The sequence below is a fragment of the Bacteroides sp. GD17 genome (assembly GCF_038448625.1).
Taxonomy (GTDB): domain Bacteria; phylum Bacteroidota; class Bacteroidia; order Bacteroidales; family Bacteroidaceae; genus Bacteroides.
In genome coordinates, this window is record NZ_JBCEZS010000005.1 from 115344 (window position 1) to 173014 (window position 57671).

Annotated in this window: 43 protein-coding genes and 1 pseudogene (2 of these 44 cut by a window edge); 4 read left to right on the forward strand and 40 right to left on the reverse strand. The window is 45.9% G+C overall.

Annotated elements, in window-relative coordinates; genetic code table 11:
• The 8 genes from xyl3A to AAE250_RS09595 form a co-directional block, all read right to left on the reverse strand.
• Positions 1 to 1956 carry the 5' portion of a xylan 1,4-beta-xylosidase gene (xyl3A, locus tag AAE250_RS09560; protein ID WP_294597830.1) on the reverse strand. The gene continues 633 nt to the left of window position 1, outside the view, so 1956 of the gene's 2589 nt are visible here — the first part of the coding sequence; its start codon is at positions 1954 to 1956; its stop codon lies beyond the left edge, outside the window.
• Positions 1957 to 2056: 100 nt separating this feature from the next.
• Complete coding sequence (locus AAE250_RS09565; protein ID WP_294597833.1) at positions 2057 to 4090, reverse strand: RagB/SusD family nutrient uptake outer membrane protein; 2034 nt, start codon at positions 4088 to 4090, stop codon at positions 2057 to 2059.
• 21 nt (positions 4091 to 4111) lie between these two features.
• The gene (locus tag AAE250_RS09570; RefSeq protein ID WP_294598129.1) at positions 4112 to 7399 is read right to left on the reverse strand and encodes a SusC/RagA family TonB-linked outer membrane protein; all 3288 of its coding nucleotides are present in this window, start codon (positions 7397 to 7399) and stop codon (positions 4112 to 4114) included.
• 82 nt (positions 7400 to 7481) lie between these two features.
• Complete coding sequence (locus tag AAE250_RS09575) at positions 7482 to 8546, reverse strand: pectinesterase family protein (RefSeq protein WP_342288881.1); 1065 nt, start codon at positions 8544 to 8546, stop codon at positions 7482 to 7484.
• Between the two features lie 161 nt (positions 8547 to 8707).
• Entirely contained in the window at positions 8708 to 10162 is a 1455-nt protein-coding gene (locus AAE250_RS09580) for a pectate lyase (protein WP_294598131.1), read from the reverse strand.
• 174 nt (positions 10163 to 10336) lie between these two features.
• On the reverse strand, positions 10337 to 12742 hold the full coding sequence (locus AAE250_RS09585; protein WP_294597839.1) for an outer membrane beta-barrel family protein: 2406 nt from the start codon (positions 12740 to 12742) through the stop codon (positions 10337 to 10339).
• 186 nt (positions 12743 to 12928) lie between these two features.
• Positions 12929 to 14602, reverse strand: a complete 1674-nt coding sequence (locus AAE250_RS09590) for a hypothetical protein (RefSeq protein ID WP_294597842.1) — start codon at positions 14600 to 14602, stop codon at positions 12929 to 12931.
• 28 nt (positions 14603 to 14630) lie between these two features.
• Positions 14631 to 15803 (reverse strand): MalY/PatB family protein, encoded by a 1173-nt coding sequence (locus AAE250_RS09595; protein ID WP_294597844.1) that lies wholly within the window; start codon positions 15801 to 15803, stop codon positions 14631 to 14633.
• Between the two features lie 98 nt (positions 15804 to 15901).
• Between AAE250_RS09595 and AAE250_RS09600 the strand changes: the two genes are divergently transcribed.
• The 4 genes from AAE250_RS09600 to AAE250_RS09615 all read left to right on the forward strand — a co-directional run bounded on the left by AAE250_RS09600 (position 15902) and on the right by AAE250_RS09615 (position 20206).
• The gene (locus AAE250_RS09600) at positions 15902 to 16696 is read left to right on the forward strand and encodes a Cof-type HAD-IIB family hydrolase (protein WP_294597847.1); all 795 of its coding nucleotides are present in this window, start codon (positions 15902 to 15904) and stop codon (positions 16694 to 16696) included.
• A complete protein-coding gene (locus AAE250_RS09605; RefSeq protein ID WP_294597849.1) occupies positions 16693 to 18435 on the forward strand; it encodes an ATP-dependent DNA helicase in 1743 nt (580 codons plus the stop codon). The genes AAE250_RS09600 and AAE250_RS09605 overlap by 4 nt, the downstream gene beginning before the upstream one ends.
• Before the next feature lie 58 nt (positions 18436 to 18493).
• On the forward strand, positions 18494 to 19108 hold the full coding sequence (locus AAE250_RS09610) for an L-threonylcarbamoyladenylate synthase (RefSeq protein ID WP_294597852.1): 615 nt from the start codon (positions 18494 to 18496) through the stop codon (positions 19106 to 19108).
• Positions 19109 to 19186: 78 nt separating this feature from the next.
• Positions 19187 to 20206, forward strand: coding sequence for an AI-2E family transporter (locus AAE250_RS09615; RefSeq protein WP_294597855.1), 1020 nt, complete (start codon positions 19187 to 19189; stop codon positions 20204 to 20206).
• A gap of 795 nt (positions 20207 to 21001) precedes the next feature.
• On the opposite strand, the gene AAE250_RS09620 is transcribed toward AAE250_RS09615, so the two are convergent.
• From AAE250_RS09620 to AAE250_RS09775, 32 genes and pseudogenes are all read right to left on the reverse strand, one after another.
• Complete coding sequence (locus AAE250_RS09620) at positions 21002 to 22315, reverse strand: HlyD family secretion protein (RefSeq protein ID WP_294597858.1); 1314 nt, start codon at positions 22313 to 22315, stop codon at positions 21002 to 21004.
• Complete coding sequence (locus tag AAE250_RS09625) at positions 22315 to 24519, reverse strand: peptidase domain-containing ABC transporter (RefSeq protein ID WP_294597862.1); 2205 nt, start codon at positions 24517 to 24519, stop codon at positions 22315 to 22317. Before AAE250_RS09625 ends, AAE250_RS09620 begins: the two co-directional genes overlap by 1 nt.
• A gap of 3 nt (positions 24520 to 24522) precedes the next feature.
• Positions 24523 to 26832 (reverse strand): outer membrane beta-barrel family protein, encoded by a 2310-nt coding sequence (locus tag AAE250_RS09630; RefSeq protein ID WP_294597865.1) that lies wholly within the window; start codon positions 26830 to 26832, stop codon positions 24523 to 24525.
• A 31-nt stretch (positions 26833 to 26863) separates the two neighbouring features.
• Entirely contained in the window at positions 26864 to 28705 is a 1842-nt protein-coding gene (locus AAE250_RS09635) for a YcaO-like family protein (protein ID WP_294597868.1), read from the reverse strand.
• Positions 28706 to 28802: 97 nt separating this feature from the next.
• Positions 28803 to 28952, reverse strand: a complete 150-nt coding sequence (locus AAE250_RS09640) for a hypothetical protein (RefSeq protein ID WP_294597870.1) — start codon at positions 28950 to 28952, stop codon at positions 28803 to 28805.
• A 250-nt stretch (positions 28953 to 29202) separates the two neighbouring features.
• Positions 29203 to 30024, reverse strand: coding sequence for a hypothetical protein (locus AAE250_RS09645; protein ID WP_294597872.1), 822 nt, complete (start codon positions 30022 to 30024; stop codon positions 29203 to 29205).
• Between the two features lie 194 nt (positions 30025 to 30218).
• A complete protein-coding gene (locus AAE250_RS09650) occupies positions 30219 to 30869 on the reverse strand; it encodes a hypothetical protein (RefSeq protein WP_294597874.1) in 651 nt (216 codons plus the stop codon).
• Between the two features lie 55 nt (positions 30870 to 30924).
• Positions 30925 to 34104, reverse strand: coding sequence for an efflux RND transporter permease subunit (locus tag AAE250_RS09655; RefSeq protein WP_294597876.1), 3180 nt, complete (start codon positions 34102 to 34104; stop codon positions 30925 to 30927).
• Positions 34105 to 34142: 38 nt separating this feature from the next.
• Positions 34143 to 35615 carry a TolC family protein gene (locus AAE250_RS09660; protein WP_294597878.1) on the reverse strand — a complete coding sequence of 491 codons (1473 nt, stop codon included), beginning with the start codon at positions 35613 to 35615 and terminating at the stop codon, positions 34143 to 34145.
• A gap of 2 nt (positions 35616 to 35617) precedes the next feature.
• Positions 35618 to 38722, reverse strand: a complete 3105-nt coding sequence (locus AAE250_RS09665) for an efflux RND transporter permease subunit (protein WP_294597880.1) — start codon at positions 38720 to 38722, stop codon at positions 35618 to 35620.
• Between the two features lie 45 nt (positions 38723 to 38767).
• Complete coding sequence (locus tag AAE250_RS09670) at positions 38768 to 39838, reverse strand: efflux RND transporter periplasmic adaptor subunit (RefSeq protein ID WP_294597883.1); 1071 nt, start codon at positions 39836 to 39838, stop codon at positions 38768 to 38770.
• Positions 39839 to 40005: 167 nt separating this feature from the next.
• Positions 40006 to 41235 (reverse strand): DUF4934 domain-containing protein, encoded by a 1230-nt coding sequence (locus tag AAE250_RS09675; RefSeq protein WP_294597885.1) that lies wholly within the window; start codon positions 41233 to 41235, stop codon positions 40006 to 40008.
• Between the two features lie 90 nt (positions 41236 to 41325).
• Entirely contained in the window at positions 41326 to 42951 is a 1626-nt protein-coding gene (locus AAE250_RS09680; RefSeq protein ID WP_446715750.1) for an O-antigen ligase family protein, read from the reverse strand.
• 7 nt (positions 42952 to 42958) lie between these two features.
• Entirely contained in the window at positions 42959 to 44836 is a 1878-nt protein-coding gene (locus AAE250_RS09685) for a hypothetical protein (RefSeq protein WP_294597889.1), read from the reverse strand.
• Positions 44833 to 45723 carry a signal peptidase I gene (lepB, locus tag AAE250_RS09690; RefSeq protein ID WP_294597891.1) on the reverse strand — a complete coding sequence of 297 codons (891 nt, stop codon included), beginning with the start codon at positions 45721 to 45723 and terminating at the stop codon, positions 44833 to 44835. The genes AAE250_RS09685 and lepB overlap by 4 nt, the downstream gene beginning before the upstream one ends.
• 13 nt (positions 45724 to 45736) lie before the next feature.
• Positions 45737 to 46612, reverse strand: coding sequence for a DUF1573 domain-containing protein (locus AAE250_RS09695; RefSeq protein WP_294597893.1), 876 nt, complete (start codon positions 46610 to 46612; stop codon positions 45737 to 45739).
• Complete coding sequence (locus AAE250_RS09700) at positions 46609 to 47838, reverse strand: 6-bladed beta-propeller (RefSeq protein ID WP_294597895.1); 1230 nt, start codon at positions 47836 to 47838, stop codon at positions 46609 to 46611. Before AAE250_RS09700 ends, AAE250_RS09695 begins: the two co-directional genes overlap by 4 nt.
• Positions 47839 to 48047: 209 nt before the next feature.
• Positions 48048 to 48335 carry an NVEALA domain-containing protein gene (locus AAE250_RS09705; protein WP_294597898.1) on the reverse strand — a complete coding sequence of 96 codons (288 nt, stop codon included), beginning with the start codon at positions 48333 to 48335 and terminating at the stop codon, positions 48048 to 48050.
• 205 nt (positions 48336 to 48540) lie between these two features.
• The gene (locus AAE250_RS09710; protein WP_294597901.1) at positions 48541 to 48687 is read right to left on the reverse strand and encodes a hypothetical protein; all 147 of its coding nucleotides are present in this window, start codon (positions 48685 to 48687) and stop codon (positions 48541 to 48543) included.
• 49 nt (positions 48688 to 48736) lie between these two features.
• On the reverse strand, positions 48737 to 48997 hold the full coding sequence (locus AAE250_RS09715; protein ID WP_294597903.1) for an NVEALA domain-containing protein: 261 nt from the start codon (positions 48995 to 48997) through the stop codon (positions 48737 to 48739).
• A gap of 34 nt (positions 48998 to 49031) precedes the next feature.
• The gene (locus tag AAE250_RS09720) at positions 49032 to 50075 is read right to left on the reverse strand and encodes a 6-bladed beta-propeller (RefSeq protein WP_294597906.1); all 1044 of its coding nucleotides are present in this window, start codon (positions 50073 to 50075) and stop codon (positions 49032 to 49034) included.
• 49 nt (positions 50076 to 50124) lie between these two features.
• The gene (locus tag AAE250_RS09725) at positions 50125 to 50415 is read right to left on the reverse strand and encodes an NVEALA domain-containing protein (RefSeq protein ID WP_294597908.1); all 291 of its coding nucleotides are present in this window, start codon (positions 50413 to 50415) and stop codon (positions 50125 to 50127) included.
• Between the two features lie 184 nt (positions 50416 to 50599).
• Positions 50600 to 51431 (reverse strand): annotated as a pseudogene (locus AAE250_RS09730) (BF3164 family lipoprotein).
• Positions 51415 to 51651 (reverse strand): NVEALA domain-containing protein, encoded by a 237-nt coding sequence (locus AAE250_RS09735; RefSeq protein WP_342288882.1) that lies wholly within the window; start codon positions 51649 to 51651, stop codon positions 51415 to 51417. Before AAE250_RS09735 ends, AAE250_RS09730 begins: the two are co-directional and overlap by 17 nt.
• A gap of 306 nt (positions 51652 to 51957) precedes the next feature.
• Positions 51958 to 52182 carry a DUF1573 domain-containing protein gene (locus tag AAE250_RS09740; RefSeq protein ID WP_294597914.1) on the reverse strand — a complete coding sequence of 75 codons (225 nt, stop codon included), beginning with the start codon at positions 52180 to 52182 and terminating at the stop codon, positions 51958 to 51960.
• Positions 52179 to 52835 carry a hypothetical protein gene (locus AAE250_RS09745; protein WP_294597917.1) on the reverse strand — a complete coding sequence of 219 codons (657 nt, stop codon included), beginning with the start codon at positions 52833 to 52835 and terminating at the stop codon, positions 52179 to 52181. The genes AAE250_RS09740 and AAE250_RS09745 overlap by 4 nt, the downstream gene beginning before the upstream one ends.
• A gap of 47 nt (positions 52836 to 52882) precedes the next feature.
• The gene (locus AAE250_RS09750) at positions 52883 to 54031 is read right to left on the reverse strand and encodes a 6-bladed beta-propeller (protein WP_294597920.1); all 1149 of its coding nucleotides are present in this window, start codon (positions 54029 to 54031) and stop codon (positions 52883 to 52885) included.
• Positions 54032 to 54184: 153 nt separating this feature from the next.
• Entirely contained in the window at positions 54185 to 54439 is a 255-nt protein-coding gene (locus AAE250_RS09755) for an NVEALA domain-containing protein (protein WP_294597922.1), read from the reverse strand.
• Complete coding sequence (locus tag AAE250_RS09760; RefSeq protein ID WP_294597925.1) at positions 54436 to 55539, reverse strand: 6-bladed beta-propeller; 1104 nt, start codon at positions 55537 to 55539, stop codon at positions 54436 to 54438. Before AAE250_RS09760 ends, AAE250_RS09755 begins: the two co-directional genes overlap by 4 nt.
• Positions 55540 to 55708: 169 nt before the next feature.
• The gene (locus AAE250_RS09765; protein WP_294597928.1) at positions 55709 to 56008 is read right to left on the reverse strand and encodes a hypothetical protein; all 300 of its coding nucleotides are present in this window, start codon (positions 56006 to 56008) and stop codon (positions 55709 to 55711) included.
• A gap of 11 nt (positions 56009 to 56019) precedes the next feature.
• The gene (locus AAE250_RS09770) at positions 56020 to 56517 is read right to left on the reverse strand and encodes a hypothetical protein (protein ID WP_294597931.1); all 498 of its coding nucleotides are present in this window, start codon (positions 56515 to 56517) and stop codon (positions 56020 to 56022) included.
• 269 nt (positions 56518 to 56786) lie between these two features.
• On the reverse strand, positions 56787 to 57671 hold the 3' portion of the coding sequence (locus tag AAE250_RS09775; RefSeq protein WP_342288883.1) for a BF3164 family lipoprotein. 99 nt of this gene lie beyond the right edge of the window; the window shows 885 of its 984 coding nt (coding positions 100-984); its start codon lies beyond the right edge, outside the window; the stop codon is at positions 56787 to 56789.

Here is a 57671-nt window from a genome sequence, read left to right on the forward strand (position 1 = left end):
CACCTTCTTTCCGGCGCGATGCAGAGCAGCTATCAACTCTCTCTGAACGGCAGGCAACTCTATATCCGTGCGGTCGCCCCGCTTGAATCCGGGCAGGTCGACACCCATCTCCTCACCTTCAAGGCTCGGAGAAATACCACCTGCAAAGATAACGATATCAGCCTCTTTCACCGCCTCAACCGAACGTCGTATATCCACATCCCTCTTAACGCCTAAATCGAAATTGAGTTGAGCATCATTGTGCAGATATTCAAAATCCAATTCTATCTCATACGACTTTCCAGCTTCCGCCTTTAAGACATAGTTCTTATTGCGGGCACCATGATTTTGTCTGTAAGTCATAACCTCTTCTCCATTGATGCGCAAGCGCCCCATACCGTTCACATAGAGATTGAGAGACACCTCACCCTTCTTTTGAGGCGTAAAGACACTGCTGTAAGTAGCCGAGAAATCAGTAAGATTTACCCCGGGTGCAAATACCGTAGCACCCGAAGTGCAAAGTTGGAAAGGAGTGGTAAGCTGTACAGTAGCCACAGGCTCGCCACTACGGTCCAGGTTATTCCAGTAGCGTACATGGAAACCGGGACCTTCGGCCGACTTGCATTGGTTGAACACACTTTCAATAAGCGTACGTTCCACCCTGCCACAACCCTGTTCATAGAGCACTTTACCTCGATCGCCCACGGAGCTACGAATGCCATCCAGCACAGTGACGGTGTGCGAAGGCGTGCCGTGGTAATTGCCCCATTGCATCACCGAGTCATTTGCATTAGGTCCCATCACTGCCACCGTTAGCCCTTCGCGCCGGAGCGGCAGAATATTGTTTTTATTCATCAACAGCGTCATGGACTGGCGTGCCATATCGAGTGCCAAAGCCTGATGCTCCGGCGAATTGACTACCGAGAAAGGAATCTTGTTCCACGACACCTCAGCCAGCTCGTCCATCTCGCCCAATGCAAAGCGGGCAGACAGCAGGCGCTTCACAGCTACGTCCACCGCAGCTTCATCAATCTTTCCCTGTTGCACCGCCTTTATCAATGCTTTATAGCTGGAACCGCATTCCAGGTCGGTGCCATTCAGCACTGCCGCCGCCGAAGCCGACTCGGCATCGGGGTGTGTCTTGTGACCGCGATCGTTATAGAAGTCTGCTATAGCGCCACAGTCAGAAAGCACGATGCCATCATATCCCCACTCGTCACGGAGGATCTGCATGAGCAGCCGGTTACTGCCGCAACAGGGTTCACCTTCAAAGCGATTGTAGGCACACATCACTTCCTTCACCTTTCCCTCTTGCACCAAAGCTTTGAAAGGAGAAAGATAGGTTTCGTGCAAATCGCGCGGTTTGATGTTCTCAGCATTGAACTCGTGGCGGTTCCATTCGGGACCGGAGTGTACGGCAAAGTGCTTGGCACAGGCATGCAGCTTGTCATACCTGCCATCACTTTCACCTTGCAAGCCTTTCACTACCATTACGCCCATACGGGCAGTGAGATAAGGGTCTTCACCATAGGTTTCGATACCACGTCCCCAGCGCGGATCACGATAGATATTGACCGTAGGAGTCCAAAAAGTAAGTCCTTGATAACGTTCGTGGCTACCTTGGGAGGAGAAATAGACATAATTGGCACGAGCTTCATCAGACACGGCATCGAACACGCTGTATACAGTCTCCGGCGAGAAAGAGGCAGCCATACCGATGGGTTGCGGGAAGACCGTAGCCAGTCCGGCACGCGCCACACCGTGCAGCGCTTCATTCCACCAGTTATACGGCTTGATGCCCAAACGCTCCACAGGTTTGGAGCCGTCCATCATCAACGATACTTTCTCTTCAAGGGTGAGTTCTTTCAGCAAGAGCTCAGCACGCTCATCGGGCGAGAGAGAGGTGGTTTTATAGGTGGGCTGACTGCAACTCGAGAGTAGCAAAAGGGGCAATAGATAGATAAGTTTACATTTCATAATACTATTACAAATATATGAGATTAAAAAAACTGCAAGATCTCGTTTCTTTAAAGAACCTTTTCTTGCAGTTTTACAAATTGAATAATCAATAAATTACTTATTGCTGCGGCAGTCCGTAACCATTCGTCACTTTACCTTTTGACTGATTCAGCGTTTCGAACGGAATCGGATGATAGTAACGCGGAGCAGCACCGGCATCACCAAGACCGGACAATACATTGCGGTCGTAAAGAGTAGTCTTCTGCGAAACAATATCAATACCCCAGTTAGTCTTAGTATACCCTTCAGCTTCCAAAGCCTTTGCCACAGGACCTTCCGGATCAATGTACTCAAACAATCCCTTGATTGCCAGATTATGGGCAGTGCCTTTTACCTTTGAAGCAACTGCATCCAATTTTGAATAATCATACTGGCCTCTCCATCCCGGGAAAAGAGCCGGATCACTCGGGTCTGCATCATAAGTTAACGGGTCTTCTCTCTCAACCAACTTCGTCCATATATAGTTAGAAATAATACGACCATTCGGGAATTCATAATAACCATTAGTTTCCAATCCGGCAATCATCGCTTTCATTTCAGCACGGACAGCCTGTGTTCTTTCAGTAAACTTACCGGAACGGATCATATCCCAACGAACATCGCCTTCACCCAGCAATTCACGCTTACGTTCCATCCATACAGCATCCTTCAGAGCTTCTCCGGAAAGACCGCTCAGATTATGAGAAGTATCACCGAAAGCTCTTTCACGAAGTTGGTTCACCAGACTCAGTGCACCGTTATCATCACCCAGTTCGGCTTTAGCCTCAGCCAGCAACAACATTACGTCTGCTAGGTGAGACGGACAATAGTTAAGACCTGAATTACGTTGAGCCGCCACATACGGAGGATTCATACGGTTATCATCCCACTTATTGATTGAGATACCACCATTCAGTTTACTACCTGCAACAAAACTCAAAATAGCCTCATTACCATCTCCTGTACTGCCTGTCACCGTCATACTGGCATCCATACGTTTATCACCCTCTTCATAACCAGTATAATAGAAGGAAGGAAGAATACGGATAGCTCCAAATACCTTACAGGGAGCTGCATTACTACCGCCGCCATTTGACGGACGACCCTGACTGTAAGGATGTTCACTACCGTTTGGAGCCACATTACCTACCTCAAATAAAGACTCCGGACTGATCTTCTTATTATGTATATACTGCCAGTGCATCTGGAAAGGATTATTTGCATATCCACGGTCATCAGAAGTGATTAATTGCAGAGTACCTTTCTGCTCGTTAATAGCAGCAGACAAATACTGTTCTGCCATCTGATAATAGGTTTTGTAATCCGTACGGCGTGCATAAACACAGTCATTGGCTTTAGTACCTTTCTCTTCGAACTGAACATCACCATAAAGTCCGGATACATCAGTACGTACAGTTTGCCAACCTGCGGCATAAATAGCCATCTCACCAATCAAGGCATTGGCAAAGGTACGTGACATACGTTCTGCTGTAATGCCACCTTCCCCCAGACGATACATCAAAGATTCTACTGTTTTTACCGACTCAATCATGTTGTCCAGAATCTCAAAACGGGAAGTCAAGCCATAGTCACTGACAACTGCATTCTCGATGCCATAAGGCACATCTCCGAAGTGTCTTACCAACTCAAAATAGAAGAAAGCACGCATCGTCATGGCTTCACCATAAAGTTGAGTCCAGTCCGAAGTCTTCCCTGCTGCCACATCGGCCTGATATTCAGACTTTCCGGCAATAATATCTGCTACACGGGCTGCACGTGCCACAGTATTATACAAGCTATTGAACTGTGTTTGCTTGCCACCGATCGCAACTTCATTCGGTCGTAACATACCAATCACATTGTTGGCAGAGTTATATTCCGGATAATACTCTGCATCCGAAGTACAGTCTTCAAAATTATAGTTACCGCCACTGGCTGCATTCAGACGATATTCAGCATAAATCCAGGACAACGTCTTGAAAGTTTCTGCAGGTGAAGAGGTAACAAAATCATCGTCCGAGTTTGATGGAGACGAAACATTCAAATAATCTTCGCATTGTGCAAAAGAGACACAAAGTGCCAAAGCGAGTATTGATTTCAATATTCTTTTCATGATAATTTTCTTTTTAGAGGTTTAGAAACTGAGATTTACACCAACAACAAACGAACGTGCACGCGGATAAGTACCCCAGTCAAGTCCCGGCGTAGGATATACGGCATGGTTCAAATTGGCATTTGCACTTACTTCCGGGTCAAGTCCCGAATAACCGGTAATGGTAAAGAGATTATAGACAGTACCGTATACACGAAGATTACTGATTCCGGCTTTATTCAACCACGCTTTCGGCAATGTATACCCCAATGTCATCGTATTCAGACGGAGGTAAGAGCCATCTTCAATACCCAATGTTGAAACCACACCTTGCTCGTTGTAGCAAAGCGGCAGATTAGCATTCACATTAGCCGCTTCCAGCTTGGCTGGTGAATCGAGACGCTCAAGATTTCCGTTAACGATGTCATAAATCTTATAAGCCCCTTTCAGTATAGCAAGTTTATTTTCATAAACTCCGGTTTCTTTATAACCATAGAGAGAAGCCAGCTTATTTACATTATAAATCTCGTTGCCATAGCTCCAGTTGAAGTACAAGCCCAGATCGAAATTCTTATAAGTGGCATTGATGTTGAAACCACCCGTATGCACCGGATTCATATCGCCGATAATGGTATAGTCATCCGTATCAATTATGCCTTCGCTATTACCACTATTATTCAGGTTCTTATATTTTGCCATACCCGGATAAGCATTCTGTCCACTCGGTCTTCCACCATCAACACCATGGAAAGTCGGTACAATAGCACTGCTTACATCCGCAATACCGGGCTTCAAAGTATAAACACCGTCAGCAAAAGTAAAGTCATCCGTTGTATAGAAACCATCGTAAACCAAACCTCTTACCAAACCTACCGGACTTCCCTTCTTCAAGAGGTAATCATTGCTCGGATTATTCTGTGATACCCATGATGTGCCATAAATACCGGTAATGCCTTCAGCCAGTTCATCTACATTATTCTTATTGAAGTTAATGTTGAATCCTGCCGTAATATTCCAATCCTTGTTCTCGAAGATAACGCCGGACAATGAAAGTTCCAAACCCTTGTTACTGGTCTGACCTACATTATCATACGTAGTAGTAAAACCTGTGATACCAGGCAGCGGAGTGCTCATCAACAAATCTTTGGTAGTATTCCAATAGAGATCTACACTACCCCAAACACGGTTCTTGAAGAAGCCGAAATCAATACCCAGGTTGCGGGTAATGGTTGTCTCCCATTTCAGATTGGGATTTGCCATAGGAGTGGATGTTCCGGTGGACAAATCATAAGAGGGTTGTTGTTTCCCATCCAATGCATAGAACCAACGGTTATCCGATTCTGCATACCAGGTTTGAGACCATAAGTCGGCACTGATACCATCATTACCTACCGTACCGTAAGACAGACGTAGCTTCAGATTATCCAACCAGTTTTTAGTACTTTCCATGAAGGGCTCTTCCGATACCCGCCAAGCCAAAGCTGCAGCCGGGAAATATCCCCAGCGATTATCGGCAACAAACTTGGAAGAACCATCGGCGCGGAATGTCACAGTCAGCAAGTAGCGCTCCAGCAAGTTATAGTTTGCGCGACCGAAGAAAGAGAGAATACGTGTCGGCGTACTGATAGAAGAGGAAACCGGAACAGCATTGGCACTGACAGTCTTGTCATACTGGTTAATCATGGCAAACGCATTATCCTTCGTAAAGTTTACAGGAAATTTCTGTGCTTGAACTCTTAAATCCGTACCACCGGAATTGCTGACTTCATGACCTACCAGAATATTCAAGCGTTGGTCTTTGTTGATATTGAGGTCATAACTCAATGTATTGGTCCAACGCATACCCCAACTGTCCTGTTTCCGCAGTTCAGCATCACCGGCAGCTGTTTTTTCACCGGTTGCTTCGTCAATATAAGGGTCTTTGACCGCTACAGCCCCTTTCCAAATCTTATCCTGCCTCCAGGTACGGTTCAAGCTCAAGTCCGTATGATAAGTCAAACCTTTAATGATGCCCCAGTTCAAAGAAGCTGTACTACGCAGTACTTGACGCTGTTTCAAAGGTTCATTATCCATGGTACGACTGTACGGGCTATAAATATCCCATTGAGAGAGCTTACCATACTGCTCCATGTTACCTTCACGTAAAGCATCCAGATTACCTTTAATATGATCAGTTGCAATAGGACGGAAACGATAAGCAGAAGACAAGATGGAACCGGAACCACTGGTAGTACCTTCTTCGCTCATACTCTCTGCATCGGTGTAACGTAAATCCAGTCCAAGGTCCAGATTCTTACGGATTTTCTGATTCACCTTTAAAGAAACATTGGCTCGTTTTGAGTATGAGTTAATCTTCATACCTTGCTCGTCCATGTAGTTGACAGAGAACAAAACTTTAGTCATATCCGTACCACCTGTTACCGTCAGGTCATGGCTATGCGAGAAAGAACTATTGTAAACATCACGCTGAATATCATCACTTTTCATACCACGATATTTTTCTATACCGCCATCAGCCAAGCCATAAAGATTGACAAAGGGTTTAACATAAGCATCGCCATTAGCAGCAGCATTAGCCCAAGTATAAGCCAAATAGTCATAAGGATCCAGTGCCTCCACATACTTGGTAGGAGTATTGAACTTAGCGTAACCATTATAAGAAACAGTAACCTTTCCTTCTTTAGCCCCCTTCGTCGTAACCAAAATTACACCATTAGCACCACGTGCACCATAGATTGCTGTAGAAGAAGCATCCTTCAACACATCAATGCTTTCCACCTGGTCGGCAGGGATATCACTCAATGTACCGGAAACACCGTCGATCAAAACCAACGGGTCATTACTCTGAGAGATAGAACCGCCGCCACGTACACGGATAGAGATTTCGGCATCCGGACGACCGTCCTGAGAAGTGACATTCACACCCGGCAACTTACCTTGCAGTGCTTGCGCAACGTTCGATACCGGTGAAGCTGCAATGTTCTTTCCATTCACAGAAGCCACAGAACCAGTCAAATCTTTGCGTTTCACGGTCTGATAACCGATTACCACCACTTCATCCAGCACCTCGGCATCCTCTTCCAATGTTACATTTACAGGCTGTCCGGCAACAATATTCACCTTCTGCGCCTGCATACCGATGAAACTGATTTCCAACTGCTTTGCCGATGCCGGCACGGAAAGAGAGAATTTACCGTCTATATCCGTAATCGTACCGGTCGTTGCATCACCTACAACCTTAATATTAGCACCGATAACAGGGTCGCCACGGTTATCCAGCACAACACCGGTCACTGTACGGTTCTGTGCAAAAGAGACAAGACAAAGCATGCTCAGCAAAAGAGCTGCAAACGTCTTTTGAACAAGTCTTTTTGAATCCATAAATCACTGTGTTTTTAAATAGTTAATAATATTATTTCCAATCTTTAATTTTTTCTCCAAATACTTTCTCGCATGTATATTCACGAGCCTCGGCAGCAGTCAGCTTTCTGATACCTGCCCACTTGGCACGCCGACTCATATCAGCTCCCTTGCCGGTATTGTTATATTCATATAAATGAAGATCTTCACTGGTAGATGCATATTCCATATTCCACGTTGTAGGCCAGCCTTCGGGATGCATTTGTTCACACATCACGGAATTTAGAATGGCAACTTTAGGGTAATTATGCCAGGGACGGCCAATAGCAACCGGTCTGCCGTCATCTCCCGGACGAGGACTATTGTCTACATAGGTAAAATTACATTGATTGAACACAAAACCATATTTCTGTTCCTTGAGGGTAGAAGGTGCCGTAATCCAGCCACCGCCCCAGCTCCGGATTTCGCAAGACTGGAAATAGCCGATGCCGCCACCGTAAATGTAATCGGTACGCCCCAGTACAAGACAATTCTCAAAGTAGCTCCGCTTGCCGCTTGTCCATAAATAGATGGTGTCCTGATACCCCAGGATATTGCAATTGCGGAAAACTTGTTTATCACCACATACTGTAAGCGCCAAAGCCTGTCCTACCGGACCTGCCGTATTCTCCAATGTCAGATTCTCCATCCGACAACCATCGGCCATAATAGTCAAAGTAGCGGAAGTGCGGACAAGCTCGGCATTGTCTTTCCACAAAGCCCATGACTCTGCAGGGCATTTGTTTCCCGTATCCGGGCTTTTGCAATCATAAATATGATAACTGATAATAGTCCGTTCACGGTCTTCACCTTTCAATGTAATGTTGATCTTGTTTTTAGGAATAATCAGCTTCTCGGTATCATATTTGCCATTCCTTATATAAATGACAAAACGTTTTTCGGAATGATCCGGAGCAGCATTAATGGCGGCTTGCAGTGTGGTATAGTCACCACTACCATCTTGCGCCACTACAAGGTCGGTTTTTAAATCGGTCTGCCATTTCTTCGGGCAGGCAGCCTCCACATTAACTATTGTACAGAATAACAAACTGCACAATGTCATCATCATGTTTTTCATACTGTTTCTCATACTATTTATTGGTTAATCCGGAAGCAAAAGTCGAGTTTTTGCAGAAACTAAAGGAGTATTTTCTATCAGAATAAGAGGAAAAAATGTGGTGAACCTATAATTACCAATATTTCCACATTTATACCAATTAATACTCCTTTTGCCCTGCTCTACCTCACTGTCAGGCTATTCAGATAGACTTCCAGATTGGTATAGCCTTCCTTACTTAGAGAAACCATAGTACCATCCAGAGCATCTTGCGGATTCAATCCACAGGCTATTTCCCAAAGATCAGGCATGCCGTCGCCATCCGTATCTTTCAGTTCTTCGGCAGACACTCCGCCGTCACTCAGTTCAGGCCAGGCACCGGCTGCTCCTTCCTCTTTTACATCAGAAGGCAGATCTATTAATCCGGGAAGGTCTTCGGCATCTTTCGTCACGCTACCGATATAAGTGGCTGTTCCAGTCTCGGTCTCTTTTATGATGCGTTTATCAATACTGTCTCGTTGCTTGGAGCAACCGGCATCTTTCAGTACAAGGTAATATGCTTCTTCAGCAGAGTGGGTAGTGATGACATCCGTTTCCAAAGGAAGAAGTAAGCGCATTTCCTTCTTTACCTGCTCTGTAAATGTATTATCGCAAGCAGCATTGTCTATTTGCTCATAGATACCTTTGGTCCAGTTATCACGAGTAACGTCCGGGTGCCCCTCCACAACATTTCCATCCACATAGAGCTGTCCCCAGACATGTTCCATCGGTTGCCAGACATTGGGAGTACCGTCTGCATGATAACAATACTTAGTAGTACGTACCCCGATTGCAGCAATACGATAACTGATAGGTTTGTCTTTAGGAGTAGCCGGACCCGGTTTGTAGTAGTTATTAACGATATTCACCTTCATACCTTCGCCACCATAGCATCCGTTTCCTGCCCAGTTATAGAAAACGTTATTGCGCATATCCATATATTCACGTTCTTGCGTACCGGGGCGTGGGCCAAGGCGGGGCACACGGCTTTCGTGGTGCGCCAGCAGATTATGATGGAACGACGCTTTCGCTCCACCCCAAATTGCACCATATCCATGTCTGCCTTTGGTGTGTCCGGCCGTACGAAGACTCTCAGAAACCAGACACCACTGCACTGTAAGATTTTCTCCTCCGTATACCGAGCAGCATTCATCTACCGACCAGCTTATGGAACAATGGTCTACAATCACATTCTTGCAATCCGTACTTCCCAATCCATCGGGCTCTCCACCACCTTCATTCCCCACACGGAAACGCAGGTAACGTACTATAACATTATCTGCACTGATAGTCACCGGATAACGGGCTATACAGATACCCTGCCCGGGTGCAGTTTGTCCGGCAAGGGTCAGATCTCCATTCTTTATATCAAGCCGGCTATCCAAAAAGATAGTACCTGCCACATCGAACACAATCGTCCGGGCACCTTCTTGCAGGATGGCATGCCGAAGGCTCCCCTCCTGCATGCCATCCTGCAATGTCGTGACGTGGTATACTTTTCCACCACGCCCACCGGTAGTATATCTGCCGAAGCCTTCGGCACCCGGGAAAGCCGGTAAATCCCGGGCATAAATAGTTTCGGGGCTGATACTTCCCATCAATAGGAACAATGCCCACACCAAATGTTTACCTAACCTGCCAATGTTCTCACTCACTTCTTGTCTCATGGTTCTTAGTATTAGTTTTAATTCCAAGCCACAAAAGTAGACAAGTTACCATTAACAAAGGAGGAATAATCGGCAATAAAAGTGGAATATTCTAATCGGCAGAGTTTACAGTCGCCTTTGAATATCGCTATTACTGCTGCGCTGTCCTTTGCTCCGTATATCTCCACCGAAGGTATAACTGACGCCGACGCGGAAGCTGGTGAAAGAGAACTTATTGTCGACCGTCATCTTCAGGTCATTGGAGAAAATTTCTCCTTTATAAGAAGAAATAAAGAGGTCGTTGACATTCAGACTGAGACTGAGTTTATTGTCCAGCAGGCGATACAGCAGTCCGGCATCGACGCCGTAAGTGGGTTTCATCAGATAGATACCTTGGTACTGGCGAGAGGTATAGGAACCGGAAAGCGTGAAGAGGAACGTTTTCTTCGAGTTCAGGAAGAAAGTGTTGCGCAAACTGGCATTATACGCCCATCCCTCTTCTTCGGGCGAAGTACCCACGGCAGTAGAAGTAGTCCGACTGTAACTTACTCCATGTTGCAGGTAGGTTTGCAACCACTTGGCGCGGAAGGTGTAAGAGTTGTTCAATCCGAAGGAGTGAGTCGTCATGAAGTTCTCCCAAAGGAAGGAACTGACGTTCGTTTCGGGGTCCATATTCACCGCCTGAAAGAATACATCGTCGGAGTAAGAGTAGTAGGCGGACACATTGAAGTTGTTCTTCAGCGTGTATCCCAGTTCGGCATTGTAGGTATAGCTGGGCTTCAGATCTTCGCGCCCGCGGGCATAGGTATACTTATTATTATAGAAAGGGAACGGATTGACCATGTTCTGCGACGGACGGGAGATGCGGTTGGAGAAGCTGAGGTTCAGTGCATGTCCCTCGGCGGGCGAATAAAGGAAATAAACAGTGGGGAACAGGCGGGTATAGTCGTGCTTATCCGCCGTATTCTTCGCCTGGGAGATGCCGGTGGTACGGGTGTGCTCCATGCGCAAACCCAATTGCATGGAGAGGCGCGCAGAGAACTCGCGGCTATAGTCGGCGTAGAGGGCGTAGATTTGTTCTTTGTAGCGGAAATAGTCGTCCTGTACCAGCTCGGGGTCGGTGGTATTGTAATTGATGCGGTTGCGGGTATTAGTGAAAGACACCTTGGCACCGGCGGTTATTTTGTAGGCGTCGAACGGCAGAGTGAAGTCGAGGGCGGAAGAGAATACATCGACCTTGCGTCGTTGACGGTAGTCGAAGTCGAAGTTGGTGTCGGGCAGCTCCTTTCCATCGGACGTCTGAGTATGGGAGACGAAGTCCTGGTCTTCGTCACGGTTGTCGCGCAGGTAGTCTACGTCCCAGGTCATTTTTCGTCCACGGTCACCCCAGATCTTGTCGGTGTGGAAGTTCAGATTGAGGCGGTCGGTGGCGTTGTCGCGGTCGCTATTGGAATAGAGGATGGAGTCAAGACGAGCAGTGGAGGCATCGTACACGTGGGTACGAGAGATAGCATTGTTGTTCTTGGGGGCAGCGTGGGTATAGACGGCTTGCACACCTACCGTCCAGTTGCGTTCCAGGGCGACGTCCACACCGGCTTGTCCATAAATGCTGTTCATGTGGTTGGTGTAGTCAGTACGTCCTTCCCAAGTGTTGAGGGGGAAGTAGCGGCGATTGGTTTCCACGTTTTCATACCCGCCCTGCGTGGTGCCTCCGTTAATAAAGGAAGATACGCGCCCCCGGCTGATGTTCAGGTTGACGCTGCCGTAGCCGTAGTGGTCGTTCTCGCCGGCGGTGTAGGAGGCGGAAGCGGTACCGCCCAGGTAATCTTTGGGACGGGATTTGAGGCGGATATTAATGATACCGGCGTTTCCGGCGGCATCGTATTTGGAGGGAGGCGTGGTGATGACTTCCACTTTCAGTATCTGCGAGGCGTCGTAGGAGCGGAGATAGTCTATCAGTTCGTCGCCGGAGAGCTTCGTTTCGCGGTCGTTGATGTAGATGCGGACGCTGCCTTTGCCGATGATGTCGATGCTGTTCTGACCGACGCGCAGTCCGGGAACCTCGCGCATGAGGTCGAGGGCATTGCCGCCGGCGGAAGCTACGGTGTTGTGGGCGTCGAATACGACTCTGTCCACCAAGCGCTTGATGACGGGACGGGCGGCGGTGACGGTGACTTCATCGAGCAGCGCGGAGGAAGCTTTCAGTGTCAGCGTACCTACATTCCGGTCGGCTTGCAGGGAGACGGGCAAGTAGAGGTCTTCGCTGCCGATAAGGGTGATATGCAGCAGATATTCGCCGCGGGGCTGGGTGAGAGTAAAACATCCCTGGACATCAGTCAGCATACCGGTGATGTAGGTGCTGTCCGCGGCGTTTTTCAGCAGTACGTTGGCTACTTCTACCGGTTGGTGGTTTTCATCTTCCACACAGCCGGAGAGTTGATAGGTTTGTGCAAGCAAGGAGGTTGTTGCAACTGTCAATAACCCTAAAAAGAAAAGTCTTTTCCCGATATTGCTTAATAAATTTGTTTTCATCGTTTGTTCAATATTAATGTTTCATTTCTTGTTCTTCACAGATGCAAAGATAAGGGTAAAACACATCTCAAACGGTCTATATCGGGGAATTAAAAGTCTATATCACGAAGTTAATCATCGCTGATTATCAGAGCATTACAAACAACAATATCTATATTAAAGCTTATTGATTCTATATGGGATTTATCACTCACCCAGAATGAACCCTATAATGTCCTCCTTCTCCCCCATCCCCAGCTTCTTGCGGATATTCGTCTTCCGCTGGTAAATGGTGGGAATGCTTTGCTGCGTCACTACACTAATCTCCTTAGTAGAGAACCCGGCGCAGAGCAGACAGCAAAGTTGTTGTTCCTTATCAATGAGCAACTCACCGAAACGGTGGACCATCTTAGTGTAGAAACCGTCGTACACCCGGTCTATCACCGGATAAAGATCTTCCCAAACCAGCAGGCTGTCTACCGGTACTTTGTGGTTGGAAATACCCGACATACGTCGAAGTAACTCCTGAGTCTGCGATGTGGGCTGGGTAGCCACCAGGCGGATAATGCCTAACTGCTGCAAAAGTATCTTACGGAAAAACCGGCCGTTGGCGGTTTCTTCGTCCGTACCGCCTTCGTCCGGCGCAGGGCTTTCATTTCGCGCGGTAGCTTCTTCCAGCAAGTGGTTCAATGCTTCGATACGTTCTTCGGCATCTATCAGCCGATTGCGACGATTGCGGATGTACAGAAACGCACCTCCGCCTACAAGCACCAGCACCAACAGGCAGAACGACAATGTCAGCTGCATCTGCTGCCGCTCGATGACCAGTAGCAGATTCGCTTGCGAAAGCGACTCCTTGCTTTGTTCTTTGCTCCCGATGGTACTATGCATCGCCGAGAGAGCGTTCCAGATGGAATCGTTATAACGCGCCACATCCAGAATGTCGAACGTACGATGACGGGTATAGTCTATCAGCGCCTGATACGTGGCAAACAGATTCTCGCTCGTCACAAACTTGCCATTCCGCATAGCCAGCGTCCGACTCTCGTCCAGATAATATTGGGCGGAATCGAGATGCCCTTCCTTCAGGAAGGATTCCACCAGTACGGTATATCCCATCGCCTTTTGGAAATAATATTTCTCACCCAGCAGTGCATTCAGGCGTCGCACGGTAACGATGGCGCCCGTATTGTCATTGCCAAGATAGGATTGATATTGGGCATAGTTGCGCAGGAAGTGTATCACACTCGCGGTATCTTTGTTTTGCAATCCCAGTTCCACGCTCCGGTTCAGGTAGTAGTCGGCCGAATCGTCGTGCATCAGCCCCATGGCAAGACCTTGGGAGAAACATAGTCCGGCAGTCTCTTTCAGTTGCAACGCCCGGCGGTAAGCATTCACCGTACGCAGATAGTCTTTCCAAACATACGTATATTGATAGGCTTGCAACTGAAGCATATCCACCGCCTTGTTAGTGTCACGCAGTGCCAGCGCCTCGGTCAAACCCGTGTCAAGCAACGCTACGGAATACTCGTTCCGGTCTATCCAATAGAGGTACTTAGCTTTCAACAGATAGGACAACAGCAGGCGGTCGGTATCCCGACGCGCTATGTAGTCGTCGGCAGCACGCACCACCAGCGTGTCTTCCACCATCGAAGAACCCCATGCATAGTGCACATACGCCCACAGCCAACCATAAAGCAACCTGTCCTCACCCAAGAGTTGTGACGGTTTCTCTATCTGCATTAATAGGGAACGAACGCTGTCCGAACTCATTCCCACTTGCTCGTCCGCCATACGAAGCAGGCGCACGGCGTCCGTCTGCCGACAAGCGGCAAAGCAGAGCATCACAAACAAACATCCGAGGAAAGGCAATCGCTTCATTCTTAATTAAATCATCATTTACTACCTGTTACAAACACTCTCTCACTGCTGCTTCCAACTGTCCCAGCGCCTGCTCCAGCAGCGATCGCGGACAACCGATATTGAGCCGCATGAATCCCTCGCCCGGCTTGCCGAACATGGTTCCGTCGTTCAGCGCCAGGTGGGCTTTATCGGCAAAGAAGCGGGTCAGTTCCTCTTGTGGCAATCCCAGACCGCGGCAATCCAGATATATAAGGTAAGAAGCTTGCGGACGTATCATACCAATCCCCGGAATATGCTCGCGCAGATAGTTTTCGGTAAAGTTGATATTTCCTTTTATGTAATCGAGCATTTGCTCCAGCCACTCCTCGCCATGCGTATAGGCAGCAGCCGCACCGATATAAGCCAGCAGATGTCCTTCGCTGAACTCGCCCGCCTCCATAAATTCCTGAAAACGGTGACGAATATCTTCATTGACGGTAATAGCGTACGAGCTTCCCAATCCCGGCATATTAAAAGCCTTGCTGGGCGCCATAAAGGTCAGCGAGTTCTGTGCCGCAGCTTCGGACACGGTAGCAAACGGATGATGCTTGTAAGGCGCCAGCGTCAGGTCGGCATGTATCTCGTCGGAAATGACCAGCGTGCCGCTATCCCGACAGATGTCGGCTATCTGCTGCAACTCCGTTACCGTCCACACACGCCCACCGGGGTTGTGGGGATTGCAAAGAATCAGTGCACGGCAACCTTGGATGTCACGGGCAAAGCGGGTGAAATCAATCTGATACTGTCCGTCGCGCAAATCGAGCGGAGAGTAAACCACCTCGCGCCCCAGGCGCTCCGTCACCAGGAAGAAAGGATGATAGACCGGCGTCATCACCATCACCTTATCTCCGGGCCGGGTGAAACACTGCAAGGCAAAAGCCTGACCGCGGACAATGCCGGGCACAAAGGTCAGCATCTCACGCGTCACTTCCCAACCGTGGCGACGACTGAGCCACCCGCAGATAGAAGTGTACCACTCTTCACAAGCAAACGTATAGCCCAAAACTTCGTGTTCGAGGCGCTTGCGCAATGCATCTATCACAAAAGGCGGGGTGCGGAAGTCCATATCGGCCACCCACATGGGGAGCAGGTCATCACGTCCCCAGATATTCTTTACGCCGTCCCACTTCACCGAGTCGGTACCACGACGCTCTATTACTTCATCAAAATTATACTTCATAATGTTCATATAAAGGATTTACCATTTATTTGCTTGCAAAAGTACGAAATATCTTCGCTTTTTAAGTAATTTTGCAGGCAAGATAAAAAGAGACCCTTATGATTAAAGCCCTGTTTTTCGACATCGACGGCACATTGGTCAGCTTCGATACGCACGAAATCCCCGTTTCCACCCTCGAAGCACTGACTGCCGCCAAAGCCAAAGGTATACATATCTTCATAGCCACGGGACGCCCCGGAGTCATCATCAACAACCTCTCGGCTCTGCAGGAGCGCAATCTGATAGACGGCTACATCACCATGAACGGCGGATATTGCTTCGTAGGAAAAGAAGTGATCTACAAAAGCGCCATCCCTCAAACCGATGTGCATGCACTGATGGACTACTGTACCGAAAACGACTATCCGTGCATCGTAGTAGGCGAGAATGACATCTGCGTCTGCCAGCCCGGTGAGATGGTGAACCGCATCTTCCACGATTTCCTGAAGGTCGACATACTGCCCGTCAAGACTCCCGAAGAAGCGCTGCCGGAAGGAAAAGAAGTTTTCCAGATGACGCCCTTCATCACCGAAGAACAGGAAAAAGAAGTACTCCCCTCCATCCCTCACTGCGAGATAGGCCGCTGGTTTCCCGCCTTTGCCGATGTCACCGCCAAAGGTAACACCAAGCAACGCGGCATCGACGAAATCATCCGTCACTTCGGCATCCGCCTGGAAGAGACCATGGCTTTCGGAGACGGCGGCAACGATATCAGCATGCTGCGCCACGCCGGTATCGGTGTAGCCATGGGCAATGCCAAAGAGGATGTGAAAGCCTCCGCCAACTACATCACCACCTCGGTAGATGAAGACGGAATAGCCAACGCCCTGAAACACTTCGGGGTAATTGAATGAGCTTCGTCCCCGATACCCAGAACAAAGAGTTTCAAGACGCCTTGAACCTCATACAGTATACCCGTCAGTCCGTTTTCCTGACGGGCAAGGCAGGTACGGGCAAGTCCACCTTCCTGCGATACATCTGCGAGAACACCAAGAAGAAGCACGTCGTCCTCGCCCCTACCGGTATAGCCGCCATTAACGCCGGAGGCAGCACCATGCACAGCTTCTTCAAGCTTCCCTTCTACCCCCTGCTGCCCGATGATCCCAACTTCAGCCTGCAACGGGGACGCATCCACGAGTTCTTCAAGTACACCAAGCCCCATCGCAAACTGCTCGAAGAACTGGAGCTGGTCATCATTGACGAGATTTCCATGGTACGCGCCGACATCATCGACGCCGTAGACCGCATTCTCCGCGTCTACTCCCGCAACCTGCGCGAACCGTTCGGCGGTAAGCAAATCTTGCTTGTGGGCGACGTTTTCCAGTTGGAGCCCGTCGTAAAGGGGGATGAACGCGAGATACTAAACCGCTTCTACCCCACTCCCTACTTCTTCTCGGCAAGGGTATTCAGCCAGATAGACCTCGTCTCCATCGAACTGCAAACGGTGTACCGGCAGACGGACAAAGTCTTCGTCAACGTGCTGGACCACATCCGCAACAACACCGTCGGCGCCTCCGAACTGCAACTGCTCAATACCCGCTACGGCACGCAGATAGAGCAGTCCGAAGCCGACATGTACATCACCCTCGCCACCCGCCGCGACAACGTAGACTATATCAATGACCGAAAACTGGCGGAACTTCCCGGCGACCCGGTAACCTTCTACGGCGAAATCACCGGCGACTTCCCCGAAAGCAGTCTCCCCACCTCCAAGGAACTTGTACTGAAACCGGGCGCACAAATCATCTTCATCAAGAACGACTTCGACCATCGCTGGGTGAACGGCACCATCGGCGTGGTCAGCGGTTTCGACCCTATCGAAGAAACCCTCTACGTCATCACCGACGACGGCAAGGAGTGCGACGTCAAACCCGAATCATGGCGCAACATCCGCTACCGGTACAACGAAGCCAAAAAACAGATTGAGGAAGAAGAACTCGGCACCTTCACCCAATATCCCGTGCGCCTGGCATGGGCCATCACCGTACACAAAAGCCAGGGACTGACCTTCAGCCGTGTTGTCATCGACTTCACCGGCGGCGTCTTTGCCGGCGGACAAGCCTACGTGGCTCTGAGCCGCTGCACCTCGCTCGAAGGCATCCAACTGCGCAAACCCATCAGCCGCGCCGATGTCTTTGTCCGCCCCGAGATCGTCAGCTTCTCCGAACGCTTCAACAACCGGCAAGCCATAGACCGCGCCCTGAAGCAAGCCCAGGCGGACGTTCAGTACGTGGCCGCCGCCAAAGCCTTCGACGCAGGAGACTTCGGCACTTTTCTGGATGAGTTCTTCAAAGCCATCCACTCCCGCTACGACATTGAGAAGCCGAACGTGCAGCGCCTCATCCGCCGGAAGCTCAACATCATCAACCAGCTGAAGGAAGAGAACCGCGCACTAAAGCAAGCCGCCATCGAGAAAGATAAAACACTGGTGCGCTACGCCCGCGAGTACATCCAGATGGGCGACGAATGCCTGAAGCTGGACATGAAAGAGGCCGCCATGAAAAACTATGAAAAAGCCGTCGCCCTCTGTCCCAAATTCAAAGAAGCCTGGAAGAAGATAAAGAAGTTGGAGAAAGAAATGCTAAAAAGGTAACTTGCTTGTTTATAAGCCAATTATTCGCTACTTTTGTTCCGTCTAAACATTTCAGCCTATGCTACTGAAACTTTATGAAAAAAATAACAACCCTGCCGACCTGCAACAGGTAATCGACATACTGAATGACGGAGGGATCATCATCTACCCCACCGACACCATGTATGCCATCGGCTGTCATGGCCTCAAGGAGCGCGCCATCGAACGCATCTGCCGCCTCAAGGACATCGACCCCAAGAAGAACAACCTTTCCATTATCTGCTACGACCTGAGCAAGGTCAGCGAATATGCCAAAGTGGACAACACCACCTTCAAACTGATGAAGCGCAACCTGCCCGGAGCCTTCACCTTCATCTTGAACGGCACCACCCGGCTCCCCAAGATATTCCGTAACCGCAAGGAAGTCGGCATCCGCATGCCGGACAACTCCATCATCCAAGAGATAGCCCGTCTACTCGACGCCCCCATCATGACCACCACCCTGCCTCACGAGGAGCATGAGGACATTGAGTACAGCACCGACCCCGAACTGATTGACGAGAAGTTCGGCGACATCGTCGACCTGGTAATCGACGGCGGCATCGGCGGCACGGAAGGTTCTACCGTCGTGGACTGCACCGGCGGAGAAGCCGAGATCGTACGTCAGGGACTGGGTTGGCTGGACGAAGGATAAATCTCACTTTCTACCTGCTTGCTTCAAACTTTTCCAGTCTTTTTCGTGTTCTTTTCTATATAAAAGAATACGTATTTTATGAGCACAAAAGAACAATACTGGAAATATTCATTAATCGCCATCATCATCGGATTGGGTATCATCCTCTTCCGGCAAATCACCCCCTTCCTCGGCGGACTGTTGGGGGCAATTACCATCTATACCCTGGTAAGAAAGCAGATGATACACTTGTCCGACAAACGGAGAATGAGACGCAGTGTTGCCGCCACACTCATTACGGCGGAAGCCATTCTATGCTTTCTCGTTCCACTGGGGCTGGTAGTCTGGCTGGCGGTGGTCAATCTGCAAAACATCAACCTCGACCCGCAGGCCATCATCGCCCCCTTCGAAGAAGCAGCCAACATCATCAAGGCCAAAACCGGATATTACATATTGGGAAAAGACACCGTCGCATACGTCATTTCGACTCTGCCGCGCATAGGGCAAGCTATCATGGCAGGCATCAGTAGTTTTGCCGTCAATGTGTTTGTGCTCATATTCGTGCTCTACTTCATGTTGATAGGCGGGAAGAAGATGGAGCAATATATCAATGATATTCTTCCTTTCAATGACGTCAATACCCGGAATGTGGTGAACGAAATCGACATGATTATTCGTTCCAACGCCGTCGGCATCCCTCTGCTGGCAATCATACAGGGGGGTGTAGCCATGATAGGCTACTGGATATTCGGCGCACCCAATATCCTATTTACAGGCTTCCTGACTTGCTTCGCCAGTATCATCCCGATGGTGGGCACTGCATTGGTATGGTTCCCGATAGCTGTCTATATGGCATTGGTCGGTAACTGGGTCCAGGCCATCGGCCTTGCCGTCTACGGCGGTGTCGTCATCTCCCAGCTCGACAACCTGATACGTTTCATCATTCAGAAGAAGATGGCGGATATTCATCCGCTCATCACCGTCTTCGGAGTAGTTATCGGCCTGCCGCTCTTCGGTTTTATGGGTGTCATCTTCGGCCCGCTGCTGCTCTCCCTGTTCTTCCTGTTTGTGGATATGTTCAAGAGGGGGTATTTGGATGTGGGGAAGAGGCAACAATAAGAGCTTAAAAGCTGAAGTTCGCGCAAGTTTCAACTTTAGTTTTTTAATACTGCTACCAGCACTCCGTCACTAACACTTATAAGGAATTGATAAATAGATATTTAAACCGTGTTGGTAAGCGTGTAGGTAGCGTGACGGTAAATGCTTACCAGCACGCTTTTCGGGAGATAATTTTAACAAATATAAATTATATTATACTCATATACAACCATTTACTTCTATTTTCACAAGCGTTCCACGAACGTAAGCAAATAACTTCTATTAACACGAAAAAAGAGGGCTTTTCAGCGTTTCCTTTGCGATTATAAGCTCAAATGAGGTAGAGGAATGCGCATTTGCTTCGTTTGTTTTGTCCTTTTGCCTTATACACAATCTCCTTCACCATTATCTATTTCTTCGTCCCTCGGCTGCGGGCCGAACGGTTCTCGTACGAGGGCTGTACAGCCCACAGCTGTCCCCCGAACAGCCTCAAGGCGAGGGACGAAGAAACGAATAAGGCAGAGGGGCAAAACAGATAAAGCAATAGGCAAATATACTGCTTTATGTATCCCTTTTTTCTTAGTAACTTTCCAGCTTATCCTGCTTCAATCGCTCCGTCGCAGCAGAAATGAAAAACCTTCTAAATAAATCCGCAAATATTGTGGACTTAACTGGCGGAGTAAATGGGTATCTCCTACAAGGCGCTCAACGACCGGACACTTATGGAGCGTTTAAATAAAATACGCAAGTATGCTGCCTTGCTTTAAAATCCCGTCATCCATCTGTCCTCGCCACTACACCCGAAGGAGTAACCTTTTACTCTTCGTATTCCAGCACCTTCCTCAGCGGAGCCAGCAACCGTTCCAGCACATTCCTGTCAGCAAGAATAATGTCAGCTGTGCCCTTCAGCTCCCGGGAGACGGGAAGCTGTTTTTTATAATTGGTTTTCAGGCCATCCGGCAAGGTGATTTCCACCACATACATGCCTTCTTCGGTCGGAGCAGGCGAAACGCTCTTCACCTCCCCTTTCACGTAGCCGAACTCCTGATCGGGATAATTATTTAGTCGGATATGCACCCGCTGGCCGGCATGCACTTTACCGGAGCCCTGCAAGGGAAGCAACGCCTTACCCAAAACCATCGAACTGTCCGAAGGCTGAACCATAAAGACCGTTTCGCCCGACTTTACATTCTGGTTACGACTCCATACGGTCATAAAAGTAACTCTACCACTGACAGGGCTTTTCAACAGATAAGAATGCTCCCAAGCACTCAGTTGCGCAGACAGTTGCTCAACGGCATTCTTCAAATCAGTCCGGTGGTTTTGCTCCTCATCATAAGCTTGCTTACGGATGTCCAGCAAGTTCTCTTCATGCTGTACCAACTGCATTTCGGCCTGAAGCAGACTCATGCGGGCAGTCTCCCGTGAACGGAGGCTTTGCAGATATTTGCTTCCCGACTCTTCATACTCGGAAGCAATCATGGCATTACGAACATACAGGATAGAATCGCGGTCGTACATACTCTGAGCCAGTTTCACATCCTTCTCGATCAGTGTATATTCCCGTTCGGCCAGGTGGAGATACGACCGTTGCCCGCCCAACTGCTTCTCCTCGGCACTCAATTTCTTTGTATAATAATCCAGCTCCATAAAACGGGCATACCCCGTAAGGGAAGTGATAAAAGCCGCATAAGAAGACTGCAACTCGCCCAACTGCAACCGTTTGCCCGCAAAAAGCTCCATGCCTTTCTGCCAGTCATAATCTGCTTTATTCCACGCCTTCATCTGTTCCGACAGCCAGCGCACATCTTCAGAAGAAGCCGCATTACTGATAACACCCAAATCGGCATCCGTCTCAACCGGGCTGCCGTTTGACACATAAAGCGTATCCAGCTTCCCCGTGGCATGGGCCAACACAAAGGCAGGAGGTTCTTCCGTGGCAAGCGTCACCTCTGCCGTCAAAGTATCAGGGTACTTGAAAATCCAGCAACCTATCAGAATAATTACCAAAATAACGAACACAACGGTAATGCCGCACCTCACCACCCACGGTGAAATATGGTTCATCACCTCCTGCACTTCTTCGCTGCGCAGTTCTATATCCTTATATTTCTTCTCTTCTTCTTCCATCAGCTACCCAATTCCAACTGGTTTTTCACTAACTGATAATACAGTCCTTTCCGCTCCGTCAGTTCCTTGTGCGTGCCCTCTTCCGCAATGCGTCCTTTGTCCAGCACTACTATTTTATCCGCATCCCTCACCGTACTAAGGCGATGCGCTACCACCACAACCGTTTTTCCTTTATAGAACTCATGCAGATGCTCCATGATTTCTTTCTCATTATTGGCATCCAACGCATTGGTTGCCTCATCAAAAAAGAGATACTCCGGATTCTTGTATACCGCACGCGCTATCAGCAGACGCTGTTTCTGCCCCTGGCTGATGCCGTTTCCTTCCATGCCGATTTTGGTATTATACCCCAGCGGAAGCGAGTCTATGAAATCGCGGATATTGGCTACCGTCACAGCATGGCGCAACCGTTCTATATCAATCTGCTCCTCTCCCACGGCAATATTCTGCGCAATGGTTTCGGAAAAGATAAAGCCGTCCTGCATCACGGCTCCCGTCTTGGCACGCCACAGATGCGGATTAATATTCTCCAAGGGCGTTTCATTGACCTTCACCGTTCCCTTATTGGGTGAATAAAAGCCGAGCAACAATTTTACCAGAGTCGTCTTTCCGCTACCGCTTGTTCCTACAATGGCAGTCACTTTATGTTCGGGGATATGCAGAGAAACATTATCCAGCACATAATTCCGGTCGGCACCGTCGTAACTGAAAGATACTTCCGATATATTCAAATCACGCTTCTCGGGCAAAACGGAGAGTTTGGAAGTGATGTCCTGCTCTTCATCCGGCTTCCCATGCACCTCGTTCAGACGTTCCAAACTGATTTTAGCATCCTGGCACTGCTGTGCAAAACCGATAAAAGAAGATACCGGTGCACTGAGCTGACCTATGATATAGGTGAGGGACATCATCATACCCAGTGTCATGTGACCTTCCACAACTGCTTTGGCTGCAATAAATGAAATGATAATATTCGTTGTCTGATTAAAGAAGATGGAACCCACTTGCTGCACTTGCCCCAAAGCAAGTCCTTTCACGCTAATCTTAAACAGCTTCACCTGGATGCGTTCCCACTGCCAGCGTTTTTGCGTCTCGCAGTTGTTCAGCTTTATCTCCTGCATGGCAGTCACCATCTGTATCAGGCTACTTTGTTCCCCGGAAGCCTGTGCAAAACGACGGACGTCCAGTTCGCGACGATACTTCATAAAGAAAAGAATCCAGGCTATATATAAGCTGTTGCCCAAAAGAAAGATGCCCAATACCGCCAGATTATAATAAGCCAGCACAATGGCAAAGATGAAGAAATTGACAAAGGAGAACAACGTCGTAATGGAAGAACCGGTCAGGAAAGTCTTGATACGGTCATGGTCGCCGATACGCTGCATGATGTCGCCCACCATCTTCGTGTCGAAGAAATGAAGCGGAAGTTTCATCAGTTTGGCAAGGAAATCGGATATCAGAGAGATGGAAATGCGCGTATTGACATGAAGCATAATCCAACTGCGGATAAACTCCACGGAAAGCTGGGACACGGATATGACAATCTGGGCAACCAGTACCAACGTGATGAAGTTCAGATTGCCGTCGCGAATACCGATATCTACCAGTGCCTGGGTCAGGAAAGGAAGAATAAGCTGTAGCAGGCTGACCGTCAGCATGCCCAGAATCAGTTGCCGTAACTGCTTTTTGTAAGGAGTGAGGTATTTATAGAAGAAAGCCAGTTTCCGTACTTTGCCTTCATCTTCGTCCTCTTCTGCATAGAAATCCGGTCCCGGTTCCAAAGCCAAAGCCAGCCCTTTCTCCACGCCTCTCTGTTGGGTCGATATCCAGCATTTGCTAAGTTCCTGCTCATTATAGGTGACCAGCTGTCCGCCCGGATCGGCAATCTGGAAGCGATATTTTCCCTTTTTCTTTTTGACGCCGTAGCAAACCACAAAATGGTTCTGATTCCAATGCAGGATACAGGGCAAAGGTATCTCATTCACCAATTGCTCTACAGAGGCAGATACACCCGCAGTGCGCATCCCTATAGACTCGGCCGCATCGCTTATGCCCAACATGGAAACGCCCTCCCGGGAAATGAAAGAACGCCTTCGGAGCGTCTGCAGCGAATACGACTTTCCATAGTATTTAGCAATCATGCGCAGACACGTAGGACCGCAATCCATTGCATCCAGCTGAGCATAAAACGGAAAACTCTTCATAACTTAAAACCCCATTCTATGTGTGTCTACCTGTTTCATTCTCTTCTCTTTATATCCACCGAACAAATAACGGACGGACAAGGACAGAAAACGGTTATCTTTCCTACTATTCAATGAATACCGAAGTGAAGTATAATCCGAATGTTCTTTCATCCGGTAAGTATTGAACAAGTCCTCGCCTTTCAGGATAAAGTTCCAGTGTCCCTTCGCGGGCTGCCACATCAGGCTTGCCGAAGCATAGAACAAGTCTTCCACATCTACCATTCCCCTGATGTCCGGCAACTGGTACGAACCGGACAGTTGGAACGAAAGGGTCTGAGGCTTATTCAGTATAAAGTTGTTTGTCAGCACAATGGTGCCCGACAGCTTATCACGGTCGAAAGCAATCTCTTCGAACGAGCCTTTCATCTTCCGGATAAAGAAGTTTGCAGAAAGCCTGGAACTGACAGACTTATTCCAACTCACCGGCACCACTCCCACAATGCCGAACCGGTTGTTGTAATCGAAATTGGTAAATTTGTAACTTGCCTGGAGTTTATCGGGATACTGATAGAACAACCGGGTCGAATAATCCGGATTCACTTCGCCAAACGCTCCGATAATATACCGGTTATTCAGGATATAATTCACATTCAGCTGATAGGTTTCATAAGGTTTCAACTGGGGATTCCCTTCTTCCAGATAATAGGGATTGACATAATTCTTACTGGGGTTCAAGTCCCAATAAGACGGATAGTTCTTCTTGCTGGAGAAGGTAACTTGCAGGATGCGGTTCGGCTTCAGATTATACCTGTAAGTCAGACTGGGATATAGAAACCAGTCTTCCCACAACGTCTGCTTATCTCCCTGCTTTTCGATCTCGGCATTAAAATACTGAAGCATCAGCGAAGCGCTCAACGTACTCTTCTGGCCTAACTTCTGACTCCAACTCACAAAAGCGTCCAGGGATTTCTCCTTCTGCCTGGTAGAGAAACTGTCATCATCTTCCGACGTTCCATCCCAAACCGTAAAATGGTCATTGTCCGTCATTGAATAGAATCCGTCCATTCCATAGGACAGGGTACCTTTTCCCAATTTGGTGGAGTTATGGACATACAGATCGAACTTCCTGATGTCCTGCGTCGATTCCGAAGCAAGCTTCGTGTTCTGCCCCGCGTCCGTACTCAGCAGATTCTGCTCCGAGGTGAACTTAAAGAATATGGCATCCGCGCCTATACTCCATGAACCGCGTTGATATTCGGCGATTATAGAATGCAGGTGCTTGTCATTGGAGTATTTGTTGCAGCTTTCTACCGGCATACCGTCATCAATCACCATATCGGTACCGATCTTGGGTTTATGATCATTAAGCTGCAGGGAATAGAAAAGATTTAAAGAAGACTTGTCCTTAAAATCAATATTGAAATTCGAAGTCACGCGGTGTGCAAATGCTTTGGAGCGCTGTTTCGTCTCCACCGAGACGTCGTGCATCCGATCGCCCACCGTATGGTCGGAATTCAGTGAAAGTTCATAGTGCTTGTCCGTATTCCCCAAGGCATAACCCAGATCCCAGGACCAGCGTTTATTGGATAAAGTAAGGTCCACGCCACCGGTCTGGTAATAGTAAAAACCTTGGTAGAGCGCAGTGCGAAGTCCTCCTTTAAACTGAAGATTGTCTGTTCGTGCCTTGTCGAGGACGATATTGATGGAGGCACCGTTCACACCATACTGGGGAGGGGTATTATAAAACACTTCCACGGACTTGACCTGCGAGGGCGAGGTTGTCGAAAGCATTTCTTTCAGCTGCTCGGGAGTCATATTGCTCACACGTCCGTTCAGTATAATGGTAGTTCCTGTCGTACCTACAATTTCGTAATTCTCTCCTATCTTTTGTATACCCGGTATCTCCTCCAAGATATCCAGCACATTGCTCACCGGGCTATTCTTGATCAGCCCTTTTACATCGTACTGCAATGCTCCATTTCCCTTAACCTTCAATACAGGAGTTCTGGCTGTGACGATAACTTCGTTCAGGGATTCCGACTTCTCTTCCAGCACAATCTTCCCCAACAAGGCCTTCGAGCTATTGACGCGCCGAGTTTTATAAGCAACATGCTGAATGATGGTACTGCACGGGACTGTGCCTTCATTAAATCCAAATTCCCCCTTTTCATTCGTAACCGTAGCCCCCACAAAAGTAGAATCTGCTTTCTGCAAGATAACAGCAGCTGCAACTACCGGCGAACCGGTCTTATCGACTACCAAGCCCTTAATGTGCTGCGCTTGCACCGTCAGAGCTGAAAGGAATAAAAAGGCACATATAATGAATTTCATAAGTATTTATTTTCAAAATAAAAACGCAATTTTACTCATTCGGGTTCTCAATATAATGCATAACCTGGCTTTGCTGCAGCGGATGATTCATTTCTATTTTGCATATATTTGAGTTCAGTTTCCGGATCTGCTTCACACGACACTCTCCCTGCAACTTACAAGAAGTGCAATTCGGGCAATTCGGTAACCTGTAATACTGGAATACCTTTTTCGGATCACGAAAATCATCAATAACTTCTCTTGCCAGGTCCTGACCGTACAGCGTGGACAGCATCTGTAATGCATTTTCTCCGGACAGTTTAAGCTTCAGATAATCTCTGCAAGCCAGGAAATATTTAGATGTAACATTGTTCTCTGCTATATGCAGTTCGAAATACTTCAAACATTTGGCGCCATCTCCCAAATAATAGGCTAATAACGAAGCCAGCAGTTCTATAGACAATTCTTTCAAATCCTTATTTACATTATATACGAAGGCTTTCTGAAAGTCGAACTTCTTTTCTTTCATTAAAGCATAATTCTCGTCTATCGCACGAAGCAGAGAGCTCGCAATCTCATCATCAATACGCCCCAGCCTGTTGACATTTCCCAAATTCTTCATCGAATCCGTATACTTGCCGAAAGGAACCGGCTCTGCCTTATGTATCTGGCTCATACCGGGAACAACCACGTAATAGGTAGGAAATCCCAAAATAGAATTGTCCCGGATATATATATTATACCCCATCTTCTTCACTAAATCCATGCAATAGCGCAAGTCTGCCGCATTGGACATTCCCAAGTCCTGATTGAAACCTTGAAATTCGTAAGAAAAAGTATCCTTAAAAATAGATGCAGGCCAGTAACCCTTGCCATAAACAAATATGTCTGCCAAATTGTTCGCGATCTTCTCTTTTTCTTTTTCGTCAGCAGAAGCAGTATCTATGAATTGATAGGGCAAACCATGAAAGTAAGTCGTTCCCTGATGTATCTCCGTCAAGCATCTTTCCAATGCAATGGCGGGAATACAATCCACCCCTATTATAAAATTATACATTTGCCTGGTTTTATCAATAATAATCAGCCCTATAGCAGGAATGCCACTGCCTAAAGAACAGTCTTTCACGATAAAATCATAACCGGCTTTACTCTTTAAAGCAAGAATCCGGTTGTATACAGCACTGCCTTTAAAGTAATCAAGGGGAATAGTGGGCGGCGTTAACTGCTTCCAATAAATTTCATTGATAACATATCTTTCAAGAATCTCACAAATGGCCTGCAACATAGCCTCTTTAGGTGAATTTCCTGAAGCCATACCATTGGAGCCCGTCATCAATAGCAAGAATTCTATCGGCAGGAAGACTTCTTTTTTATCTGCAACAGAATAAAACGGAATGGCAGTCAGTGTTTGTTTGTCCGACACCTTGGACAAAATGCTCCTTATGTCAGTGTCAGCAGAACAATCACAAAATCTTTTTAAATCTTCTCCTATATCCCCTACAAAATAATCCGGGGTTACTTCTTTCTCCTTTACATCATAAGAGAAACTATAACTGTTGAGGTCATTTTCATCTGCAATATCATACTCATTCCAAAAGGCATAACTACTGAATACTTTGCTGGCTGTCACTTTCTTAGGATCTAACAATAAACGGTTTTGCAAACGTTCTATAAACTCGGCATAGCCACTGGCCAAAGAGTACTCAAAAGAGCGCCCTTTCCCATTAGTGCCTATGTTCAGAGGCAACAAACCATTATTTCCAATCTTTACCCGGCAAGAATACAAGCCCTCCTGAAGCACGTGTTTCTCGCATAATAAGATACCGATATCATTCAATATATTTCTTATGTTATTAATGGTTTGTTCGGGTGGCAAAACTTTATATTGTTTCATCTAAATTGAAATATTTAGTTAGCATAGACTACGGATAGATTACAAGAAAAGACAAAAGTGGACATATTAAATATGTCCACTTAAGTTTGATATAGACTTAGAGGGGTACACCACCATCATCTATATACGTCAAGTCATGTCCGTTGTCCGGAACAGGAGCAAATACACTACGACCACCATTCACGTCAGCCATTTCTTCAGCTGTCAATTTACCTTCCAGTTCATTGATCATTGATTCTGTTTTCATAATCTTTAAATATTAAATTAATACTAAAAAACAATAGCAAAGGATATCCATTCTGCTAATTTCTTTGTCTATTCTTACCTTATGTAAATCCGGATTCTTATATCTCTCTTATTTGTCGGCAAAGTTAGCACACAACAATTTTTTCCGCAAAAAAACAAGTGGACGACACAAATCAGCAACAAAATGCTAATTTTCAACAACATAAGTTGAGAGATTTTCTTTTCAGGTGGACGAATCGATAAGAAAATTGCTATTCAGAATCTTGTTTGTCCACTGGTAAAGTAGTATATGGGAAGGGATAAAAAGTCAGAAATGCCCCCAAATCAACATCCCGGCCTAAACACAATTCACTTTTCAGTCTTTGCTTTTTCTTCAGGACCGAGTTCATTTTACATTGGAATACAGACATCAGTTCGGCAGAAGAAAAGCCGAGTTTGACAAGTACCGACAGCATCAGGTTATTTTCGTTCAAACCATATTCTTCTTTTAGCCGACTTACAAAGTTACCGAACAACAAATCCATATATGCAAAGACCAGGGATTTTTCTTTTTGAGTCATGTTTTCCACGATCAGTAGGTTCTTCTTTAGTTGTTCCAGAACGTAAATGCCGCCTGCACAGGAATCCTCCCGGATTCTTTTATTTTCATTGACCAGTATCTGGATTTTTTGTCGGAGTTGGGCGATCTGTTCTTTGGCCGATTCTTCATCATCCGTCAAATCACGGATCTTTTGAGCGTATTGCTCTATAATTTGTTCGTTTTCTTTTATGATCTTGAGACTTGTGGCGGCATGCGATTTAAGCCGCCTTCTGTAAATCCGCCTATATTGCTTTTTTATATGAGAATAGGAAACCAACCCGCAAGTGATGAGCATACAGAAGATGAAAGCACCCAGATACAATTCTTCGTGGTTTTTACACTCAAGCAATTCTTTTTCTTTTTGCAGACGTTCAACCTCGTGTTGCATAGCAGATATCTTGTCCTGGCAATAATCTGCTGTAAATGTGGTTAAAGAGTTAGAGTATAGTAATCCGCAAATAAGTAAAGAACAGGCAAATAGCAATCTCTTCATTTTCCGTAATCCATATCTATTTCAGATTTAGTAAACAAATGGGGAAAGTCGTTTATAGTAAACGAAGCCAATGTCTTTCTATTTAAGACTCCAAAGATACAAATATCTGTTTCAATAGTATACGGGACTAAGACGAATTTGCACAAGCTCTTCTTTCAAGACTTGCTTTGACAAAACCCGGATTTAGTAATATGTCAGAAACAATAGAACTCCAATATATGCTGAAGCAGAGTGTCTTGGGTACCTTGCTCCTGCTGTACCTCCATCTTTTTCATATTATAAAGTTGGCCCAATAATACCGCCGACTGTTTCTCACAAATGCGGGTATCGTGAACTTGCTCCATCCAGCAGACTGTCTCTCCCCAGATATCAGCAGAAAAGAAAGGTAAGATTTCTGCGGGAATAGTGTCCTCTTTAAACTTGCGGAATGTATCTATCAGAAAAGATAAAATGTTGGACATCATCTGTTTGCTACGTGAATGGGAATGAGAATGCCCGTTCCTGAAACGCAACAAACAATAATATCCCAACCATAAATAGACGGTAAAAGGTTCTAAAGGAGATTTTTCAATCCTCTTCCAATACGCAGCCAGGGCAACATCAAATTCTCCTAACATAGTATCCGTATCACTGCTGATATAGAATTTCTGGGCAAGGCATTCTACCACACATCCCCATTTTGCCATATCAACGCCACTTTGGGTATTATCTATCAGTCTCCGTGCCTCTTCCAACATCCGGGAAGCGTTTACAAAACAATCCGGATCGTCATAGAGCCGATACTGTCGGAACAATAAAAGAGACTGACACAATAACTCATCCAAAGAGTATTCTGCACATTCCATATATTGAAATTATTTGGATAGCAAAAATACAAAAATAAAGATTCATCCTTCGCTTTTATGTCCGCAAATCGGACTTTCTCAATACAAAAACAGGTAAAAAGAAGAAGATTCCGATGACGGACATCACCAATCCACCGATAGTACCTGCTGCCAACGGAAACCAGAATGCTTCTTTGTCCGTACCTACCATGAAGGGAATAAAGCCTAAGATGGTGGAAACAACCGTCAGGAAAATAGGAATAATTTTGGCATTCCATGCTTTAGTATAAGCTCGGAGGGCGGAAAGCCGAGGGAAACGGTGACGGATGCTGTTGTACTCGTTCAGAATATAGATGCTGGCATTCACCGTGATACCACACAACAGGACGAAAGAGGCAAAGCCGCCCTGATCGAAGTTCAGCCGGAACCAATAGAACGTAAGGAATACACCAATATAAGATACGGGAATGACAAAGATAATGGCGAGCGGCTGCTTCAAAGAATTGAACAGGATGCTTGTTGTGAAGAAAATGATGGCGATGACCACCAGCAGAAGTAGATATTGCTGGTTGTCCTTCTCGCCCCATGCCCAGTAATTGCTGTCCGACTCGGCAGTATAGCCCATCGGGAGGGTTTTGTTGAACTCTTCGAGGTCGCGCTTCTGTATTTTATTGCCCATTTCGTTGGAGCCGATATACTCGTATTGCAGGCAGAGGCGGTACTGTTGGCTCTCCTTGGCTATCTCCTGCGGCATCTGGCCTTTCTCCACGGTGGCCAGTTCGGAGAGTTTGTAATGCTTGTCACTGCCTACTCCGTAGGGGAAGAACTGCATGGCCCAGATGTCATAATCGCGGGACTGGCGAGAGGAAAGTTTGATTTTCTCCGTACCTTCCTCCGTCACCACCGAACCGATTTCCATGTTCTTGCCGAAGATGGGCTGCACAGCGGCAAAGAGAACGCGGGCGTCGATGTTTTCCTGCGCCATACGCTCCTTGTTCAGATTGAAGTAGAACTCCTGATAGTCGTCTTTCCACCAGGAGAACTCGGAGTTGATGAGTACTTCCTTGATACGGCGATGGGTCAGCAGCTGAGCTTTCAGCTTCTCGGCCCAGGCGTATAGCTCGTCGTAGTTGTAGCCGTACATCTTGATGCGGTAGGAACCGGCATTCTCGCGAACGTCATTGCTGAAACCTTGGTCTTGGAGGCCGTAGATGCCCCAGCTGCCACCGCCGAGTTCGAGGGCTTTGCTAATCATATTAGCCTTCAGCGTATAAGGGAAACCGCTGCTTTGGTATTGCTTCTTGAAATAGACGTTGATACCGGCGCGGCGCGGACTGTAGATGGAGGTATGGAACTGCTTGATTTCCTTGAACTGGCTCAGGTAGGTCTCCATGCGTTTCATCAGCGTGTTCATCTGTTCGAGGGTGCTGCCGTTGGGAAGGTTGGCAGTGGCATAGAGAACAACTTCTTCGTTGCGGGTGAAGTAGCTGCCTTCGTACACTTTCTGTATGAAGAGGCGCAGGCTGCCGCCCAGGGCCTTGTCGACGATGGGTTTCACAGACTCTTTATAGGTGGGGGAACCGAGGCTTTGATTGTAAATCTTCTCCCATTTGCCTTCACCTTCCAGTTTCTCGGGCAAGAGGAAGACGGGGAGGCCGAAGCCGAACAGCAACAGCAGGCACACCGCCCAACGCCAGCGGCAGAGGAAGCGGATAAGGACGGAGTAGAAGCAGGTGAAGCGGACGGGGAGGCGCCTGAAGAACCGGGTGAACGCAGGGAAAGGGATGCTGCGTTTCGCCTTGAATGACACTTTCCGCAGCCCTATCTTCTCGATCATGGACGGCACAAAGAAGAGGGCCACAAGCAGAGATACTGCCAGATTAATGATGACCACCGCAGCAAAATCCTGCAAGTTGAGCCGTATCTTCTCGTCAAGGAAGAAGATGATAACCAGTGCGCCCATCGTGGTGAGCGTTGCCGCCAGCACGGACATAAAGGCTTTCAGGTTGCGACGGTGCATGATGTGGTCCGTCATCACGATGGTACTGTCTATCACCAGATTCAGCGAAACGGTGATGCCGGCCAAAGAGTAGAGCTGCATCTCCAGTCCGAAAAGGTAATAGAAGATTAGTGCCACGGCAATGTTCACCGCCAAGCTGGTGACAATAAGGAACAGATATTTCAGGCGACGAGTGATGAGCCAGACGAACACAAGCAGGATGAGCACCGTCAGACCGGTGCGGAAATAGATTTTGTCGAGTTCCTGGCGGATATATTCGGTGGCATCGTAGCTGGTGTGAATCTCGTAACCGGCAGGGAGCACAGCGGTGATGTCCTTCATCTCATCCATAACGGCATGACTCAGTTGAAGCTGATTGGCCGACTCCTCGGCAGTGATGGAGAGGTAGATGGAGTTCAGGCCGTTGATGCGGTAGTAGCTTTGCGGTTCTTCCTCCATGCGTGTGGCTGTCACCAGCTCATCGAGGTGGAGAAGCTTGCCATTAGCGGTGGTTACGGTTATTTCAGCGGGATCGAAGCGACCGGTGTTGCCCTCGGGCACCAAAGCAAGGCGTATCCACTGCGCACTACCATCGGGCACGTCGACGTTGTGTGTACCCAGAAACTCTTTCTGATAGTGGCGCTGCACAGCCCGGCTGATGTCGGAGAGGGTTACACCGAGCAGACGCAATTGTTCGCTGTCGTACTCCAGTCTCCATTCCATCGGGGTGGCTCCGCTCAGTTCTACTTTATAGATGCCGGAGAGGCGCGCCAGTTGCGGCTTGATATGCTCTTCGGCGTACTGCTGTATCAGGATGGGCGTAGAGGGGGCATTCAGGGTGAAGGACATAAAGGGGCGGGATGCCTTCTCGTCGGGCACTTTCATCCGGATGATGGGGTAGCTCACACCGTCGGGAAGCTGCGGCCACGTCTGCCGGATGACGGTGGAAGCCTCGAAACGCACGGCATCCAGATCGGCATGCTTGTCCAGTTCTACGGTGATACTGCCGAAGCCGTTGCCCGAAGTGGAGTTCAGCTTCTTCACACCGCGGATGCGGGCCAGCATGGATTCGAGTTTGCTGGTCACCTCCATCTCTACCACGCGCGATGAAGTGCCGGGCATATTGAAGCCCACCGTGAAGCCGGGCAGGCTGCGCGAGGGGTTCAGCTTGACAGGAAGCAGCGGTATCAGTGCTATACCCACCAGAGCCAGGCAGACGAACGTCACGATGACGGTAAAGGAGGAAGCTTTATTCATTTATTATCTCATTATTATACCAACAGGTATCCGGTTCATCATCTGTCATAATCAAACTTCTCGGAAAGCGAGAAACCCGATGCGAAGTCGTGAAGTGTCAACTTACGTATCTTGTAATAATTCAGCCAGTAGTCCTGCAAGGCGGAGATGTAATTGCGCTGTGCTTCCTGCTGGCGGTTCAGCGAGAGGGTGAGGCTGCTGATATCAGCCTTGCCGATGATGAAGCGCTGGCGCGTTTCGTTGTAGGCCAGAATGGAGAGGTCGAGCGCTTCTTCGGCACTCTTCACCAGGTCCTGCTGCACGTTGAAGTCGGACACGGTCATGATGACTTCCTCTTCAATACTGATTTCGCTCTGCCGGGCGGAGGTTTTGACAACGTTCAGATTGTTCTTTGCCATATTATATTTTCCCTTCCGCACGCCCCAGTCCACCAGCGGGATGGAAACACTGACCGATACCATCTCCTGTTGCATAGGACTCTTGTATGCCTCGCCGAATTTCTCGGCCACCTGGTTGAAGCCCACGCTGGCGTTGATGCTGGCGTTGAAGCGCGATTCTTTCTTCGTCTTGTCCACATTCTGCTCCGCTTCGAGCACATCCTGCCTCACTTCCAGGAACTGGGGATTATTGCTCTGTGCCGCCGCCAGCGCCTCGTCCACCGGAATGGTGAGCTGCTGCGGGCGGCCCGGAAGCACAATTCTTATCTCGGTATTCTTCTCCATGTTCAGGAAAGATGCCAGGGAGAAGGTGGCACGCTTCAGCGCGCTGGTGGCATTCTGCAATGTATTGCGGGCATTCACCACGTCCAGCTTTAGCGTCAGCAAGTCGGCCCGGCTGATGGCGGCTATCTTCAGGCGCTGCATACCGATGCGGTAGAGGGTATCGGTAGAGGCAACATTCTCCTTGGCCAGATCGTATTCGGCCTGCGCCATGGCGAGGGCAAAGAAATAAGTCGTAGCCTGCTCGGACACTTGCTCGGCATTGTAGATGAATTCTTTCTTCACCTTCTCGTACTTCAGCGGTTCAATCTTGCGCTCCCATCGGAAAGGGTTGTACCCCACCAGGCTCTGCGAATAGCCCAGGCGGACGGGGACGCTGGTGAACTGGGTATACTTGTTACCGCCGAAGCTTCGCATGTATCCCAGCTCCGTGTCCAGATAGAACGTACCGCCGGTCAGGTCCAGATTCTGGCGGATGGCCAGGTTGCCGTAGGCATAGAAGGACTGCTGGCTGCGATAGATGTCAAGATCCTGCTCGGAGTCGTAACGCTTGGTGATGTCGCGGTTGTATTGCGCGGGCGTCATGTTCAGCGTCAGGCTGGGCAGTCGGTTTGCCTTGTACGTACGGTACTCCCAGTAGCCGGACAGGTACATGTTCTTGGTGCGGAAGGCTTCCAGCGAACTGTCATTAGCCAGCGCAATGGTTTGCTGCAAGTCCAGCGTGACGCGCTGCTGGGCAAATCCTGTTGTGAGACTCAGACTCACGAGTAATACAAGAATTTCTTTCTTCATAATCATTTACTTTCTTTTATGCCGCCGGGGAACTCGTTTCCGGCGACACGCCGGTAAATAAACCAGTATATCAGCGGGATGATGAATAGACTGACCAACGTCCCGATAAACATCGCCCCAATCATCGCAATGGAAAGCGGCTTCTGCAACTCCGACCCCATGTCGAACGAGAACAACAGCGGCACCATGGCAAATATTGTAGTAAGCGACGTCATAATGATAGGCCGGAGCCTGCGACGCCCTGCCTCGTGAATGGCCGGAAGTAAGGGCATACCTGCCTTCCGCAGCTCATTGATAGCATCCAGTTTCAAGATGGAGTCGTTGATGATGATACCGCACGTCACAATCAGTCCGATGGCCGACATCAGGTTCAGCGTATGCCCGCACACCCACAACAGCAGCAGGGCAAACGCTACGTCTATCGGTATCTCCAGCAACACGATGAGCGGCTGCACAAAACTCTCGAACTGCGCGGCAAGGATAAAGTACATCAGTAAGATGGAAATGAAAAGAATCACTACCAGCTCGTCCATCATCTTCCGGTTGGAAAAGAAACTACCTGAGAAGGCTGTGTCCCAGTCGCCCGTGCGGTCCGCCGCCTGCTTCACCTGCGCCATCAGCTCCGGAGCACGGTCCACGTCGTAGAAGCGGAACGGAATGTACTCGCCGTTGCGTCCTGCCGTAATCGTCTTCAGGTCTTCGGCGGGACGCACCTTCACCAAGTCGCGCAGCGGGATGTATTCCACCTTTCCCCGGTCGTCGGGACGGGTCGGTATCAGCGTTGTCTGCAATACGTCGTTCACCGTCTGCTCCTCTCCCACTATACTGATAGGCAGATACTGCTGGTAAGAGTGGAGCATCGCCACGCTGTTCTCCTTGAAGGCAGTCTTCAGCACCCTGTAAAGTTCGTCGTACGAAACGTTGTACAGCAACAGCTTCTCCTGCAGAATACTTATATTCAGCTGGTTCTCGAAGGCGATGCCCGTAGGCGCTATACCCGTCAGCCCCGTAAACTGCTGTTCCAATCCGCGCAACTCTCCGGCCACCGGCGCTTTCTCCTTGTTGCGGGCATAGAGTTCGGCCACCACATCGGCCTCGCCCGTCACAAACAGCTTCTCGAACACTGTCTCCGGAGGAGAGAAGGACACCACCGCCAGCGGATATTCCTCCTTCAAGCGTGCGTATATCTTCTTCTGCAAAGGAGCAATCTCCGCCGGCTCAGTCGTCTTGAAGTACAGTTCGGCTTCCGAGGAAGAAAGAGCCTGCTCGCGGTTCAGCAGATAGTCTTGCTGGCCCACGGCGGCAGTCTGCTCTACCGTCTCGTCCCGCAATTCCTGGAACAGAGCATCCACCCGATGGCGGTTCTCGTCCACATGGATATTCTCGTTCCATTCCACACGGGCTATCAGCTCGTTCTGGTCTATCTCGGGCATACGCTCCTTGCCGATAAAATAGAAAAGGAAGACACAAAGCGGAACGGAAACAATACAGAAAATGACGCTGACCGTTTTATGGGCAAATATCCAGTCTATGCCCGCATCGTAGAAACGGTCCAACGTATGCTCCTTGAACGGATTGTTGATACGAATGCGCGAGAACCACGACTTGCCACGCAACCCCGTGCGATAGACCAGCATGTAGAGCACCGGCAGCAACATGATGCCCGTAAAATAAGATACCAGCAACCCCACCGTCACGGCAAATGCCTGGTCGTAGAACAGTGCCCCGGCAATGCCACTCATAAATATCAGCGGCACAAAAACGGCAATCGTCGTCAGCGACGAACTGAGCATCGGCGTCACCACCTCGCTCGTACCTGCCACGCAAGCCCGCCGCAACGAATAGCCCCGCTCGCGGTATTGCGAAATATTCTCCGTCACAATGATGCTGCTGTCAATCATCATACCCAGCGCCAGAATCAATCCCGACAAAGAGATAATATTGAGCGACATCTTGAACAGATAGAAGAAGAGGAAACAGATGACAATGGACACCACCATGCTCAGCCCGATAATGAACGGCGACTTGACATCGCCCAGGAAGAGCACCGCCACAATACAGATAAAGAGAAAACCCAACGAGAGATTCTGCTGCAAATTAGAGATGGTATAGTCCAGCAACTCTGTCTGGTTGCGGCTGATACTGAAATCAATGTCCGGATATACCGTTTTAAAGTAGTCCATCGTACGGTTGATGGCGAGCTTCATGTCGTCCATGTTCTCGTCGGCCTGCTTGATGACGGCGAGGGTTACCGCACGCTTGCCATTGCTCATCGACACCCCCTTCTCCCTGGCAGGCACAATGCCCACCCTACAGAAATCGCCCAGGCGGATGATGCGGCCTTCCTTACGCAAAAGGATATTTTCCACATCTTCTTCCGTACGCAGCAGGGTGGAGAATTTGATGTTATACTCGTAGTAGCCGTCGCGCACGGTCATGCTGCCCGGCTCTACATTATTCTGTGCCAAAGTGTTTTCAATGTCTTCGATGGAGAGTCCCAGCACAGCCAACTTGTCCGGGTCGGGCACAATCTGCAGCTGGCGTTCCAGCAGACCGGTCACATCGACCATTGCCACTTCGGTCAGTTGTTCGATGCGACGCTTGATGACGTTCTCGGCAAACTCGCACAGATCGAGGAAAGCACGCTCGTCGGTCTTGCCGTAAGCGCTGTCGCTCTTCAACGTCAGGTTGAGGTAGAAAACCGGGATGTCCGTGGCACTGGCCTTTATCACCTTAGGGCGGTCGGTATCTTTGGGCAGGTAGTTCATGGCAGCGTCTATCTTCTCGTTCACCTCGATGAAAGCCAGGTCGGTATTCGTGCCGTAGTCAAAGCTCAGACGGATGATGCCTGCTCCGTCACGCGTCTCACTATTCATGTCTTTCAGCTTTGCCACCTGGATGAGCTGCTGCCGCAACGGCTTCACCACCGTATTCTCCAACTCACGTGCCGAAGTGTTTTGTGCCGTCACCTGAACCGTAATCTCCGGGATGGCAATATCGGGCAGCAAAGACACCGGCAAAGTGAAATACGTCACCAACCCGACGATGAAACATGCCGTAAACGCCATCAGCACGGCAATAGGCCGCTGTATCAAGAACTTTACCATCTTTCAAATTATGAATTAAGAATTGAAAAGTTGAGAATGAAGTTCTCAATTTTTAATAATCGTGACCGGCGCCTCATGGGCCAAGTTCACATTCCCCGTCACGATTACCGTATCTCCCTCTTTCAAGCCATCGGCTACACTGTAGCTTTCGGCATTTTCCAGTCCGGTCTGCACGTAGTTCCACTGCGCTTTTCCATCTTTCAGGGTAAACACTACCTGCTTTCCCGAGCGCAGCACGACGGCACTCTTCGGTATCACCAGCTGTTCGCCCAGAGAGCGATGCACGTTTACGCGTACATTCATGCCGCTGAACAGTTTTCCTTTGCTGTTCACCACGGCCTTTACCTTTACCATGCCTTTATCGTCTACCAAGGGATTGATCTGCGTGATGCGTCCTTCTTGTTTGGAAGCCGCATCCGAGTAGGGAGTGACAATTACTTTATCACCATTCTTTATTAAGGGAAGTTCGCTTTCCAACACCGTGAAATCGGCCTCCATGCCTTCCGTTCCCACAATAGTGCAGAAGACATCCGAAGTGTTTGCCGCATTATAAGGCTTGGAGAAAAGGTTGGCTACCACACCGTCGAAGGGTGCAGTCAGTGTGGCATGTTCTTCTTCGTACCGGGCAAGTTCGTATTGGGAGAGACATTGGTCGTAGCCACTCTTTACACGAGCCAGCTGCATGATGTCAGCAGGAACTTTGGAGTTGTCGTCTGCCGGATAACCCTGACCTATCAATACATCCTGTAAGTCGAGTTTAGCTTTATCGAGTGCGTCCTTGGCCTGCGCCGTCTTGTTGGTCAAGCGGAATTTATCCAATTCAGCCAGCTTCTGGCCTTTGCGCACGTGGTCGCCATTCTTCGCGTAAATGGATGCTACGACTCCTGCCGTCTCAAACCGCAAGTCGGCTTGCACTCCGGCAACCACCTTTCCGTTGCTCACCAGTTCGTGGTCGAAGGTCTGACGTTTCAACGTCTGTACGGTTACCTCATTGTTCTCACCCGGCAGTACGGTTGCTACTCCTTCTTCGGCATCTGTTTCTTTCTTGGCGCCGGAACAGGCAGTCAGTAAAGCAACCGCTATACATAGCAGGTATCGATAGTTCTGTGTTTTCATATTTACGCTCAATTATTGATGTACAAAATTAGTCGTTTCAAAGATACAAACCAGCATTTATATATGGACAAATCAGACAAACTATTTTGTAGCTATTTTACTCATTATGAAGGCAGTCTGTTTTTTCCCACCCTTTTTTATATGGACAAAAACAGGCTGCTGCCTCATCAAGGGACTGTAATAACCACTACCGGATTAGAGTCTTCCGTCAGTGTCTTCAGCACCGCCAGTTTTTCATTTTCAGCTTCTTCAGGATGTTCTTCCAGCCATCCAAGCACTTTATCCGAACCGACAATCGTTCCATATTCCCCCTGCATACTGCAAGTTTTGGGGTGGAAAGGCATAAAACCTGTCAAGTCATCCGTTACACCCTCTTTCTCTACATACATACGGGTGGTACCGGCTTTGCGGTCATAAATGCCGTTGAAGGCTTCCGGTTCGTCGGTATATAGTCCGCGCGTACATTGAAAGAACACATTATTATCCGTTTCAAAAACAGCTCCTACCAACAAACGCGATTCATTGTCTTTCGAATCCGTACGTGCCTCTGCTCCCCAATGCCATTTGCCGGTATGGAATGCAATGTGAGGTTCCAGCCCATTACGGTTTACCGTATAGACCGTATCGTTGAAGCTCTCTTTAAACCGAACCTTCCCATCATTCTTCCACAAGAACGGATGACCACTGATAGCAGCCGACTGGCTACCGTCCTTGAATATGGTAAGTACAATAGCAGAAATGCCCTGTTTCTTGATAGATATGCTTTCTATATCCCGCACTTCCTTTTCCGGCAGAACGGGAAACAGACTGGGAACCGTATCTATCTGCTCACCGGCCTCATTAAATAGCAACAGAGCCCGTGCATTATATCCCATAGCAATATTATTGTAATGCCCTATGATTAATGAATCCGTAAAAGCGAAATCACCGGGTGCAGCAGGAGGAGTCGGTATCGTTACTTTTCCCCGATAATTGCCTTGCACATCATACTTCTGTAAAGTGCTCGGAGCACGCTGGAAATAAAGCAGCCCGTCTACGTCATTGTAAGTGGCCGAAGCATAAGAATAAGCTTCCGGATCATCGCCGGTATGCCCTACCTTACTTATGAACTGCCCGGTGGTTTTATCAAAAACGAAGCAATCCTTGCGAGAAAAGACGACTATATATTTATCCAGCAACAATATATTCGGATTTCCCCCAATCAGGCACGAATCCGTAGTTTCCAAAGGTACATAGCGCACATCATTACCCAATTCGGAGAGTTTCAACTCGGCAGGCTTCTCCATAGCTCCTGCCACATCAATAGAGCATAGTCCTTCAACCGTAGATTGCGGAGTACCGGAACAAGCCGCTGCCAGGCAAGCAAAGCATGCAGCATATAGCCAATCTTTCTTCATGATCTTGTGTGTTTTTTGTTCAACTTTCATAATATCTCCACAAATAAACTAAATTATTTAGTTCCAGAACTATTTTACATCGTTAAATTACTAAAATGGCGTAGTATTACTTAGCTTTTCTACTTCTTTCCGCATTTGGCGGATAGCTGTAGAGTGTACCTTCGGTTCCTTTGTCAAGACAATCCGTTTCATCTCCTCAAACCTGTCCGGCTGCTCAAAACCCGGTTCTGTATAAAGTTTCGCCAACAGATAATATGGATAAATACGCCCCGGCAAGCGATGCGTGGAACGGACAAACCAATCTTCCGCAGCCGGATAATCTCTCGTTTGCTGACAATTCTTACCCAGAATATTCAGTATCATCGGATCGCAACTCCTTTTCAAGGCCTCTTTCAAAATACGATTGGAAACTTCAAACTTCTGCTGTTTATGCAATCCATGCCCGTATTCGAATAAAAAAGCTGCGCGGTTTTTCAACAAAGGATAAATACGCCCATAGTCTTTTTCTGCCGATTGATATGCCCCCGCGTTATATAGTACCTTTGCATTCATCCACTCCCGGCAAGCCTGCTCACTCCGTAAATCATCCTTTAAACGGAAACAGCCGATTGCACCTATCAATACAGCCAATCCCAACCATTCCCAACGGCTACCGCCCGATACGCACGCCCAAAGCAGCCCTCCTAATGCAACAATAAATACTGGAAGCTGTAGAGGATAAGAAGAAAAAGAGAAAACCATCAAAGAAAGAATGGCTCCACAAGTACCATAACGCCCTTTCCTGACTCCTATATATAAGCAAACAAAGACAACGGCCAACAAACCTAAAGCCCGAGGAATGCCAAGTTCCACCGCCGCCTGCAAATATTCATTGAAAGCATACTCAGGACTTCCCGCCACACGTTCTTCCCACGGTTCATAATCGCCAGATGAAAAATAAGCCTCTTGCGCATCTCCATACGCCACCGCGAAGTTATCAATGCCATGCCCCGTTAAAGGCTCCTCTGCAATAGCACGACAAGCCATTTTCCACATGAACAACCGTCCGCGTGCAGAATCGGCCTTCAAGGCGAACAGCAGGCAACCGGTCAGCACTAAGACACACAAGCCCCCGGTTGCAGCCATCACCATCCACCTTCCATGAAACAACCACATCTTATGGAGATACCCCCTCCAATTCGTATGACAACTGTATACCCATAAGCACGAGGCACCCGCCGCCGTCCAGGCCGAACGGCTCATACCCGCAGGAAGTACACAAAGAATAAGCAATGCCACTCCACCTGCAATTGCGCGCTTCACCTTGCCGCCAGCCAGCCATTGATGCAGACATATCGGAAGTATCATTGCCAAATATCCCGAATAGGGTCCCGGATTGAAGAAAGAACCCGTTAGTGCATACAGAGAATGACGGGATGCTACACAGCCATAAAGCTGGCACAAGCCCCAAACGGCTTCAATACCGCCATAGCACATCAAAGCCCACGAAACAATCCCCGATAATTCATGGTTCATTCCGGATGACATAAAGAAACATGCCGCTAAAATCAGCCCCGATGCACACATAGCCATCTTGTCAAACCAGCCCCATTGCCCCACTGTATCTGCTACAGGAAGGTCCAAACGTGCCACACAAACAAGAGAGAACAAGGCACTGACAGCAATTATCAGCAAACTATACACAATATATTTTCCCGCAAGCCCCACCATCGTCATTCCTCCGTCAATACCAATATACCTCATTATCCTCTTCGAACAAAAAAGGACGTGGAGCACCGGCCCAATCACAGTTCACAGGCTTTATTATCAGCAGCGCATTCTTCGGCACACCGGAATAACGTACCGGTTTACCTCCATACTGGCATCCCAGACTCTTCCAGCCACCATCCACCCAATAAAACAATTCATACTGTATCGCGTCCCAGCAGTCATTATCCATATAAGGGCAGAAACCAATGCGTGACAAACGGCCGGTTTCTCCTAAATCTATATCCACATAATGAGCCGATATTTCCCGGTTATATCCGGTGGAAGGCCATTCGTCCCAGATATTATCCGCAGTTTCCCCAAGCGGAGAGACCGGCAATTCATTCAGGAAACGGGCTGACAGCCGCCGTTGCCCGCCGTCGGACATACGCTGAAAGAAGCGCAAGTCGCCCAAGGACAAACACCCGTGCGGAAGATGCATCCGCACATAGCGAATGGAGTCTGTCTGTCCTATTTCCATGCTGATGCTGTGCATCTCCATCCTGTCGGGAAAGACACAGAGTGTATCCTTCCACTTCCCTTCCTGCAAGGCACCCACAAGCACCGTCCCCGCAATATCCGGATGATGAACACGAGATTTAGGATAAAAATTGGCACCCAAAAACTGGTTACTCACCACGTCGTGCGTTTCCCGCGAAGGTACAAGTACCCGGCTTTTGCCGTCATCCTGCAATAGGAAAGGCATCCCCGCCGCATGCAAATAACCTTTTCGGAAGTACATGGGGAGATATACCACTCCCCTGCCCATGCCCTTAAATACAGCCTGTCCACCCTCAATCTTCCCCCATTGCACCGGTTGCCACTGCTCATCGTTCATCACACACAGGTAGGCATACTTCATCCCTTCGGGAACGTCGGGCAGTTCTACCCGTACATTCACCGTATCGAAATACTCGTGCGACACATCCTTTTTCCGGAAGATGCGGAACAGGGTAGGGACATCCTCCGGGCGCATATCCTTATCGGCAGCCGGACCGTCCAGATAATAGCGGTATGTATTACGGTATACTTTGGGCAGACGGAAGCAGCCCCATATCTCATCGAAAGTGCGGTTGTTGTAAATCCGCTTATATTTCCACCTGTCTTCATCCCAGAAAGGCTCAAAAGCGTATGACCTCCCATCCTTCAACAGCACATTCCACGAATGAGCCTTATTGCGGTTTCCCCATGCCGGAACAAAATCGGTGGCAGCAGCCATCCCAAGCGAAGTAAGCAGCAATGTATTGTACCAGCAGCGGTGTTCACAAAGCCCCTGCCCATAACATTCAAACTCCGAAACGCTCAGTAGCTGCCGTTCCTTCTGTCCGAAAGGTACATGAATCAGGTGCCGATAAAGATAGAGCAACGAGTCGACTTCCTCCGTCATGTCCTTGCCCGGCTGCGTAAAGAACTTTCCGTGATGCCGGGCATAGAACACCTGTCTGGCGCTGTCTATCAGAATCCCATTGGCTTGCCGGTAAGGAAGAATATATTCACAAAAGTCATCAAAGGAGCAGTCACGGGTATAGACATTCTCGCGCCATGCGTTGAAAGCCTGGTCTATCTCCGTTATCAGGCGGGAGGCCGGCAGCGAAGTCAGATCCAACAATCTGCCATCGGGAATATCAGCCCGGCTCCGGCTGAAAGCTCCCGGCATATTGACAAGCAGGAAGCGGGCGGCAGCATACTTCTGCCGGTCATTCCTGTAATGTTCCAGCACATATTCCCACTCCGGCCTATGTTCCCCGGCCGCATCCAGTACTTGTTCCAAAGCCATATCATTCCGGCAAGACAGAAACATTGCCATCAACAAGCAAATACAGCCCATCAGCCAACCATTCATAATTCCTTTCATTCTATTCTTTTTAAAGTCCGTTTCCAGCGCATGTTCCCATCCTCCGGGTCTTCCGACTTCCATATCCGCCATGCCCTGCCTACAATAAATGTCTCCGGCAACAGTCCCCAATAGCGGGAGTCCTGCGAGTTCACGGCCTTATCGCCCGCCATGAAATAATAATTCTCGCAAAAACAGTATTCTGAAATCACGCTGTCGCCCAGCAGTACCCGTCCACCTGCATCCACCCGCAAATGGCTATCCTGTTCCCGATTGATCAGAGAACGATAAAGCAGCCACGCCCTGAAATCCATTTTCACCACCTGCCCCTTTGCGGGTACCACCAACGGACCGAACTCCTTGATGGTCCATCCCAGTTCTTCATTCCATGGGTAAGTTCCCATCACAATACCCGGCACCCCACTGTCCGGCAGTTGCGCTATTCCCTTCTGGGCCTCCAGGCATCCCACAGGTTCATTCAGCCCGCGTATTCTGTAGAATCCGTTTCTTATCTCCAACGTATCGCCGGGGATGGCCACGCAACGCTTCACGTAATACTTCATCACGTCGAAAGCAATGCTGTCCCACCGATGGGGCTGATAAGGGAAATTGAATACAAGCACATCCTCCCTTTTGAAATCCCGCCAACCGGGCATGCGGCGTATCGTCACCTCCTTCCGGTCCAATGCCGAAAGCACATCGAACAACCTCGCACCGGCAGAACATTTATCCACCAGGATATAGTCACCCGGCAGCATGGCAGGTTCCATCGAGTCGGAAGGAATCCTGAAAGAAGTCACGACGAACACCTGCAACACAACCAGTATCGCGGCAAGCAGGCACAAATAGAAAGCCAGGTTCACAATCCCATTCAGCCACTTCGGCATCTGTTTCAGCTTCTTCGTCATAGGGTTTCCTTACTTATTTTGCATTTCCGCTTATTTTCAGAACAATGGGAGAAGTATCTGCATTGCAATATACGGTTATCGTCTTGTTGAAATGTTCGGGATGATCGGCTTTATAAGTCACTTCCAAAGCAATATCCTTGCCCGGTTGCACGGGCTCCTTGGAATAGGATACGGAAGTACAGCCGCAAGAAGTGTTCACATGCTCAACAACCAATGGTTTATTACCCGTATTCTTCAAAAAAAAAGTCGCTTTTTGCTCTTTTTGCCAGTCAAAATCACCCAAAGATATAAAATTGCTATCCACCTTTACTTCTGTTTGAAGATTGATACTTTTACTGGTATTCACATTTTTTCCTTGAACAATATTTATATACAATTCCTTTACCTTAGGATTATATATAGGATTGCCCATTGCAATAACTTTATTATCTCGATTTAGCAAGAAAGTTTGTAATTGAATATCCGTAGGAAATCCATTTAGCCGGTCGAAATTATTGTTTGTATCAATGAAAAGAGGATAATCAAAGCCTGTTTTTTTCAGAAAATGAATTAAATCATTGGTAGCTTTTGATTGGAAAACAAAAACAAAAGGAATATTACCATGAGACATAGAATCCATCTTATATATAAAATCTTTCCACTCTGGTAATCGCAATTTACAACTCATGCATCCTATTGAATCGACATAACACAAAATAGTATACTCGCCTTTCTGCAAAGACATTTTTCGTGCCCCCCATTTTCGGCTATAACTAATAAAAGAGGTATCTTTAGGGAAAATAATCTCACGATTTTGCCAATAAGAGATTGTACGCAAGATTCTTTCGTGTTCTGCATTTTTACATGAAAATAGCAAGACAACCATAAAAATAGGAATCAAATATTTCATTTCCGCAAATAGTATTTCAGAATTACAGGATTATCGTCGTCCTTTAACTGCTCCATTTTCTCTATTTCATCTATCGTCATTAAATCAACATTCACTAATTCCGGTATATGATAAGCATCACAAATAGTCATTAATACATTATCAATAATTGCAAAGCAGGGCGGCATTATAAAAGGCTTCCCATCTTTTAGCAAGAAACCTTTCTTCTTCTTTCTATTATATATATAATTTCCCCCCAGTCCTACTCGTCCCTTAGCAAAATGAATATATACATAGTCATCATTAAAAAACTTCACCAAAGGAACTATAAAGTCATTGTCCCGTATATATTGGCTTCGTTCTTGCATCTCTTTTAATAAGGCATCTCTTTTCTTATCGGGCTTTGTACCCTTTGCTTTTGTTCTTTTACCAGCAGCAACCCCTGGAAGTTTATTTTCCTTTATCTCGGCATTTCCAAAGTCAAGAAAAATAATCGGGACAAGTGTCTTATTTATCTCGTCAATCCGATAAAAATAATAATTAATACCTTTGGGAACAAAGTAAAAATCATTTCCAATTTTATGGAAGCAATCCCTATCCATTGTATTTCCAGAAGATATCGTTCCATCATAAACCGCCATATGCGATTGCTGTGTTTCTGTATTCACAAAAGTAACTTCCTGATTTACCCAAATTGAAGGTATTGAGAATATATAATCATCTACATCCAAAGCCATCAATGCATCCACAAAGAACTCCGGATTTATTTTTTTTATAGAAATTAAATCAAAAGCAGGAGTATAAGTGTAAATCACCCCATATGGATTCAGCAAATCAATTCCATTTAAAAAAGGATTGAACTTCATATCGATTGCCATATAATATTCCTGCGGTCCCTCACCTTTCATTTTTTTTGAACTTCCGATAAATTTTCCATCACCAGAGAAAGTCACTACTATTTGATCTCTACCATACACAGCATAAATATCCATATCCTTATCATACATCGCTTTTCTGTAAGCACCTATCAAAGAAGAATCATTCGTTTCTAAAGGTACAATTTCAATCTTCTCTATAAATGACGAAACATCCGAAGATACTTCCTGTAGCTCAATAGGAATATTTTCAATCTCATTATTTCTTTCCGAGTTATCCAATGAACACGCACCAGCAATAGCCACCCCCAATATAATTACTATATTGTTCACAAAAACATATTTTCTTAAACACATTTTCTTAAAGTCCATAAATAAATTTAATTATTAGCACACAAGAATATGTCAAAACTTTGACAAGTGTATCATTCTGTCATTTTAAGCGCAGTGAAGAATCTCTTCTCTCATCATAAAGGAAGGAGATTCTTCAAGCTAAAGTTCTCCAAATGGCAGAATGAAAACTAATTTTAGTTTTGATACACTTTCTAATTTAGTAGAATTAAAGCAATCCAACCATTTCACTAATGCAAACAAGGAGAATCACAAGAATAGGATGTATATCCACAAAAAGCGCAATCATCATAACGAATAAACCAACTCACATAGCAATCTCCCGATGCAGCCCAACAAGCGCCACTTTCACTTCCACATGTAACATCAACTTCTGGCAATTCATAGCGAGCCAATGCTTCCACATTGGCCAACATCAAGTTCGACATCGTTTCCATTCTCTGTGACTGATAAATATTGTAGCCCGCAAATGTTGCAACTACAGCGACCATCAGAATCGCAAAAAGTTTCTTTCCCATTTTTTTTCTTGTTTTTATGGGTTAATATAAAGTTTATTCTTTCCGTAATCTATTCTTTCAACGGAGAAACAAACGTATTGCTTCTTAAGATTAATTCCGTACCTTTGCCTCGACCTCCTTTCTTGGTGGGTTACGGAACGGGCGGTTCATCATGCACCAACAAGACGTTCACCGCCCGTTCCTCTCCATCCATATTTTTACTTTTTTATTTCATTCTATATTCAATTATCGGCTCATCCTTATTCACATCCGTAGCAAGGATGATGCCCTTTTCTTCATTCACGGATATGTCATAAACATGGTGGTCCGACACATATTTGCGAAGCAGTTCTATTTTTTCATGTGAAACCATATCAGAATAGGATTATCTTCTTCGTTAAGTTGTTTTGCAATGTAATGTTTCATATATTGAAAATATAAGTAGTAGTTTTTGTATAAACTAAGCCATAATCAAAGCCAACCGTTTTAGTACACGTCACTCTATATGTTTTCCAATTGGTTCCTATAGTCCCTATAACATATTCCGAATCATCAGCCAACGCTTCCACATTAGCCAGCATCAAGTCCGACATCGTTTCCATTCTCTGTGACTGATAAATATTGTAGCCCGCAAATGCTGCGACTATAGCGACCATCAGAATCGCAAAAAGTTCCTTTCCCATTTTTTTCTTTTTTTTATGGGTTAATAGTCCGAATTCATTTCAGATGTAATATCTGGATAGTCGGGTTTTCGTTCGGGTTCTCATTTTCCTGCCAGGTAACAAATGTATTATCCTGTGTTACAGAAGTTTTCCTACCAATTCCACTATCATCAGAATCATTCACCATTCCTCTCCCTATCCAATATTCGCCAGTCTCTTTTGAATAGACGAATATTCTTAAATCATCAACAGAAGACCAATAGGTCGCCCATATCCACCTTTTTCCTTCCAGATATGTTGTTCGTATAAAATCCTCTAAGTGTTGCAAAGATACAGTTTTCTTATAATTATGCTTCAAATTAGGTTTCATTCTAAAAGGATATTCAACAGAAAGTTCCTGATTTTCAAAATTATACACCACATTATCAAAATTCGGAGCCATAAAACATATTATATCTTCATAAGAACATAATTCCCATTCAGAAGTTATATAAACAAGATGATTGCCGTCCCTTTTTACTAAACACACCATTCCTTGACCGGACTCGTCCACATGATAAATCCCCGCCTCGGGTTCATCCAAACCGGAATTAGACAAAATAAATCCACCTTGAGGACATATCTTAAAATCATCAGGTCTCATTTCTAATTTCACTGTTTTCAGATACTTTCCTTCCGGAGTATAAAACAAAATAGCTTTCTGACCGGAAGACAGAACTGCAATCTGATTCTTTCTGTCATCATACTCAAATTGGCTGATATAGCCGTATTCGCCCGGTCCCTCGCCTTTCCCGGATATTTTATTAAGGTATTTACCATCTCTGCCAAATCGCCATACCGTCTGTTGTTGTCCATCAAAAAGGAATATATCGCTCCGGCTTATTGCCATATCCGTAATTTTACCAATCAGACAACTATCCGTTGTCTCTAAATTAATATGCTCGATAGAATCTACAAATAAAGAATAGCCTATACTGTCTTTCACTCCTTTTGTCAAATCTACAATTACGTTGTTTTGTTTTTGCACTCTGCCTTCCGAACAAGAAAAACAGAATGCAAAAACAAATAAAAAATATACTATTATCTTATGCTTATTCATTTCTAATAGTTTTTTGGCTATTTCCCAGTTTTTAAAAGGTACATTTCATTCAATCGCATTTGCCCCAAGCACTACTATATGCGCATGAACTTTTACTATCCTCTACAGAGATACATCTGGCACCTTTTGCCGCTCCAAATTTATCAAGACAATTAACAAGTTTATAACCATAAGCTTTATTGGGGTCAATTGTATCATCACCTTCATAATAAGCCAATGCCTCCACATTGGCCAACATCAAGTCCGACATCGTTTCCATTCTCTGTGACTGATAAATATTGTAGCCCGCAAATGTTGCGACTACAGCGACCATCAGAATTGCAAAAAGTTTCTTTCCCATTTTTTTCTTGTTTTTATGGGTTAATATAAAAGTTATTCTTTCCGTATCTATCCTTTCAACGGAGAAGCAAACGTATTGCTTCTTCAAATTAATTATGTACCTTTGTCAAAACCTCCTTCTTTAGTGGGTTATGGAATGGATGGTGCGCAATATCCAATAAACGTTAACCATCCGTTCCTTTATTTCATTTCATTCTATATTCAATTATCGGCTCATCCTTGTTCACATCCGTAGCCGTGATAATACCCTTCTGCTCATCCACACTTATACCATATATATAATGGTCCAGCACATACTTGCGGAGCGGTTCACCCGACAGACTAAACACATAGATGTACTGTCCGCCGTCCGGCAAATCAATGCCTTTCTGTGCACTTCGTGCAATCTCCTTGAACGAACGTCCGTGGAAAACCGCATGCAGGACGGGAGTGCTGCAAAGCATCTTCATTGGAAGAGGGAATCGTTCCCGTCTTGCGCAATGGCTTGCCTTGCCGGTTCACCCAACAGAAACGATTGTCACCGGAATAGTCGGGAATGATAAAAGCAGAATCATCGTATTGCACAAAATCCAATGCCCTAAGAATCTCTTTATCCAAGGGTACTGCTTCTTGACGAAGCAGTGAATCACCGGACAAAGCAAATCCAAACCTAACCAATTCTGACTTATTTGCATCGAGTGCCCACAAAAATCCCCTATTCCATCGAATATTTTCGGCAGAAACCAATTCTTCGGGAGAATCTCCCCGCTTGCCGAAAGAAGTCAAATAGATTCCATCGGGGTAATGGAAAACTTGAAAGAAATGGTCCGCTCCATGCAAATCAAGCACCACAGCTTTATCACCTTGCACCCGAACACGAAAAGGATAACGGAACAAAGCGGTGTCCAACGGAATTGTCTCGCCTCGCAGTTCCAGTGTTTCCGGAAAATCGGCATAAAACATTCCTTTTTGCACTGGCGCAGATGTGCATGCTGCCAGCAAAAGAAATAGGAACAATATGTTAATAGAGTTCTTCAAGACTATAACCTTCTACTACGTACTGAACTTTAATTTGTGTTCCGGGACAATCCACACTTCCCGTCCCGGCACAGTCTATAGGAAGATCACTTTCGCCATACGCCAAAGCTTCTATATTCATTAGAAGCAGGTCATTCGACTTCTTTCCTGATTTAAACCCATGAAATGCAGTAAATGCACAAACGGCAAACAGACCGATTACAATAACTCTCTTTTTCATCTTCAATATTCGTATTAGATATTTCACACACAATACTTCTGTGCTGATTTTCGACGGACAAACTTACGCATAAAGTAATATACGCTCAAAATTTAATGACTGACCATTAGTGACCAAGTGTATTTTCGGGGAATGTCAGTAATGGTCAGTCTTGCTTTTCAGGCTCCGAGACGGTTTTTTCTTCGATGAAATGGGGATTTTTAGCTAATGATACCTTTAGAGCAGGCACAATAGAAAGCCAGGTTCACAATCCCATTCAGCCACTTCGGCATCCGTTTCAGCTTCTTCGTCATAGGGTTTCCTTACTTATTTTGCATTTCCACTTATTTTCAGAACAATGGGAGAAGTATCTGCATTGCAATATACGGTTATCGTCTTGTTGAAATGTTCGGGATGATCGGCTTTATAAGTCACATTCAATGCTATCTCCTTTCCCGGTAGAGCAGGTTCTTTAGAGTACTCTACAGCAGTACAACCGCAAGAGGTGTTCATGTCTTCAATCACTAAAGGCTTGTTACCTATATTCTTCAAAAAAAAGTCACTTTTTGCTCTTTTTGCCAGTCAAAATCACCCAAAGAAACAATGGTTTTATCCATACTAACTTTGGTCCTTATGATTATATTATTGCCCTCCAATTCCACTTTATCACCCCTAATTATCTTCAAATACAGTTCTCTTATTTTATGATTATGAATAGGATTTCCTATTGCTAAAACTCTATTGCTGCAATTTAACAAAAAACAATGAAAAGTTGATTTGTTTGGCAACTGATTCATAGAATAGAAGTGATTGCCTACATCAAAAATTATAGGATAATTGAACATATCTCTTTCTATAAAGAATTCTATCTCTTCTTTTTTCTTTGGATGAACAAAAAAAAGAACCTGCACTTCTCCTGCAAATATAGAATCCAAATCAGATATAAACGCTTTCCATTTTGATAATTGCAATTTACAACTAGTACATCCAGTAGAATCTACATAATTCAGAATCGTAAAAGAGGACTTTCTAAAACAATTTTCCGTTAGATCTTTATTTAATAGAGTGAAATTCATCTCAGAAGGATAAAACATCTCTTTCCCTATCCACTCCGTCAAAGTCTGTCCAACCATCCTTCGATTACTTCCACTACAGGCCATAAGTAGCCCACATAACAAAAGTAAACTTATACCCCATTTTCCCATACATTGCATAATTAAAACTTACCAATAAATAAAAAAGTAATACTTTCTCAAAACTTCGGTTCATAAAAAGCAAATATCGGATTACCGTCTTCCAAACACTTGTCGGCCAATTCATCTAAAATATTACTTTTCTCTGAATTTCTTTTAGCTATTGGCAATATTTCAAATGGGCGCATTACACTCAATAATAATTTGTTTGTATCATCCGTATCATAAGCCACAGCATGAATTGGTAACAAATTTTCATCCAACGTCAAAGAACTATGGTATAATATATTGCCATCTTCTTTTGCGAGAACACATTTACTTGGTTTATCTTTATAAAAATAGGCAAAAAACAAATATTCATTCCACTTATAAAAAGCATGGATAGAAGGGGTTATACCTTCTATTCTCAGTTTATCAACTTGCTTTCTATCATCACTCAGGCTTATGTGTTCTTTACCTATCTGCACTGCTATATAGGGATTTAAATCACCATTCTCCTTTACTGAGTAGATTGTATCATTAAATGGAAACAAGGTAAAAATTGAATCATCATAAGTATAAAAATTATTTGCACCTTCACCATGTGTAAATGAATATCCACATAAATGCTTATTGAACGGAATCCTATCATAGACTTTCTTACTCTTATCATAAAAAGCATAACTACGATAAGAATTATCCGGGTTCCTGTCTGCAAAACCTAATTTCCTATTCAGTGCAAACTTTCCATTTGAAAAAACATAAAGACCTTCAGCCTTATCAATCTTTAGTGTACACAGTAATGAATCAGCCAAACTATATTGTAGTAATTGAGCCCCAGATCCATCTAACAAAAATAAAGTATCATTCTTGACAGTAAAATCCACAAGAGATACATATTCACCTGGCCCTTGTCCCAAATGGTTATAACATTTCAAAAAATCGCCTTTATCATTGAAAGTAAATATTTTTCTCTCCCTGCCATCCAATACATAAATATTGTTTTTATAAAATACAATCTTTGACACTCTTTTGATGAGACACTCAGCATTTGTTTCTAAAGCAACAAGACGTTTAAATTTAAAAAGAGAATCAAATATTTCAGGTGAATCCTCCCTGCTTAAGGGTACTTCTATTGTAACACAATCTACCAGTTTATCAGAGCGTACACCTTGATTACATGAAAGTACCAAAAAAGTCAATAATATAATCAGCGTATTTTTTTTCATAATAAATATTTTAGCCTACTCCTATTTTTTTAATAATACAAATACATGAGGGCTCGTTAGTAATCGTTTTTCTATTTTTATCTTTAACAAATTTCAAATAAAAAATAACAATGCCCTCATATCATCCAAGACTATATCAGCCTTATAGTCCATTTATTCACAAGATAACAATCCTGAACCATCACACACAATAGTAATTACTGTTCTTTTCTTCCCTGTTTTAGGATCCGTATAATCAGTTGTAATTTTATCCACTCTATCATAGTCATCAGCACTTTCATTATCAGCCAATGCCTCCACATTGGCCAGCATCAAGTCCGACATCGTTTCCATTCTCTGTGACTGATAAAGATTGTAGCCTGCAAATGTTGCGACTACAGCGACCATCAAAATCGCAAAAAGTTTCATTTAAGTTCTAAGAAACTCAATACAGCTACTCCTTCATTTAATTCTATAGATTTATAAGCATCAGGGAACTGTTCTTTTGGAAATTCATCTGTATATACAATCACTAATGTATTAGGAATATTTGATGAAACCGGACGTCCAATTTCAGTATATCCCGAGATGTCCAATTTAAGCAAAGATCCAATATCCACCTTTCCATCTCTTTTTCGGCATATCGTCCATGCTACTTGATGCTCAGGAAACATAAACCACAAAGACAATATGTAGTTCTCACCATCAATCGTGAAAGGAGAATAAGCGCATTTTTCCTTTGTTTTGAGCATTTCGCTATCTGAGCATTCTAAATCAATTAACATTTTTCTGTCACATATCAATTTCATTGTTTTTACAGCAGTATCGCCCATCGAATTCATTTGGTAATAACTTCCATCAGCAGGATTATAAACCTGAATTTGACCATCACTTTTTGTATATAAAGTATTCCAATCAGAATGAATATATGGACTCCCTTGTTTATATTCAAGCACTTCTTTTCTGTTTCCACTAAATTGATCTGTAGTCCATACCCCTCTACCATTTTCATCATCAGAAAGGCGGTGACACAGGAAATGTCCATTAGGCAATACTGCAATATCATCAAAAACAAGTGCATGTGACATTTTTACAGTATTCAAAAATTTTCCATCAAATGAAAAATTATAGATGGTTCTTGCTCCAATATCACACACAAAAACACTTGTGTCATTAGCAAAAAAATTACTCATGCATGCATATTCTCCAGGGCCTTGCCCCCTTTTCCCTATAGTATTAAGAAATGTGCCGTCCTTAGCAAAACGAAATACGATATTTTGCCTCTTATCTACAACAAAATAATTATCATCCTTTAAAACGACTTCATCCACTACTCCCCAAAAATACGGAGATGGAAGCTGAAGTTTCACAGAGTGCATTTCTTTCGTAAAAGTTGACAAAAACAAATTCGACTTTGGATTACTTAAATAAGCAGTGTATGTTACTGCCTCATCAAAAGCAGAATGACAAGAGAAGAAAGTACTTAGCAACAACAAAGCCAGCACAAAAAACGACACAGTATTTTTCATATTTATATGTATTTTACAAATAAGAAGTTGTATCAAAATTTATTATTATATTTTACCCTCATTAAAAAACAATCTGAAGTTCAGCATACATTAACATACCAGCCCCCCTCATGTTATTCTATATGAAAGAATACTCTATAGATATCAAATTTTGATACACTTTCTTGAATTAGCAACGATCTAATCCTTTTGCACACCCACTATATTTACTAGAAACACTCTCACAGCATGGAACTATAGTAGAGACATTAGCACCTTTAATCCATATAACTTTAGAACTTTGCTTATAATATGGTTCCAATGTAGAATCAATATTCCCATGGTCACTTCCTTCTTCTTGTGCTAACGATTCAATATTTTGCAAGACTAAATTGGAGAAAGCTTCCAAGTTTTGATATTTGTATGCTGTAAAAAAGCTGCAAATAGATAAAAAAAAGCAACTAAGCAAAAAAAGTTTTTTATTTTTCATAAGTAAATTAATTAATCGTTAAACAAATAGTGACTATTTATCATATTTAAATAATCATTGTAAACATTCTTATTGATAGTAGGATCGCCTATATTAATAATTCTATTATTGGGATCAACTAACCAAACGTGAGATTCGGAATCACTCATTTTGTTAGTTTTTCTAAACAAGCAATTATTATCTATACAAATGGGAGTTAAGAAATTGTATGATTTTAGCATTGTATAGATCTCACGTTGGTATAATGGTTCCATAATAATAATGAACTCTGTTTTAGAAGAAGTTATGGAATCAACTTCTAAAATAAGATTTTTCCAATTACCAATATTGAACTTACAACTAATACATTCCTCTTTACCTATAAGCACTAATATTTTATATGAGGAATTAGCTATATCATAAATAACAGAGTCACGCCCAAATTGCGAGTAACAATTTTTCGCTGGAAGAATTAACTGTTTCCCTTTCCACTTGCTCGCTTCCTTAATATTACTACAATGTTTTTCCATACATCCACTTATAGATAATAGAAACAAGAATAAGCAAACAGATTTAAAGAACATTAGCATATACTTCATAATGTTATTTTTAAAATAGGTCTTACACATCAACTTTACTTTCTTATATAAAAATCCGTATCTATCGTTTCAACGGAAAAAGCAAACACGTTGCTTCTTCAAATTAAATATGTACCTTTGCCGTGACCTCCTTTCTTTAGTGGGTTATGGAATGGATGGTGCGCAATATCCAATAAACGTTAACCATCCGTTCCTTTATTTTATTTCATTTTATACTTTATTATCGGCTCGTCCTTGTTCACATCCGTAGCTGTGATAATGCCTCTCTGCTCATCCACACTTATACCATATATATAATGGTCCAGCACATACTTGCGGAGCGGTTCACCCGACAGACTAAACACATAGATGTACTGTCCGCCGTCCGGCAAATCAATGCCTTTCTGTGCACTTCGTGCAATTTCCTTGAACGAACGTCCGTGGAAAACCGCATAGATGGCACTGTCCGTAACCTGTACATCACTGAATCCCATGATGCCCGTAGGTATGCCGTAGCCTTGCGAAACCTGGAACTCCGGTTCGCCGTGTGGGCCGATGCGTACCACGTGCGTACTGTCCTTCAGGTTATAGACTTCGATTACTTCGCCCAGTTGGGTCACTGCGGCAAGCACCCCGTTTCGGGGATTATAGTCGATGAAGCTACGCCATGCCTGCGCCAAGGCAGGACGGGCATTCTTCAAAGCATCTTCATCGACAGAGGGTATAGCTCCCATCTTGCGAAGCAACTTACCCTGTCGATTGACCATGCAGAAACGACTATTCCCCGAATAATCGGGAACGATAAAAGCAGAATCATCGTATTGCACAAAATCCAACGCCCTAAGAATCTCTTTATCCAGGGGTACTGCTTCTTGGCGAAGTAGTGAATCACCGGACAAAGCAAATCCAAACCTAACCAATTCTGACTTATTTGCATCGAGTGCCCACAAAAATCCCCTATTCCATCGAATATTTTCGGCAGAAACCATTTCTTCGGGAGAATCTCCCCGCTTGCCGAAAGAAGTCAAATAGATTCCATCGGGGTAATGGAAAACTTGAAAGAAATGGTCCGCTCCATGCAAATCAAGCACCACAGCTTTATCACC

Excerpts from the sequence above, each read along its gene's own strand:
- AAE250_RS09725 (WP_294597908.1), bottom strand. The coding sequence starts at position 50,415 with ATGGGAAAGAAACTTTTTGCAATTCTGATGGTCGCTGTAGTCGCAACA.
- AAE250_RS09665 (WP_294597880.1), bottom strand. The coding sequence starts at position 38,722 with ATGGTAAAGTTCTTGATACAGCGGCCTATTGCCGTGCTGATGGCGTTT.
- AAE250_RS09650 (WP_294597874.1), bottom strand. The coding sequence starts at position 30,869 with ATGGAATGTGCAGAATACTCTTTGGATGAGTTATTGTGTCAGTCTCTT.
- AAE250_RS09670 (WP_294597883.1), bottom strand. The coding sequence starts at position 39,838 with ATGAAAACACAGAACTATCGATACCTGCTATGTATAGCGGTTGCTTTA.
- AAE250_RS09615 (WP_294597855.1), top strand. The coding sequence starts at position 19,187 with ATGAGCACAAAAGAACAATACTGGAAATATTCATTAATCGCCATCATC.
- AAE250_RS09700 (WP_294597895.1), bottom strand. The coding sequence starts at position 47,838 with ATGGACTTTAAGAAAATGTGTTTAAGAAAATATGTTTTTGTGAACAAT.
- AAE250_RS09585 (WP_294597839.1), bottom strand. The coding sequence starts at position 12,742 with ATGAAAACAAATTTATTAAGCAATATCGGGAAAAGACTTTTCTTTTTA.
- AAE250_RS09645 (WP_294597872.1), bottom strand. The coding sequence starts at position 30,024 with ATGAAGAGATTGCTATTTGCCTGTTCTTTACTTATTTGCGGATTACTA.
- AAE250_RS09625 (WP_294597862.1), bottom strand. The coding sequence starts at position 24,519 with ATGAAGAGTTTTCCGTTTTATGCTCAGCTGGATGCAATGGATTGCGGT.
- AAE250_RS09565 (WP_294597833.1), bottom strand. The coding sequence starts at position 4,090 with ATGAAAAGAATATTGAAATCAATACTCGCTTTGGCACTTTGTGTCTCT.
- AAE250_RS09630 (WP_294597865.1), bottom strand. The coding sequence starts at position 26,832 with ATGAAATTCATTATATGTGCCTTTTTATTCCTTTCAGCTCTGACGGTG.
- AAE250_RS09635 (WP_294597868.1), bottom strand. The coding sequence starts at position 28,705 with ATGAAACAATATAAAGTTTTGCCACCCGAACAAACCATTAATAACATA.
- AAE250_RS09695 (WP_294597893.1), bottom strand. The coding sequence starts at position 46,612 with ATGAAATATTTGATTCCTATTTTTATGGTTGTCTTGCTATTTTCATGT.
- AAE250_RS09685 (WP_294597889.1), bottom strand. The coding sequence starts at position 44,836 with ATGAAAGGAATTATGAATGGTTGGCTGATGGGCTGTATTTGCTTGTTG.
- AAE250_RS09595 (WP_294597844.1), bottom strand. The coding sequence starts at position 15,803 with ATGAAGTATAATTTTGATGAAGTAATAGAGCGTCGTGGTACCGACTCG.
- AAE250_RS09710 (WP_294597901.1), bottom strand. The coding sequence starts at position 48,687 with ATGGTTTCACATGAAAAAATAGAACTGCTTCGCAAATATGTGTCGGAC.
- AAE250_RS09605 (WP_294597849.1), top strand. The coding sequence starts at position 16,693 with ATGAGCTTCGTCCCCGATACCCAGAACAAAGAGTTTCAAGACGCCTTG.
- AAE250_RS09575 (WP_342288881.1), bottom strand. The coding sequence starts at position 8,546 with ATGAAAAACATGATGATGACATTGTGCAGTTTGTTATTCTGTACAATA.
- AAE250_RS09655 (WP_294597876.1), bottom strand. The coding sequence starts at position 34,104 with ATGAATAAAGCTTCCTCCTTTACCGTCATCGTGACGTTCGTCTGCCTG.
- AAE250_RS09770 (WP_294597931.1), bottom strand. The coding sequence starts at position 56,517 with ATGGAAAAACATTGTAGTAATATTAAGGAAGCGAGCAAGTGGAAAGGG.
- AAE250_RS09735 (WP_342288882.1), bottom strand. The coding sequence starts at position 51,651 with ATGAAAAAGAGAGTTATTGTAATCGGTCTGTTTGCCGTTTGTGCATTT.
- AAE250_RS09580 (WP_294598131.1), bottom strand. The coding sequence starts at position 10,162 with ATGGGAAGTATCAGCCCCGAAACTATTTATGCCCGGGATTTACCGGCT.
- AAE250_RS09680 (WP_446715750.1), bottom strand. The coding sequence starts at position 42,951 with ATGACGATGGTGGGGCTTGCGGGAAAATATATTGTGTATAGTTTGCTG.
- AAE250_RS09620 (WP_294597858.1), bottom strand. The coding sequence starts at position 22,315 with ATGGAAGAAGAAGAGAAGAAATATAAGGATATAGAACTGCGCAGCGAA.
- AAE250_RS09715 (WP_294597903.1), bottom strand. The coding sequence starts at position 48,997 with ATGGGAAAGGAACTTTTTGCGATTCTGATGGTCGCTATAGTCGCAGCA.
- AAE250_RS09600 (WP_294597847.1), top strand. The coding sequence starts at position 15,902 with ATGATTAAAGCCCTGTTTTTCGACATCGACGGCACATTGGTCAGCTTC.
- lepB (WP_294597891.1), bottom strand. The coding sequence starts at position 45,723 with ATGACGAAGAAGCTGAAACAGATGCCGAAGTGGCTGAATGGGATTGTG.
- AAE250_RS09755 (WP_294597922.1), bottom strand. The coding sequence starts at position 54,439 with ATGAAACTTTTTGCGATTTTGATGGTCGCTGTAGTCGCAACATTTGCA.
- AAE250_RS09660 (WP_294597878.1), bottom strand. The coding sequence starts at position 35,615 with ATGAAGAAAGAAATTCTTGTATTACTCGTGAGTCTGAGTCTCACAACA.
- AAE250_RS09705 (WP_294597898.1), bottom strand. The coding sequence starts at position 48,335 with ATGGGAAAGAAACTTTTTGCGATTCTGATGGTCGCTGTAGTTGCAACA.
- AAE250_RS09745 (WP_294597917.1), bottom strand. The coding sequence starts at position 52,835 with ATGGGAAAATGGGGTATAAGTTTACTTTTGTTATGTGGGCTACTTATG.
- AAE250_RS09765 (WP_294597928.1), bottom strand. The coding sequence starts at position 56,008 with ATGAAAAATAAAAAACTTTTTTTGCTTAGTTGCTTTTTTTTATCTATT.
- AAE250_RS09760 (WP_294597925.1), bottom strand. The coding sequence starts at position 55,539 with ATGAAAAATACTGTGTCGTTTTTTGTGCTGGCTTTGTTGTTGCTAAGT.
- AAE250_RS09720 (WP_294597906.1), bottom strand. The coding sequence starts at position 50,075 with ATGAATAAGCATAAGATAATAGTATATTTTTTATTTGTTTTTGCATTC.
- AAE250_RS09675 (WP_294597885.1), bottom strand. The coding sequence starts at position 41,235 with ATGAAGAAAGATTGGCTATATGCTGCATGCTTTGCTTGCCTGGCAGCG.
- AAE250_RS09570 (WP_294598129.1), bottom strand. The coding sequence starts at position 7,399 with ATGCTTTGTCTTGTCTCTTTTGCACAGAACCGTACAGTGACCGGTGTT.
- AAE250_RS09610 (WP_294597852.1), top strand. The coding sequence starts at position 18,494 with ATGCTACTGAAACTTTATGAAAAAAATAACAACCCTGCCGACCTGCAA.
- AAE250_RS09750 (WP_294597920.1), bottom strand. The coding sequence starts at position 54,031 with ATGAAAAAAAATACGCTGATTATATTATTGACTTTTTTGGTACTTTCA.
- AAE250_RS09590 (WP_294597842.1), bottom strand. The coding sequence starts at position 14,602 with ATGAAGCGATTGCCTTTCCTCGGATGTTTGTTTGTGATGCTCTGCTTT.
- AAE250_RS09640 (WP_294597870.1), bottom strand. The coding sequence starts at position 28,952 with ATGAAAACAGAATCAATGATCAATGAACTGGAAGGTAAATTGACAGCT.